At 71.3% G+C, this 56540-nt stretch carries 52 protein-coding genes and 1 pseudogene (2 of these 53 cut by a window edge); 23 read left to right on the top strand and 30 right to left on the bottom strand.

What is annotated here, in order from left to right:
• The 3 genes in view from E4F25_RS09525 to E4F25_RS09515 are tightly spaced (at most 23 nt apart) and all read right to left on the bottom strand, a layout consistent with a single transcriptional unit that may run on beyond the window.
• Window positions 1-164 carry the 5' end (the start) of an ABC transporter permease gene (locus E4F25_RS09525; RefSeq protein WP_140909904.1) on the bottom strand. 1153 nt of this gene lie to the left of the window's left edge, so the window shows 164 of its 1317 coding nt (coding positions 1-164); the start codon lies at window positions 162-164; its stop codon lies off the left edge, out of view.
• A 13-nt stretch (window positions 165-177) separates the two neighbouring features.
• The gene (locus tag E4F25_RS09520; protein WP_140909903.1) at window positions 178-900 is read right to left on the bottom strand and encodes an ABC transporter ATP-binding protein; all 723 of its coding nucleotides are present in this window, start codon (window positions 898-900) and stop codon (window positions 178-180) included.
• 23 nt (window positions 901-923) lie between these two features.
• Window positions 924-2201 carry an efflux RND transporter periplasmic adaptor subunit gene (locus tag E4F25_RS09515; protein WP_140909902.1) on the bottom strand — a complete coding sequence of 426 codons (1278 nt, stop codon included), beginning with the start codon at window positions 2199-2201 and terminating at the stop codon, window positions 924-926.
• A 192-nt stretch (window positions 2202-2393) separates the two neighbouring features.
• On the opposite strand from E4F25_RS09515, the gene glmS reads away from it, so the two are divergent.
• Window positions 2394-4226, top strand: a complete 1833-nt coding sequence (glmS, locus tag E4F25_RS09510; RefSeq protein WP_140909901.1) for a glutamine--fructose-6-phosphate transaminase (isomerizing) — start codon at window positions 2394-2396, stop codon at window positions 4224-4226.
• Between the two features lie 57 nt (window positions 4227-4283).
• Here glmS and E4F25_RS09505 read toward each other — a convergent pair whose 3' ends face one another.
• Entirely contained in the window at window positions 4284-4817 is a 534-nt protein-coding gene (locus E4F25_RS09505; protein ID WP_181168258.1) for an outer membrane beta-barrel protein, read from the bottom strand.
• Between the two features lie 156 nt (window positions 4818-4973).
• On the opposite strand from E4F25_RS09505, the gene E4F25_RS09500 reads away from it, so the two are divergent.
• From E4F25_RS09500 to E4F25_RS09485, 4 genes are all read left to right on the top strand, one after another.
• A complete protein-coding gene (locus tag E4F25_RS09500) occupies window positions 4974-5342 on the top strand; it encodes a CopL family metal-binding regulatory protein (protein WP_140909899.1) in 369 nt (122 codons plus the stop codon).
• Window positions 5343-5438: 96 nt separating this feature from the next.
• Window positions 5439-7184 carry a copper resistance system multicopper oxidase gene (locus E4F25_RS09495; RefSeq protein WP_140909898.1) on the top strand — a complete coding sequence of 582 codons (1746 nt, stop codon included), beginning with the start codon at window positions 5439-5441 and terminating at the stop codon, window positions 7182-7184.
• Between the two features lie 5 nt (window positions 7185-7189).
• Window positions 7190-8044 (top strand): copper resistance protein B, encoded by an 855-nt coding sequence (locus tag E4F25_RS09490; protein WP_140909897.1) that lies wholly within the window; start codon window positions 7190-7192, stop codon window positions 8042-8044.
• Window positions 8045-8058: 14 nt separating this feature from the next.
• On the top strand, window positions 8059-8586 hold the full coding sequence (locus tag E4F25_RS09485; protein WP_407062812.1) for a DUF411 domain-containing protein: 528 nt from the start codon (window positions 8059-8061) through the stop codon (window positions 8584-8586).
• Between the two features lie 21 nt (window positions 8587-8607).
• Here E4F25_RS09485 and E4F25_RS09480 read toward each other — a convergent pair whose 3' ends face one another.
• Window positions 8608-9231, bottom strand: a complete 624-nt coding sequence (locus E4F25_RS09480) for a DUF305 domain-containing protein (protein ID WP_246069843.1) — start codon at window positions 9229-9231, stop codon at window positions 8608-8610.
• Window positions 9232-9307: 76 nt separating this feature from the next.
• On the opposite strand from E4F25_RS09480, the gene E4F25_RS09475 reads away from it, so the two are divergent.
• Together E4F25_RS09475 and E4F25_RS09470 are read left to right on the top strand one after the other, a co-directional pair.
• Window positions 9308-9706 (top strand): heavy metal-responsive transcriptional regulator, encoded by a 399-nt coding sequence (locus tag E4F25_RS09475; protein WP_140909896.1) that lies wholly within the window; start codon window positions 9308-9310, stop codon window positions 9704-9706.
• Complete coding sequence (locus tag E4F25_RS09470) at window positions 9703-12018, top strand: heavy metal translocating P-type ATPase (protein WP_140909895.1); 2316 nt, start codon at window positions 9703-9705, stop codon at window positions 12016-12018. The genes E4F25_RS09475 and E4F25_RS09470 overlap by 4 nt, the downstream gene beginning before the upstream one ends.
• Here E4F25_RS09470 and glmU read toward each other — a convergent pair.
• Window positions 12015-13379 (bottom strand): bifunctional UDP-N-acetylglucosamine diphosphorylase/glucosamine-1-phosphate N-acetyltransferase GlmU, encoded by a 1365-nt coding sequence (gene glmU, locus E4F25_RS09465; protein WP_140909894.1) that lies wholly within the window; start codon window positions 13377-13379, stop codon window positions 12015-12017. The two genes, E4F25_RS09470 and glmU, sit on opposite strands and share 4 nt — an antisense overlap.
• Before the next feature lie 76 nt (window positions 13380-13455).
• Here glmU and E4F25_RS09460 point away from each other — a divergent pair, with 76 nt between their 5' ends.
• Both E4F25_RS09460 and E4F25_RS09455 read left to right on the top strand, forming a co-directional pair.
• A complete protein-coding gene (locus E4F25_RS09460) occupies window positions 13456-15468 on the top strand; it encodes a hypothetical protein (protein WP_140909893.1) in 2013 nt (670 codons plus the stop codon).
• A complete protein-coding gene (locus tag E4F25_RS09455; protein WP_246069842.1) occupies window positions 15465-15848 on the top strand; it encodes a GtrA family protein in 384 nt (127 codons plus the stop codon). Before E4F25_RS09460 ends, E4F25_RS09455 begins: the two co-directional genes overlap by 4 nt.
• 31 nt (window positions 15849-15879) lie before the next feature.
• On the opposite strand, the gene E4F25_RS09450 is transcribed toward E4F25_RS09455, so the two are convergent.
• The 4 genes from E4F25_RS09450 to E4F25_RS09435 form a co-directional block, all read right to left on the bottom strand.
• Window positions 15880-16086: a dodecin gene (locus E4F25_RS09450; RefSeq protein ID WP_140909892.1), complete on the bottom strand. Its 207-nt coding sequence runs from the start codon at window positions 16084-16086 to the stop codon at window positions 15880-15882.
• A 65-nt stretch (window positions 16087-16151) separates the two neighbouring features.
• Entirely contained in the window at window positions 16152-16928 is a 777-nt protein-coding gene (locus E4F25_RS09445) for a TSCPD domain-containing protein (protein WP_140909891.1), read from the bottom strand.
• 93 nt (window positions 16929-17021) lie between these two features.
• Window positions 17022-17522 carry a hypothetical protein gene (locus E4F25_RS09440; protein WP_140909890.1) on the bottom strand — a complete coding sequence of 167 codons (501 nt, stop codon included), beginning with the start codon at window positions 17520-17522 and terminating at the stop codon, window positions 17022-17024.
• Between the two features lie 91 nt (window positions 17523-17613).
• Entirely contained in the window at window positions 17614-19791 is a 2178-nt protein-coding gene (locus E4F25_RS09435) for an adenosylcobalamin-dependent ribonucleoside-diphosphate reductase (RefSeq protein ID WP_140909889.1), read from the bottom strand.
• Between the two features lie 260 nt (window positions 19792-20051).
• Here E4F25_RS09435 and E4F25_RS09430 point away from each other — a divergent pair, with 260 nt between their 5' ends.
• The 7 genes from E4F25_RS09430 to E4F25_RS09400 all read left to right on the top strand — a co-directional run bounded on the left by E4F25_RS09430 (window position 20052) and on the right by E4F25_RS09400 (window position 26139).
• Window positions 20052-21521, top strand: a complete 1470-nt coding sequence (locus E4F25_RS09430; RefSeq protein ID WP_140909888.1) for a trypsin-like peptidase domain-containing protein — start codon at window positions 20052-20054, stop codon at window positions 21519-21521.
• Window positions 21522-21593: 72 nt separating this feature from the next.
• Entirely contained in the window at window positions 21594-21956 is a 363-nt protein-coding gene (locus E4F25_RS09425; protein ID WP_140909887.1) for a hypothetical protein, read from the top strand.
• A 5-nt stretch (window positions 21957-21961) separates the two neighbouring features.
• On the top strand, window positions 21962-22489 hold the full coding sequence (locus tag E4F25_RS09420; protein ID WP_181168256.1) for a phage holin family protein: 528 nt from the start codon (window positions 21962-21964) through the stop codon (window positions 22487-22489).
• Window positions 22490-22520: 31 nt separating this feature from the next.
• Window positions 22521-22913 carry a hypothetical protein gene (locus tag E4F25_RS09415; protein WP_140909886.1) on the top strand — a complete coding sequence of 131 codons (393 nt, stop codon included), beginning with the start codon at window positions 22521-22523 and terminating at the stop codon, window positions 22911-22913.
• 9 nt (window positions 22914-22922) lie between these two features.
• Window positions 22923-24002 (top strand): AI-2E family transporter, encoded by a 1080-nt coding sequence (locus E4F25_RS09410; protein WP_140909885.1) that lies wholly within the window; start codon window positions 22923-22925, stop codon window positions 24000-24002.
• A 38-nt stretch (window positions 24003-24040) separates the two neighbouring features.
• Window positions 24041-24772, top strand: coding sequence for an HAD family hydrolase (locus E4F25_RS09405; RefSeq protein ID WP_140909884.1), 732 nt, complete (start codon window positions 24041-24043; stop codon window positions 24770-24772).
• The gene (locus E4F25_RS09400) at window positions 24769-26139 is read left to right on the top strand and encodes a leucyl aminopeptidase family protein (protein ID WP_140909883.1); all 1371 of its coding nucleotides are present in this window, start codon (window positions 24769-24771) and stop codon (window positions 26137-26139) included. The genes E4F25_RS09405 and E4F25_RS09400 overlap by 4 nt, the downstream gene beginning before the upstream one ends.
• Before the next feature lie 81 nt (window positions 26140-26220).
• On the opposite strand, the gene E4F25_RS09395 is transcribed toward E4F25_RS09400, so the two are convergent.
• Genes E4F25_RS09395 through E4F25_RS09380 form a run of 4 tightly spaced genes read right to left on the bottom strand, consistent with a single transcriptional unit; the run spans window position 26221 to window position 29730 of the window.
• Window positions 26221-26823 carry a response regulator transcription factor gene (locus E4F25_RS09395; RefSeq protein ID WP_140909882.1) on the bottom strand — a complete coding sequence of 201 codons (603 nt, stop codon included), beginning with the start codon at window positions 26821-26823 and terminating at the stop codon, window positions 26221-26223.
• Window positions 26820-27965, bottom strand: a complete 1146-nt coding sequence (locus tag E4F25_RS09390; RefSeq protein WP_140910405.1) for a sensor histidine kinase — start codon at window positions 27963-27965, stop codon at window positions 26820-26822. Before E4F25_RS09390 ends, E4F25_RS09395 begins: the two co-directional genes overlap by 4 nt.
• 23 nt (window positions 27966-27988) lie before the next feature.
• Entirely contained in the window at window positions 27989-28771 is a 783-nt protein-coding gene (locus E4F25_RS09385; RefSeq protein WP_140909881.1) for an ABC transporter permease, read from the bottom strand.
• A complete protein-coding gene (locus E4F25_RS09380) occupies window positions 28771-29730 on the bottom strand; it encodes an ABC transporter ATP-binding protein (RefSeq protein WP_140909880.1) in 960 nt (319 codons plus the stop codon). Before E4F25_RS09380 ends, E4F25_RS09385 begins: the two co-directional genes overlap by 1 nt.
• Before the next feature lie 179 nt (window positions 29731-29909).
• Between E4F25_RS09380 and E4F25_RS09375 the strand changes: the two genes are divergently transcribed.
• Genes E4F25_RS09375 through E4F25_RS09360 form a run of 4 tightly spaced genes read left to right on the top strand, consistent with a single transcriptional unit; the run spans window position 29910 to window position 34428 of the window.
• Window positions 29910-31157, top strand: coding sequence for an efflux RND transporter periplasmic adaptor subunit (locus tag E4F25_RS09375; protein WP_140909879.1), 1248 nt, complete (start codon window positions 29910-29912; stop codon window positions 31155-31157).
• Between the two features lie 48 nt (window positions 31158-31205).
• On the top strand, window positions 31206-31895 hold the full coding sequence (locus E4F25_RS09370; protein ID WP_140909878.1) for an ABC transporter ATP-binding protein: 690 nt from the start codon (window positions 31206-31208) through the stop codon (window positions 31893-31895).
• A gap of 28 nt (window positions 31896-31923) precedes the next feature.
• Window positions 31924-33090, top strand: a complete 1167-nt coding sequence (locus E4F25_RS09365) for an ABC transporter permease (RefSeq protein WP_140909877.1) — start codon at window positions 31924-31926, stop codon at window positions 33088-33090.
• Between the two features lie 12 nt (window positions 33091-33102).
• Window positions 33103-34428, top strand: coding sequence for an ABC transporter permease (locus E4F25_RS09360; RefSeq protein ID WP_140909876.1), 1326 nt, complete (start codon window positions 33103-33105; stop codon window positions 34426-34428).
• Window positions 34429-34458: 30 nt separating this feature from the next.
• On the opposite strand, the gene rarD is transcribed toward E4F25_RS09360, so the two are convergent.
• The 14 genes and pseudogenes from rarD to E4F25_RS09290 form a co-directional block, all read right to left on the bottom strand.
• Entirely contained in the window at window positions 34459-35382 is a 924-nt protein-coding gene (gene rarD / locus E4F25_RS09355) for an EamA family transporter RarD (protein ID WP_140909875.1), read from the bottom strand.
• Window positions 35379-36305 (bottom strand): drug/metabolite exporter YedA, encoded by a 927-nt coding sequence (yedA, locus tag E4F25_RS09350; protein ID WP_140909874.1) that lies wholly within the window; start codon window positions 36303-36305, stop codon window positions 35379-35381. Before yedA ends, rarD begins: the two co-directional genes overlap by 4 nt.
• A gap of 12 nt (window positions 36306-36317) precedes the next feature.
• Window positions 36318-38510: a carboxy terminal-processing peptidase gene (locus E4F25_RS09345; protein ID WP_140909873.1), complete on the bottom strand. Its 2193-nt coding sequence runs from the start codon at window positions 38508-38510 to the stop codon at window positions 36318-36320.
• Window positions 38511-38590: 80 nt separating this feature from the next.
• Entirely contained in the window at window positions 38591-39574 is a 984-nt protein-coding gene (gene lipA, locus E4F25_RS09340; protein WP_140909872.1) for a lipoyl synthase, read from the bottom strand.
• Window positions 39571-40233, bottom strand: coding sequence for a lipoyl(octanoyl) transferase LipB (lipB, locus tag E4F25_RS09335; protein WP_140909871.1), 663 nt, complete (start codon window positions 40231-40233; stop codon window positions 39571-39573). Before lipB ends, lipA begins: the two co-directional genes overlap by 4 nt.
• On the bottom strand, window positions 40221-40499 hold the full coding sequence (locus E4F25_RS09330; protein WP_140909870.1) for a DUF493 family protein: 279 nt from the start codon (window positions 40497-40499) through the stop codon (window positions 40221-40223). Before E4F25_RS09330 ends, lipB begins: the two co-directional genes overlap by 13 nt.
• Before the next feature lie 29 nt (window positions 40500-40528).
• Window positions 40529-41752, bottom strand: a complete 1224-nt coding sequence (locus E4F25_RS09325) for a D-alanyl-D-alanine carboxypeptidase family protein (RefSeq protein ID WP_140909869.1) — start codon at window positions 41750-41752, stop codon at window positions 40529-40531.
• Between the two features lie 48 nt (window positions 41753-41800).
• Window positions 41801-42931, bottom strand: coding sequence for a septal ring lytic transglycosylase RlpA family protein (locus E4F25_RS11665; RefSeq protein ID WP_140909868.1), 1131 nt, complete (start codon window positions 42929-42931; stop codon window positions 41801-41803).
• Window positions 42928-44076 (bottom strand): lytic murein transglycosylase B, encoded by a 1149-nt coding sequence (gene mltB, locus E4F25_RS09315; RefSeq protein ID WP_140909867.1) that lies wholly within the window; start codon window positions 44074-44076, stop codon window positions 42928-42930. Before mltB ends, E4F25_RS11665 begins: the two co-directional genes overlap by 4 nt.
• A gap of 25 nt (window positions 44077-44101) precedes the next feature.
• Complete coding sequence (gene rodA / locus E4F25_RS09310; RefSeq protein ID WP_140909866.1) at window positions 44102-45214, bottom strand: rod shape-determining protein RodA; 1113 nt, start codon at window positions 45212-45214, stop codon at window positions 44102-44104.
• 50 nt (window positions 45215-45264) lie between these two features.
• A pseudogene (gene mrdA, locus E4F25_RS09305) lies at window positions 45265-47124 on the bottom strand (penicillin-binding protein 2); the annotation flags it as partial.
• A 4-nt stretch (window positions 47125-47128) separates the two neighbouring features.
• The gene (gene mreD / locus E4F25_RS09300) at window positions 47129-47608 is read right to left on the bottom strand and encodes a rod shape-determining protein MreD (RefSeq protein ID WP_140909864.1); all 480 of its coding nucleotides are present in this window, start codon (window positions 47606-47608) and stop codon (window positions 47129-47131) included.
• Complete coding sequence (mreC, locus tag E4F25_RS09295) at window positions 47605-48450, bottom strand: rod shape-determining protein MreC (RefSeq protein ID WP_140909863.1); 846 nt, start codon at window positions 48448-48450, stop codon at window positions 47605-47607. The genes mreD and mreC overlap by 4 nt, the downstream gene beginning before the upstream one ends.
• A gap of 9 nt (window positions 48451-48459) precedes the next feature.
• On the bottom strand, window positions 48460-49506 hold the full coding sequence (locus E4F25_RS09290) for a rod shape-determining protein (RefSeq protein ID WP_140909862.1): 1047 nt from the start codon (window positions 49504-49506) through the stop codon (window positions 48460-48462).
• A 158-nt stretch (window positions 49507-49664) separates the two neighbouring features.
• On the opposite strand from E4F25_RS09290, the gene E4F25_RS09285 reads away from it, so the two are divergent.
• A complete protein-coding gene (locus E4F25_RS09285) occupies window positions 49665-50597 on the top strand; it encodes a carbohydrate kinase family protein (RefSeq protein ID WP_140909861.1) in 933 nt (310 codons plus the stop codon).
• Here the strand turns inward: E4F25_RS09285 and E4F25_RS09280 are convergent, their stop codons facing one another.
• Both E4F25_RS09280 and E4F25_RS09275 read right to left on the bottom strand, forming a co-directional pair.
• The gene (locus E4F25_RS09280) at window positions 50598-51323 is read right to left on the bottom strand and encodes a hypothetical protein (protein ID WP_246069841.1); all 726 of its coding nucleotides are present in this window, start codon (window positions 51321-51323) and stop codon (window positions 50598-50600) included.
• The gene (locus E4F25_RS09275; RefSeq protein ID WP_140909860.1) at window positions 51320-53257 is read right to left on the bottom strand and encodes a M1 family metallopeptidase; all 1938 of its coding nucleotides are present in this window, start codon (window positions 53255-53257) and stop codon (window positions 51320-51322) included. Before E4F25_RS09275 ends, E4F25_RS09280 begins: the two co-directional genes overlap by 4 nt.
• 144 nt (window positions 53258-53401) lie before the next feature.
• On the opposite strand from E4F25_RS09275, the gene E4F25_RS09270 reads away from it, so the two are divergent.
• Window positions 53402-55630 carry a carbohydrate binding family 9 domain-containing protein gene (locus tag E4F25_RS09270; RefSeq protein ID WP_181168255.1) on the top strand — a complete coding sequence of 743 codons (2229 nt, stop codon included), beginning with the start codon at window positions 53402-53404 and terminating at the stop codon, window positions 55628-55630.
• A gap of 38 nt (window positions 55631-55668) precedes the next feature.
• Window positions 55669-56540, top strand: partial view of a DUF5694 domain-containing protein gene (locus tag E4F25_RS09265; protein ID WP_407062831.1) — the 5' portion only. 193 nt of this gene lie beyond the right edge of the window; only the first 872 of its 1065 coding nucleotides appear in the window; its start codon is at window positions 55669-55671; the stop codon falls past the right edge of the window.

The raw sequence follows: 56540 nt of genomic DNA, 5'->3' as shown, positions 1-56540 counted from the left end.
TGGTCGCTCTTCTGCGGGATCGGGTCGCCGGAGAGCACGTGGAAGATGGTCAGCGTGGTCATGCTGGCGCCGATGCCCAGGGCGATGGCGAGCACCATCAGCGCGGTCAGTGCCTTGTTGCGGCGGAAGCTGCGCAACGCCAGATCGAAGTAGTAGGCGAACATGCGGGCGGCCTCCTCAGCCGTTGGACTCGGCCAGCGAGGCCGAGGCGACGCGCAGCAGGGTCGGCTCCACGCTCAGGTCGGTGGCCATGCCGTCGACGATGTGCACGTTGCGCTGCGCACGCGCGGCCAGCTCCGGATCGTGGGTGACCATGACGATGGTGGTGCCCTGCTCGTTGATCTCCTCCAGCAGCTCCATCACCCCGCGCGCCATCTGCGAGTCGAGGTTGCCGGTCGGCTCGTCTGCCAGCAGCAGGCGCGGGCTGCCCGCGAGCGCACGCGCGATCGCGGCGCGCTGCTGCTGGCCGCCGGACAGCTCGGACGGATAGTGCTTCATGCGCGAGCCGAGGCCGACCTGCGACAACGCCTGCTCGATCCGCTGCCGACGCTCGGCCGCGTTCATGCCCCGGTAGCGCAGCGGCACGTCGCAGTTGTCGAACAGGTTGAGGTCCGGGATCAGGTTGAAGCTCTGGAAGATGAAGCCGATCTTGCGGTTGCGCAGCCTCGAGCGCGCGTCGTCGGAGAGGCCGCGCACGTCCTCGCCGTCGAGCAGGTACTCGCCGCCGGTGAAGGTCTCCAGCAGGCCGGCGATGTTGAGGAAGGTGGTCTTGCCCGAGCCCGAGGGGCCGGTGACCGCGACGAACTCGCCGTCGCGCACGTGCAGGTCCAGCGCCCGGAGCGCGTGGGTTTCGACGAGTTCGGTACGGTAGACCTTGCTGACCTGGCGCATCTCGAGCATGGGGGTGTCCTCTTCTCTGGTTTTCAGTTGACGACCACGCGCTCGGCATCGCCGAACAGGTCGCTGCCGGAGACCACGACGCGGTCCCCTTCCTGCAGTCCTTCCACGATCTCCACCGCGCCCAGGCTGCTGGCGCCGGTGCGGATCGGACGCTTGACGGCGACGTCGCCGTCCATCACCCAGGCGCTGGCGCCGCCGCCCTGTTCCAGGAACGGGCCGCGGTCCACCATCAGCACGTCGCGGCGGGTGTCGAGCAGGATCCGCGCGGACATGCGCTGGTTCTGGCGCAGGCCGGGCGGCTGCCCGTCCTTGAAGCGCAGGCGCGCGGTGACTTCGCCGTTCACGACCTCCGGCGACACCGCCGAGACCTCGGCGGCGAAGGGTTCGCCGCGGCCGCTGGCGAGCTGCGCCGGCATGCCGATGGCGAGGTCGCGGGCGAAGCTCTCCGGCACCCGGATCTCGACCTCGAAGCGGGTCAGGTCGACCACCCCGAGCACCGGCGCGTTCTGGGCGACGTTGGCGCGCTGCTGCACCTGCACCTGGCCGACCTGGCCGTCGAACGGCGCGCGCAGGGTCAGCGCGTCCACCTGGCGCTGCAGCTCGGCGACCACCGCGCGCTGGCGGTCCGCCAGCAGTTTCTTGTTGCGCACGTCGAGGCCGGCGCCGCGATCCTGCAGGGCGCTGTCCTGGCGCGCGTGCTGGAGCCCGATCTCGGCGCTCTTGAGCGCGTCCTCGGCGCGCGCCACGTCCACCTGGGCGACGGCGCCGCCCTCGTAGGCGCGGGTGTTGCGCTCGAGGTCGCGCGCGGCGGCCTGGCGCTGGATCAGGGCCTGGTCGAGCGTGCGCCGCGCGGCCGAACGCGCCAGCTGCGCGTCGAGCGCGGCGCGGCTGGCTTCGGCCTCGAGGCTGGCAAGCGTCGCCTCTTCCTGCGCCAGGCGGCTGCGCAGTTCCGGGCTGTCGATCTCGGCCAGCGCGTCGCCCTTCTCCACGACGTCGCCCGCGACCACGTGCAGGGTCACGGTGCCGCCGGCGACCGCGTACAGGGTCGGGCTGTTGGCCGCGATCACGCGGCCCTCGGCGGAAATGTCGCGCACCAGGTCGCCGCGCCTGACTTCGGCGATGCGCAGCCGCGAGGCGTCCACCGAGCGGCTGCCGGCGGCCCAGCCGGACAGCAGCCAGCCGGCCAGCAGCAGCACCAGCGCGCCGCCGCCGGCGTAGGCCAGCCATTGCCGGCGCTGGCGCCCGGCGGCCGAGGAAGCGGCGACGGGCCGGTCCTGGCCCGAGGTGTCGCGGATGCCCATCGTTGGTGTGTCCCCTTGCTGTCGCGTCCTGCCGTTCCAGGAAGCAGGATGCGTGCCAAGCCGGAAACGTTGCACTGGCGCGGCGAACACGACTTGGCCGGGTGTCCGCGGACACCGTCCGGACACCGGCGCGGACAGTCCGGCGCTGCCTGACCCGCTACACTTCCAGTCCGCGAAGAAAGGTGGCTTGCCATGTGTGGAATCGTCGGCGCGATCGCTGGCCGTGACGTGGTCCCGGTGCTCATCGAGGGCCTCAAACGGCTCGAGTACCGCGGCTACGACTCCGCCGGCATCGCCGTGGTCGCGGACACGGGCGTACGCCGCGTGCGCCGCACCGGGCGCGTCTCCGAGATGGAGTCCGCGGCGGCCGCCGAAGGCTTCAGCGCCACGCTCGGGATCGGCCACACCCGCTGGGCGACCCACGGCGGCGTGACCGAGGACAACGCGCACCCGCACATCAGCCACGGCGAACTCGCGCTCGTCCACAACGGCATCATCGAGAACCACGAGGCCCAGCGCGAGCGCCTGCGCGGGCTCGGCTACGCCTTCGAGTCGCAGACCGACACCGAGGTCATCGCCCACCTGATCCACCATTACCGCGCGCAGGGCGCGGACCTGGTCGGCGCGCTGCAGCAGGCGGTGCGCGAGCTGCACGGCGCCTACGCCATCGCCGTGATCGACAAGCGCGACCCCGGCACCATGGTCGCCGCGCGCATGGGCTGCCCGCTGCTGGTCGGGCTCGGCGACGGCGAGAACTTCGTCGCCTCCGACGTCTCGGCGATCGTGTCGTCCACCCGCCGCGTGATCTTCCTGGAGGAAGGCGACACCGCCGAACTGACCCGCGACGCGGTGCGCATCTTCGACGCCGACGGCGCCCCGGTCGAGCGCGAGGTGCACGTGTCCGACGTGTCGCTGGCCTCGCTCGAGCTCGGCCCGTACCGCCACTTCATGCAGAAGGAGATCCACGAGCAGCCGCGCGCGGTCGCCGACACCATCGAGGCGCTGATGGACGACAATGCGTTCTCCGCCGAGCTGTTCGGCAAGGACGCGGCCGGCGTGCTCGAGGGCATCGAGGCGGTGCAGATCCTCGCCTGCGGCACCAGCTACTACGCCGGCCTCACCGCGCGCTACTGGATCGAGGCGCTGGCCGGCCTGCCCTGCGCCGTGGACATCGCCAGCGAGTACCGCTACCGCCAGGTGGTCGCCAACCCGAAGCAGCTGGTGGTGACGATCTCGCAGTCGGGCGAGACCCTCGACACCATGGAGGCGCTCAAGTACGCGAAGTCACTCGGGCAGTCGCGCACGCTGTCCATCTGCAACGTGCCCGAGAGCGCGATCCCGCGCGCCAGCCGGCTGGTGCACTACACCCGCGCCGGCGCCGAGATCGGTGTCGCCTCGACCAAGGCCTTCACCACCCAGCTGGTGGCGCTGTTCACCCTGGCCGCGACCCTCGCCAAGCTGCGCGGCCGCCTCGACGCACGGCAGGAAGACGAGCTGCTGGAGTGCCTGCGCCACCTGCCCGGCAGCATCCAGCACGCGCTCAACCTGGAACCGCAGATCGTGGCCTGGGCGGAACTGTTCGCACCCAAGGACCACGCGCTGTTCCTCGGGCGCGGCATGCACTACCCGATCGCGCTCGAGGGCGCGCTCAAGCTCAAGGAAATCTCGTACATCCACGCCGAGGCCTACCCCGCGGGCGAGCTCAAGCACGGGCCGCTGGCGCTGGTGGACGACGCGATGCCGGTGGTGGTGATCGCGCCCAACGACAGCCTGCTGGAGAAGGTGAAGTCGAACATCCAGGAAGTCCGCGCGCGCGGCGGCCAGATGTTCGTGTTCGCCGACGCCGACAGCCAGTTCGGCGAGTCGGAGCAGGTCAACGTCATCCGCACGCCGCGCCACGCCGGCATCCTGTCGCCGATCGTGCACGCGATCCCGGTGCAGCTGCTGGCCTACCACGCCGCGCTGGCGCGCGGCACCGACGTGGACAAGCCGCGCAACCTGGCGAAATCGGTCACCGTGGAATAGAAGAGGCCGGCCCAAAACCGGACCGGCCTCCGCGGATCGCCGCGTCGGGGACGCGACTCAGAAGTCGAATCGCACCTGCAGCTGCGCCAGGTCGACGTCGACGTCGTCCATCTCGAAGCGGCTGTACTCGCCGCGCAGGGAGACGTTGTCCGTGAAGCGGTACTGCAGCCCCAGCCCGTAGGTCGGGTCGGTGCCGCTGTCGTCGGCGAAGCCGATGTCCGGAACACCCAGCTCGGCGTCCCAGTCGTGGAAGCCCGCCTTCACGTAGCCGGAGAACTTCTCGGTGAAGGGCACGGTGCCCACCAGCACCAGCGACCAGGTGTCGGCCTCGAGCTCGCCGACGTTGTCGGCCAGGTCGACCTTGCCGAAGTCGGTATAGGCCGCCTCGGCACCGAGGTAGCGGTTGAACTGGTAGCCGCCGAACACCTGGTAGGCAAAGTCCTCGTCATCGGCGAAGTCCTCGTCGATCATGGACTGGCCCGCGCCGGCACCGACGTAGAAGCCGTCGGGATTGCCGGCGTTGGCGCCGAAGGACGCCGCGCCCAGGGCGATGGCGAGGACCGAGGCGGCGAGGATGGGGGAGTTGCGCATTGTTGGAGCTCCTTCTGTGACTGTTGCGATGGATGTCGCCCGAAGGAGATTGGGAGCGCAGCCGGCGGTACAAAGGCCGATTCCTGGCATTCACTGTTTCAGTCCCGATGACAATCGGGTCATCCACCGCACCCCGTTGTGCGGTAGATTCCACGCATGCTCCCGCGGCACGCCCTGTTCCGGATCCTGCTGGCTACGCTGTTCCTGTTGAACGTGGCGGGCGCGGCCGTGGCGGGCACGCTGCATACGGCCGGGATGCACGGCGCGATGGCGCAGCAATCCTCCCACGCCACCGACTGCCACGAACCCGGGGCCGGCGGCATGGACCACGACGGACAGCCCTCCGCGCCGGCGCCCGACTGCTGCGGCGACGACTGCAGCACCTGCACCGGCTTCGCGCATGCGCTGCAGCCGCCGGCCCTGCCCGCGGCCGGCGCGTGGGCACCGGCGGATTTGCGGACAGCGCCCGACCGCGGCCACGCCAGCACCGCGCTGGCGCAACCGGTCCGACCTCCCATCGGCTAAGCGTTCCCCAGGCGCCCACGGCGCCCTCCGGCGTGCCCGTCCCGCGGCGCGCCCGTGCCCGGCCCAGGCCGGCAAATGACGCTTCCGGAGCTTCCGATGTCCAACGTACCCTGGCAGCGCGCCGACGCGCTGCCGCACATGTCCCGACGCCGCTTCGTCCAGGGCCTCGCCGCTGGCGGCGCCGTCGCCGCGCTCGGCCTGTGGCCGAAGCCGGGCTGGGCGCTCAAGTCCCCCGGCCAGCCGCAGGTGCTCGCCGGCACCGAGTTCGACCTGTCCATCGGCGAGGTCGCCGCCAACTTCACTGGGCGCGTGCGAACCGGCATCGCCGTCAACGGCTCGATCCCGGCGCCGCTGCTGCGCTGGCGCGAAGGCACGACGGTCAATCTGCGCGTGCGCAACGCGCTGCCGCCCGGCTCCATCCACGGCCGCCAGGCCTCGATCCACTGGCACGGCATCCTGCTGCCGGCCAACATGGACGGGGTGCCCGGGCTGAGCTTCGACGGCATCCAGCCCGGCGAGGCCTACCACTACCGCTTCGACGTGCGCCAGGCCGGCACCTACTGGTACCACGGCCACTCCGGCTTCCAGGAACAGGCCGGGCTGTACGGGCCGCTGGTCATCGACCCGCTGGAGCCCGAGCCGTTCGCCTGCGACCGCGACTACGTGGTGCTGCTCAGCGACTGGACCGACCTCGATCCCGCCGACCTGTTCGACCGGCTCAAGAAGCGCTCCGACTACGACAACCTGTCCAAGCGCACGGTCGGCGACTTCCTGCGCGACGTCCGCGAGGACGGCCTGGCCGCCACCCTGCGCGACCGCAAGGCCTGGGGCGCGATGCGGATGACCCCGACCGACCTCTCGGACGTCAACGGCAACACCTACACCTACCTGATGAACGGCACCACCTCGCTCGGCAACTGGACCGGGCTGTTCCGCTCCGGCGAGAAGGTGCGGCTGCGCTTCATCAACGGCTCGGCGATGACCCATTTCGACGTGCGCATCCCCGGGCTGAAGATGACCGTGGTCGCCGCCGACGGCCAGTACGTCCACCCGGTGACCGTGGACGAGTTCCGCATCGCCACCGCCGAGACCTTCGACGTGATCGTCGAACCGACGGGGCAGGACGCGTTCACCATCTTCGCGCAGGACCTGGGTCGCACCGGGCATGTCAGCGGCACGCTCGCCGTGCGCGAAGGCCTGCGCGCGCCGGTGCCGGCGCCGGACCCGCGCCCGATCCTGACCATGGCGGACATGGGCCACGGCGGCATGGAGCATTCGATGCACGGCATGGCCGGCATGGACCATGGCGCAGCCGGCATGCAGCAGCATCCGGCCAGCGAAACCGGGAATCCGCTGGTGGACATGCAGACCATGACCCCCGAACCGAAGCTCGACGACCCCGGGATCGGCCTGCGCGACAACGGCCGTCGCGTGCTCCGCTACGCCGACCTGAAGAGCACGTTCGCCGATCCCGACGGCCGCGAACCCGGGCGCACCGTCGAGCTGCACCTCACCGGCCACATGGAGCGCTTCGCCTGGTCGTTCGACGGGCTCAGGTTCGCCGATGCCGCACCGCTGCGGCTCAATTACGGCGAGCGCCTGCGCATCGTGCTGGTCAACGACACCATGATGTCGCACCCGATCCACCTGCACGGCATGTGGAGCGACCTGGAGGACGAAGCCGGCCGGTTCATGGTGCGCAAGCACACCGTGGACATGCCGCCGGGCAGCAAGCGCAGCTACCGCGTGCGCGCCGATGCACTCGGCCGCTGGGCCTACCATTGCCACCTGCTGTACCACATGGAAGCAGGCATGTTCCGCGAAGTGCAGGTGGTGGAATGAACGCCATGCGCCAGACCCTGCTGGTGGCCGCGCTGGCGGCCCTGTCGACGCCGGCGTTCGCTCAGCACGCCGGCCATGCGCAGCACGCACAACAGACGGAGCACGCGGAGCATACGCAGCACGACGCGCATGCACCGCCGTCGGAACAGCTCCCGCGCGAGCCGATCCCGCCGCTCACTGACGCCGACCGCGCGGCCGCGTTCCCGGCCGGGCTGTCGGGCCACGCGGTGCACGACGACATCCACTCCTTCGTGCTGGTGGACCGGCTCGAGACTTCCGACGCCGGCGACGACCCGCTGGCCTGGGAGGCTTCGGCGTGGATCGGCACCGACCTCGACCGCGCCTGGCTGCGCAGCGAGGGCGAGGCCGCGGACGGCCGCGTCGAAGCGGCCAACCTCGAGCTGTTCTACGGCCGCGCCGTCTCGCGCTGGTGGGACGGCGTGGTCGGCGTGCGCCACGACGTCGGGGACGGCCCCTCGCGCACCTATGCCGCGATCGGCGTGATCGGCCTGGCGCCGCAGAAGTTCGAGGTCGAGGCCACTGCCTACCTCGGCGACCACGGCCAGGCCGGCCTCGCCGTCGAGGCCGAGTACGACACCCTGCTGACCAACCGCCTGGTCCTGCAGTGGCAGGCCGGGGCCGAAGCCTGGGGCCGGAGCGATCCGCAGCGCGGCCTTGGCGCCGGCCTGGCCACCGTCGAGGCGGGCCTGCGGCTACGCTACGAGGTGACGCGCCGGTTCGCGCCCTATGTCGGCATCGCGCACGAACGCGCCTTCGGCAACACCGCCGACCTGCGGCGGGCCGGGGGCCATCCCACCGATGACACCCGCGTGGTCGCGGGCGTCCGCTTCTGGTTCTGAACAGGATGAACACGATGACTTCGACCCTCGCCGTCCTGCTCGCCGTCGCCCTGCTCGGCTGCTCGCAGCCTCCCGCTCCGGAGGCCGTCGCACCGGAGGCCTCCGCAGCGGCTGCCCCCGCTCCCGCCGCGGCTGGCGCCGACGCATCCGCCTCCGCGGAGGCCGCGCTGCCGCTGGTGGTCGTGCACAAGGATCCGTACTGCGGCTGCTGCAACGCCTGGATCGAGCACATGCGCCACGCCGGCTTCCCGGTGGAGGCGCGCAACGAGGCCGACATGGGCCCGGTCAAGGCCAGCGCCGGCGTGCCGCCCGGCAAGGGCTCCTGCCACACCGCGATCGTGGACGGCTACCTCATCGAAGGGCACGTGCCGGCCGCGGACGTGAAGCGGCTGCTCGCCGAACGCCCGGATGCCAGGGGCCTGGTGCTCCCGGGCATGCCGATGGGCTCGCCGGGGATGGAGACGCCGGACGGCCGCACCCAGCCCTACACGGTCGAACTGGTGGCCAACGACGGCAGCACCACGCCGTACGCCCGGCACTGAACGCAGCCGGGCGCGATCCACCTATCGCACCGCCTGCTCCGCTTCGCGCTGCATCCGCGCGGTGGGTTCGGCGGAAACCGGGGGGAGCGCGGTCCGACCGCGCTCCCCGTTGCGGCGGATATCCTCGATCAGCAGTTCCATCTCGGCGATCTCGCGGACCTGGGACGTGATGATCCCGTCGGCCAGCTCGCGCACCCGCGGATCGCTGATGCCGGCCTTGCGGGCGTTGTTGATGGCGATGGAGTGGTGCGGAATCATGGCGCTCATGAAGGCGACGTCGCCCACCAGCGCCTGGCTCCTGTTGACCAGCAGCAAGGCGATCCCGAGCAGCGAGGCAACGGCGACCACCGCGATTTTCTTCGCGCGGCCCTCGTACATCGACCACATGAAGCCGAGCATGACCACGGCCATGACGCAGCCCATCACCAGCGAGGCGACCAGGCGGTTGATGCTGAACAGGGCGTGGTCGACGCTGTAGACCAGCTGGTACATCAGGAAGAACATGACGACGGTGGACGTCGCGATCATCGCGGCGAACTTGCGCCACATCGTCGTCGCCTGCTTCTGCTTGCCAGTCTCCATCCCGCGCTCTCCCTCGGGCAGTTGCCGGAACAGTAGGACCACGAAGGTGGAAGCCACATTCACGGCTTGACTCTGGACCATGGTCCAAGGTGCAGAATGGCTCCATTGCCCCGCTGCGGGCGGTCCGGAGCCGGACGCCATGAAGATCGGAGAGCTTGCGCGAGAGGCCGGCGTGGCCATCGACACCGTGCGCTACTACGAGCGGCAGGGCCTGCTGCCCGAGGCGGAGCGCACCCTTTCCGGCTATCGCCGGTACGCCGCGCCCGACGTGGAGCGCGTGCGCTTCATCCGCCGCGCCAAGGCATTGGGCTTCACCTTGTCCGAGATCGGGGAGCTGCTCGCCCTGTCCGAGCGGCGCGGGGCCGACATGGCCGGGATGAAGCGCGCAGCGGAGGCCAAGCTGCACGACGTGGACGCGAGGATCGCGGAACTGCAGCGCATCCGCGGTGGACTGGAGGTGCTGGTCGCATCGTGCCCCGGCCGCGGCGAACTCGAGCACTGCCCGATCCTCGGGACCCTTTCCGGAGACGACCAATGACCGACCCCCACGCCCACCGCGACCACGGCAGCGGCGCGGCCGTCACCGCCACCGATCCGGTCTGCGGCATGACCGTGGACCCGGCGAAGACACCGCACCACCACGTGCACGACGGCGTCGAGTACCACTTCTGCAACCCGCGCTGCCGCGAGAAGTTCATCGCCGATCCCGGCAGGTACCTGTCGCCGCGCGCCGGGGAGCCCGAGGCGGCGGTCCCCGGCGCCATCTACACCTGCCCCATGCACCCCGAGGTCCGCCAGGAAGGTCCGGGCACGTGTCCGAAGTGCGGCATGGCGCTGGAACCTGAGATGCCCTCCCTGGACGAAGGCGAGAATCCGGAGCTGGTCGACTTCCGCCGCCGCTTCTGGTGGACGCTGCCGCTGACCGCGGCGGTGTTCGTGCTGGCGATGTTCGGCGACGCGCTCGGCATCGGCGACGCCACCACCCGCACCTGGCTCGAGCTGGTGCTGGCCACGCCGGTGGTGCTGTGGGCCGGCTGGCCGTTCTTCGAGCGCTGGCTGCAGTCCATCCGCAACCGCAGCCCGAACATGTGGACGCTGATCGGGACCGGCGTCGGCGCCGCCTACCTGTACAGCGTGGTCGCGACGCTCGCGCCCGGGCTGTTCCCGCCCTCCTTCCACGAGCACGGGCGGGTCGGCGTCTACTTCGAGGCGGCCGCGGTGATCGTGTCGCTGACCCTGCTCGGGCAGCTGCTCGAGCTGCGCGCGCGCTCGAAGACCTCGGCCGCGATCAAGGCACTGCTCGGGCTGGCGCCGAAGACCGCGCGCCGCATCCGCGAGGACGGCAGCGAGGAGGACATCCCGCTGGAGCACGTGCACGTCGGCGACCGCCTGCGCGTGCGCCCGGGCGAGAAGGTGCCGGTGGACGGCACCGTGCTCGAGGGCCGCTCCAGCGTCGATGAATCCATGCTCACCGGCGAACCGATCCCGGTGGCGCGGGGCGAGGGCGACCGCCTGATCGGCGCGACCCTCAACGGCACCGGCGCGCTGGTGATGCGCGCCGACCAGGTCGGCTCCGCCACGGTGCTGGCGCAGATCGTGCAGCTGGTGGCGCAGGCGCAGCGCTCGCGCGCGCCGATGCAACGCCTGGCCGACAAGGTGTCGTTCTGGTTCGTGCTCGCGGTGCTGGCGGTGGCGCTGCTGACCCTGCTCGGCTGGGGCCTGTTCGGGCCGGAGCCGTCGTGGACCTGGGCGGTGCTCAACGCGGTGTCGGTGCTGATCATCGCCTGTCCCTGTGCGCTGGGCCTGGCTACGCCGATGTCGATCATGGTCGCCAGCGGCCGCGCCGCCGGCGCCGGCGTGCTGTTCCGCGACGCCGAGGCGATCGAGCGCCTGCGCACGGTGGACACGCTGGTGGTGGACAAGACCGGCACCCTCACCGAGGGCCGCCCCGCGTTCCGCGAGGTGCTTCCAGCCGCCGGCCAGGACGCCACCACCGTGCTGCGCCTGGCCGCCAGCCTCGACCAGGGCAGCGAACACCCGCTCGCCGACGCCATCGTCGCCGAGGCGCGCCGGCTCGAGCTGGGATTGTCCGCCGTGCACGACTTCGAGTCGGTCACCGGCCAAGGCGTGCGCGGCCGCGTCGAGGGCCGGGAGTTGCTGCTGGGCAACCGCACGTTGATGCGGGATGCGGGCATCGAGGTCGGCGCGCTCAACGAGCAGGCCGAATCCCTGCGCGGCGAGGGCGCCAGCGTGATGTTCCTCGCCGCCGACGGTGCGCTGCTCGGCGCCATCGCGGTCGCGGACCCGGTCAAGGACAGCACGCCCGCGGCGCTCGACGCGCTGCGCGGGGAAGGCATGCGCATCGTCATGGCCACCGGCGACTCCGAAGGCACCGCGAACGCGGTCGCGCGCGCGCTGCGCATCGACGAGGCCCACGGCGAGGTGACGCCGGCCGACAAGGTCGCGCTGGTGCGCAGGCTGCAGGCCGAGGGCCACGTGGTGGCGATGGCCGGCGACGGCATCAACGACGCCCCGGCGCTGGCCGCCGCGGACGTCGGCATCGCCATGGGCACCGGCACCGACGTGGCGATGTCGAGCGCGCAGGTGACGCTGGTGAAGGGCGACCTGCGCCGGATCGCGGAGGCGCGGCGGATCTCGGCCGAGACCGTGGCCAACATGAAGCAGAACCTGGGCTTCGCCTTCCTCTACAATGCGATCGGCGTGCCGGTCGCCGCCGGCGTGCTCTACCCCGCGTTCGGCATCCTGCTGAGCCCGATGCTGGCGGCGCTGGCGATGAGCCTCAGCTCGGTGTCCGTCGTCGCCAACGCCCTGCGCCTGGGCCGGCGCTAGCGCTTCTTCGGCCGCTGCCAGCCTTCGATGGTGGACTGGCGGCCGCGGGCGACGGTGAGCTTGCCGGCCGGCGCGTCGTGGGTGACCACCGAGCCGGCGCCGATGGTGGCGTCCTCGCCGATCTCGACCGGCGCCACCAGCGCGCTGTTGGAGCCGATGAAGGCGCCGTCGCCGATGCTGGTGCGCGACTTGTTCACGCCGTCGTAGTTGCAGGTGATGGTGCCGGCGCCGATGTTGGCCTTGCGCCCGACGCTGGCGTCGCCGAGGTAGCTGAGGTGGTTGGCCTTGCTGCCCTCGGCCATGACCGTGTTCTTGGTCTCGACGAAGTTGCCGACGCGCACGCCCTCCGCGAGCACGGTGCCGGGCCGCAGGCGCGCGTACGGGCCGATCGCCGCGGCGCCTTCGCTGCGCGCGCCCTCCAGGTCGCAGTGCGCGGCCACCACCGTGCCGGCGGCCAGGCGCACGTCCTTCAGGCGGCAGAACGGGCCGATGCTGACGTTGTCGCCGAGCTCGACCTCGCCCTCGAGCACGACGTCCACGTCCAGCGACACGTCGCGCCCGACGCTGACGCGCCCGCGGATGTCCACGCGCGCCGGGTCCGCCACCCGCGCGCCCTGCAGGCAGAGCTCGCGCACCGCGCGGCGCTGGAACGCGCGCTCGAGCTGCGCCAGCTGCCAGGGATCGTTGGCGCCCTCGGTCTCCATCGGATCGCCGACCACCACGATCTCCGCGGCGCAGTACTCCGCGGCCGCCTGCGCGAACACGTCGGTGAGGTAGTACTCGCCCTGCGCGTTGTCGTTGCGCAGCGCCGAGAGCCAGCGTCCGAGCGCGTTGCCGTCGGCGACGATCACGCCGGTGTTGACCAGCCCGATGCGGCGCTGGGCGTCGTCGGCGTCCTTCTGCTCGACGATGCGCTCGACGTTGCCCTGCGGGTCGCGGACGATGCGCCCGTAGCCGGTGGGATCGTCGAGCTCGGCCGCGAGCACCGCGAGCGCGCCCGGGCTGGCCAGCAGCTTGCGCAGCGTGTCGGCGGTGATCAGGGGCACGTCGCCATACAGCACCAGCACGCGCGAGCCCGCGGGGATCGCCGGCAACGCCTGCTGCACCGCGTGCCCGGTGCCGAGCTGTTGCGCCTGTTCGACCCACGACAGGTCGGCGTCGCCGGCGAAGGCCGCGCGCACCTGGGCGCCGCCATGGCCGTGCACGACGTGGATCGCGGACGGCGACAGCGCGCGCGCGGTGTCGATGACGTGCGCCAGCATCGGGCGCCCCGCCACCGGCTGCAGCACCTTGGGCAGCGCCGACTTCATCCGCTTGCCCTCGCCGGCGACGAGGATCACGACGTGCAGCGGTGGTGTCATGCGGGCTCCCATGCGGCGGCGCGGCGATGCGATGTGACCGCGATTCTATCCGGGTGGCGCCTGCTAGGATGCGCCGGTGCCGCAGACCGCCGTCGTCCGCTTCCACCGACCCCGCCTTGCCGAGGCCACGATCTGGGCCGGCGTGCTGCTGTGCGTCGCCGGCTTCGTGCTCACGCGGATGTGGGAACACCTGCCGGCCGGACGCGCGGCCGAGAGCCTGCTGCTCGCGGGCCTGGCGGTGCTGCCGGCGTGGGGGCTGCGCAGGTTCGCCGGCTGGTCGTGGGCGAGCGGGTTGCTGCTGGTGTTCGCGCTGGTCGCGGTGGCGATGGCGGGCATCCTGCCAACGCTGGCGGTGGTGCTGCTGGCCGCGCCAGCGCTCGCCGCCGGGAGCGCGGTCGCCGGCACGGTTGCGCATCCGGCCATGGCCTGGCTCGCGGGAATGGCGCTGCTCGCGACCGTGGTCGGGTGGACGCTGCCGCTGCCGATGCACGGGCGCTGGACCTACCTAGCGGCACTGCTGCTGCTGGTGGCGCTGCGCTGGCGTGCGTTGGCTGCGTCGCTGTCGGTTGCCCGCGACGGCTGGCGGACCGCGGTGTCGGCGTCGCCGCGCGCGGCCGCCTGGACCGTGCTGGCCCTCGGCCTCGCCTCGGCCGGGAGCTGGCCGCCGACGATGCAGTACGACGACCTCGCCTACCACCTCGGCCTGCCTTGGCAGTTGATGCTGCACGGCCGTTACGCGCTCGACGTCTCGCAGCAGGTGTGGTCGCTGGCGCCGTGGGCCGGCGACGTGTTGCAGGCGATCCCGCAGGTCGTCGCGCACGCCGAGTCGCGCGGGCCGCTCAACCTGGCCTGGTTGGCGGCCGCCGCGGGTGCGCTGTGGCGGCTGGGCGCGTTGCTGGGCCTGGTGCCCGCACTGCGCTGGGCCGTGGTCGCGTTGTACGCGTCGCTGCCGCTGACGGCGGGGCTGCTCGGCAGCATGCAGACCGAGACCCCGGCGGTGGCGGTCACGCTGGCGCTTGCCGTGGTGGTGCTCGACGACCGCCTGCCGCGCCGGCTGCTGCTCGGTGCGCTGCTGTACGGCCTGCTGTTCGCGCTCAAGCCGATGCACGGCATCGCGGCCACGCCGTTGGTCCTGTGGGCCCTCTGGCGGCAACGCGGCGTCCTGCCCGGCGTCGGCGCGTTCGCGCTCGCAGTCGCCGCATTCGTCGCCGTCGGCGGCTCGAGCTACGCCTACGCCTGGGCGAGCACCGGCAACCCGGTGCTGCCGCTGCTCAACGACGTGTTCCGCTCGCCGCTGTTCCCGGACACGGGCTTCAACGACGCGCGCTGGCAGCAGGGCCTGGACCCGGCGCTGCCGTGGTCGCTGACCTTCCGGACCTCGGACTACCTCGAGGGCTGGAACGGCGCGCTCGGCTTCGCGCTGGTGGCGCTCGCCGGCGCGTGGCTGCTGGCGTTCGCCGACCGCCGCGCACGCGGACTCGCCGTCTGCGCGACGCTGGCGATCGCGCTGCCGCTGCTGCCGCTGCAGTACGCGCGCTACCTGCACCCGGGCATCGCCCTGCTGCTGCCGGCGCTGGTGCTGGCGCTGCAACGCGCGCTGCCGCGCATCCGCGCCGGCTGGCTGGTCGCCGGCCTGTGCGCATTGAACCTGCTGTTCCAGGCCAACGCCTACTGGTTGCTGCACCTGGGCATCCACAAGCGCGCGTTCAAGGCGGCCGGCGCCGACGCGCCGCTGCTCGAGCGCTACGCCCCCGAGCGGCTGCTGGTCGCGGCGATCCGCGAACGCGCGCCCGACAGCGGCGCGGTGCTACTGCTGACGCACCCGTTCCACGCCGAGCTCGCCGGCCGCGGGCGCACGGTCGAGTGGTATGCGCCGCGCCTGCACGCCGCGGCGGCGCAGGCCGACGCGGACCCGAGCGGCGACGCCTGGGCGCGGCTGTTGCGCGACGAACACATCGCCGAGGTCATCCTTGCGCCGGAGGCGCTGCCGCCCGCGCGGCGCAAGGGGCTGGAACGGATGGGCGCGACGCGCGAGATGACGGTCGGCAACACGGAGTGGTGGCGGATTCCGCCGGGGGGCGCGCCTTGAGCCTCGGCCGCCACGCCCGCCACTACCTGCTCATCGGCGGCATCCAGTGGCTGGTGGACTGGGGCGTGATGGTGCTGCTCAGCCACTACGGCATGCGCGTGGAGCCGGCCAACATCTGCGGCCGCGTCGCCGGCGCCCTGCTCGGCTACTGGCTCAACGGCAAGCTGACCTTCGCCGGCGACGACACCGCGATCGGCCGCACCCAGCTAGCACGCTTCGTCGCCATGTGGATCGGCACCACCATCGTCAGCACCTGGTCGGTCGGCGTCATCGACGACTACCTGGGCCTGAAGTGGGCGTGGCTGGCCAAACCGGGCGTCGAGCTGTGCCTCGGCGTCGTCGGCTTCCTGCTCTCCCGCCACTGGGTCTACCGCAAGTGACTGTAGGAGCGGCGCTAGCGCCGCGACCCGGTCAGTCGACCGCGAACCCGACCTTGATGGTCACCTGCCAGTGCGCGATCTTCCCGCCCTCGACGTGCCCGCGGGTCTCCAGCACCTGGAACCAGCGGATGTCGCGCACGCTCTCCGAGGCCTTCTCGATCGCGACCCGGATGGCGTCGTCACTGCCCGTCTTCGACGAGCCGGTCAGTTCCAGGGACTTGTAGACGTGGTTGCTCATGGTGCGCCTCCTTCGTCGTGTGACAGCGGACGGGTCGCGGCGCTAGCGCCGCTCCTACAGGCATCCTACCCGCACTTGGAATAGCCGCAATTCAGGCAGGTCGCGCAGCCGTCCATGATCACCACGGCCTTGGTGCTGCATTTGTGGCACATGGTGGCGGAGGGCGGGAAGCTGGCGCCGTCGCCGGTGACCGAGACACTCTCGCTGTCGCGTTCGTCGTCGCCCGCGGCGGGCGCGGGGCTCACTTCAGCGTTTTTTTTTGAGCGGGCCTCGAAGGCGGCGCGCTTCTCGGCGATCAGCGCGCGGCGCTCCTCGCTCATCTCGGGGTCGTGGATCATGCCGATGGACTTGAGGTGCTCCTCGACGATGCTGCCGAGCTCGGCCACCAGCGAGGGCATGTACACGCCGCCCGCCTTGAAGTAGCCGCCCTTGGGGTCGAACACCGCCTTCATCTCCTCCACCAGGAAGGTGACGTCGCCGCCCTTGCGGAACACCGCGGACATGATCCGGGTGAGCGCGACGATCCACTGGAAGTGCTCCATGGACTTGGAGTTGATGAAGATCTCGAACGGGCGGCGCTGCTCGTGCTCGCTGCCGGCGTTGAGCACGATGTCGTTGATGGTCACGTACATGGCGTGCTCCACCAGCGGCGACTTGATCTTGTAGGTGCTGCCGACCAGGACCTCCGGGCGCTCGATGCGCTCGTGCATCTGGATCACGTTGTCGGCGGGCAGTTCCGACTCGGCCTCGGCGCGGGACACGGCGTCGGCCTTGGCCTTGCCCTTCTCCTCCGGCTTCACGACGGCGTAACCCTTGATTTTCTTGTCGATCCTGACGGCCATGGTGCTGGTCCTGTGTTCCGTTTGGATGCCCCTCCCGGGTTTTGTCCGGGAGGGGCGGTGGTGCCGGTCGCGGCGCTAGCGCCGCTCCTACAGCTATTTCCTGCGGGCCGCCTTCTTCGGCGCGGCCTTCTTCGTGGCCTTGCGCGCCGGCGCCTTGCGGGCCGCCGACTTCTTCGCCGCCGACTTGCGGGCGGTCGACTTCTTGGCTGCCGACTTCCTGGCCGTCGCCTTGCGGGCGGTCGACTTCTTCGCGGCCGACTTGCGGGCGGTGGACTTCTTCGCCGCCTTCTTCGCGCCGGCCTTCTTGGCGCCGGCCTTCTTCGCGGTCGACTTCTTCGCCGCCTTCTTGCCGGTCTTCTTCGCCTTCAGCGCGCTGGCTTCCTTCTTGGCGTTGGCGCTCGCGGTGGCCAGCTTCTTCTTGACCGAACCGACCGCCTTCTTCGCCTTGGTGGTGGCCTTCTTCGCCGTCTTGCTCGCCGACTTCACCGCACTGCCGGCCGTCTTGGAGACCTTGGCGCCGATCGCCTTCACCGCATCCGCGGCGTTGTCGGCGGCGCTGGTCAGGGTCGTCGCGACCCCGTTGCCGTTGCTCATGGTGCTTCCTCGTCAGGTCTGTTGCGGGCGGGGCGCCCGCATCGCGGAATGTAGCGCGATCCGGGCCCCCTGCAAGCATTTTTTTGACGGCTCAGAACTTCCCGTAATAGCCCTCTTTGAGGGCGTCGAACAGGTTGGCGGCGGTGTGCAGCTCGCCGTCGTACTCGATCTGCTCGTTGCCCTTGACCTCGACCACGCTGCCGTCCTCCAGCTCGAACCGGTACAGGGTGTTCGCCAGGTCCTGCTCCTTGACCAGCACGCCCTGGAAGGCGGCCGGGTTGAAGCGGAACGTGGTGCAGCCCTTCAGGCCCTGCTGGTGGGCGTAGCGGTAGATGTCCTTGAAGTCCTCGTAGGGGTAGTCGGTCGGGACGTTGGCGGTCTTCGAGATCGAGGAGTCCACCCACTTCTGGGCGGCGGCCTGGACGTCCACGTGCTCCTTCGGGGTGATGTCGTCGGCGGCGATGAAGTAGTCCGGCAGGCGCGCGCCGGGGTCCTCGGCGAAGGGCATCGCCTTCGGGTTGACCAGCTCGCGGTAGGCCAGCAGCTCGTACGACCAGACGTCCACCTTCTCCTTGGACTTCTTGCCCTCGCGGATCACGTTGCGGCTGTAGTGGTGGGCGAAGCTCGGCTCGATGCCGTTGGAGGCGTTGTTGGCCAGGCTCAGCGAGATCGTGCCGGTGGGCGCGATCGAGCTGTGGTGGGTGAAGCGGGCGCCGGTCTCGGCCAGCTCCGCCACCAGCTCCGGGGCGACCGTGGCCACCTGCTGCATGTAGCGGCTGTAGCGCGCGTGCAGGACCTTGCCGGCGATCTGCTGGCCGACCTTCCAGCCGTCCTTCTTCATCTCCGGGCGCTTGCGCAGCATCTCGGCGGTGACCTCGAAGGTCTCGTCCATGATCGGCGCCGGGCCCTTCTCCCGGGCCAGCTCCAGGCCCATCTCCCAGCCGGCCACGGCCATCTCGCGGGCGATGCGCTCGGTGAACTCGCAGGAGGCCTTCGAGCCGTACTTCATGCGCAGCATGGTCACGGTCGAGCCGAGGCCGAGGAAGCCCATGCCGTGGCGGCGCTTGCGCATGATCTCGGCGCGCTGCTGCTCCAGCGGCAGGCCGTTGACCTCGACCACGTTGTCGAGCATGCGCGTGAACACGCGCACCACTTCCTTGTACTCCTCCCAGTCGAACTCGGCCTGGGCGGTGAACGGGTGGCGCACGAACTTGGTCAGGTTGACCGAGCCCAGCAGGCAGGCGCCGTAGGGCGGCAGCGGCTGCTCGCCGCAGGGGTTGGTGGCGCGGATGGTCTCGCACCACCAGTTGTTGTTCATCTCGTTGACGCGGTCGATCAGGATGAAGCCCGGCTCGGCGTAGTCGTACGTCGAGACCATGATCATGTCCCACAGGTGCCGGGCGCGGACCTTGCCGTAGACCTTGCAGGCGACCATGCCGTCGTCGCGGGTGATGTAGTTGCGGTGGGTCGGCCAGTCGCGCCAGACCACCTGGTCGGCGTTGTCGAGGTCGATGTCGCCGGCTTCCTTGCTGTTGATCGGGAACACCAGCGGCCAGTCGGCGTCGTCCTCGACCGCCTGCATGAAGCCGTCGGTGATCAGCAGCGACAGGTTGAACTGGCGCAGGCGCCCGTCCTCGCGCTTGGCGCGGATGAAGTCGCGCACGTCCGGGTGCGACACGTCGAAGGTGCCCATCTGCGCGCCGCGTCGGCCGCCGGCCGAGGACACCGTGAAGCACATCTTGTCGTAGATATCCATGAAGGACATCGGGCCGGAGGTGTAGGCGCCGGCACCGGCGACGAACGCGCCGCGCGGGCGCAGGGTCGAGAACTCGTAGCCGATGCCGCAGCCGGCCTTCAGGGTCAGGCCGGCCTCGTGGACCTTGTCCAGGATGCCGTCCATCGAGTCCTCGATGGTGCCGGACACGGTGCAGTTGATCGTGCTGGTGGCGGGCTTGTGCTCGAGCGCGCCGGCGTTGGAGGTGATGCGGCCGGCGGGGATCGCGCCGCGGCGCAGCGCCCACACGAAGCGCTCGTTCCAGTACCGGCGCTTCTCCGGGGTCGGCTCGGCCTCGGCCAGGGCGCGGGCGACGCGCTGGTAGGTGCCGTCGATGTCGGCGTCCACGGGCTCGCCGGCCTTGGTCTTGAGGCGGTACTTCTTGTCCCAGATGTCGACCGAGGCGGGCTGCATCGGAATCTCGCGATCCCGGGCAGTTGCCGTGTCGATGCCGTCGTCCATGCCCGATACCGCCTCGAGTCGCACCGTGCTCATCCGTACCCGCTCCCTGTATAACGCGTGCGCGGCTGGCGCCGCGTCATTGTTGTGTTCTGTGCCACCACCCCTAAGGCTTGGGCCTGCCCTGCGTCACCAACCCCAAGATGTAGTGGCGACACAGGCTTCCAAGCTAGCCGCGGTCCGGCAGGGTGTCAACCGGCCGGAAGCGTTTTCCGCACTTCAGCGACGATTGCGTGGGCCGGCGCGAAACTGAACACTGACAGTGCCGCCATTCATCGTTGCCTACCATGCAGAAGATGTCCCCTCGCCCGTCCGCTTCACGTTCCGCCCGTGCCCGCGCGACCCGCATCGGGTTCGTGCTCGCGCTGGCCGCCGCCGCGGCCTTCGGCGGCTTTGCCGCGACCGCGCTGCAGGAATCCCTGCGCCCCGCCCAGGCGAAGACGCCGGAGGCGGCGCAGGTGGAGGCGTTGCCGGCCACCGTGGCCGGCACGCCGGTGCCCTCGCTGGCGCCGATGCTGGAGCGGGTGATGCCGGCGGTGGTCAGCGTGCACAGCCAGCAGCGCGTGCGCGTCAGTCCGTTCGGCAACGATCCGTTCTTCCGGCGCATGTTCCCGGAGCTCACCCAGGAGCGCATCAACCGTTCGCTCGGCTCGGGCGTGATCGTGGATGCGCGGCGCGGCCTGGTGCTGACCAACCACCACGTGATCGAGGGCGCCGACGAAGTGTCGGTCTCGCTCAGCGACGGGCGCACGCTCACCGCGGAGTTCATCGGCTCGGATCCGGACACCGACATCGCGCTGATGCGCATCCCGGTACCCGAGGATGGCGCGCCGCTGACCGCGATCCCGATGGCCGACAGCGCGCAGCTGCGGGTCGGCGATTTCGTGGTCGCGGTCGGCAACCCGTTCGGCATCGGCCAGACGGTGACCTCGGGCATCGTCTCGGCGGTGGGGCGCACGGGCCTGGCCGGGCTCGGCTACCAGAACTTCATCCAGACCGACGCCTCCATCAACCCGGGCAACTCCGGCGGCGCGCTGGTGGACCTGCACGGCCGGCTCGTCGGCATCAACACCGCCAGCTTCAACCCGCGCGGTTCGATGGCGGGCAACATCGGCCTCGGCTTCGCGATCCCGTCCAACCTGGCCGGCGACATCATGCGCCAGCTGCTGGCCACCGGCGAGGTCCACCGCGGCGCGCTCGGCGTGGACACCCAGGACGTGGACGCGCGCCTGGCCGAGGGACTCGGCCTCGACGCCGCGCGCGGCGCGCTGGTGACCCGCGTCTATCCCGACTCCGCCGCGGCCGCGGCCGGTGTCGAGGCCGGCGACGTGATCCTCGCCGCCAACGGCCAGCGCATCGACGACGGCGCCGCGCTGCGCAACTTCGAGGGCCTGCAGGCGGTCGGCGCGCGGGTCACGCTGGACCTGCGCCGCGACGGCGAGCCCTTGCAGCTCACCGCGACCCTGCGCGAGCAGCCGCGCTCGCTGCCGGGCGCCAGCCTGGACCCGCGCCTGGCCGGCGCCACCTTCTCCGAGCTGCCGGCCGGCGCGCGCCAGTCGGGCCTGTCCGGGGTGGTGGTCGAGGAGGTCGCCGCCGGCAGCCGCGCCGCCGGCAACGGCCTGCGTCCCGGCGACCGCATCGTCGCCGCCAACAGCGGCCGCTTCGACGACCTCGCCGGTTTCCGCCTCGGCTTCTCGACGCCGCCGAGCCAGCTCGTGCTGCGCGTGGTGCGGGGCAACACGAGCGGTAACCTGATCATGCGTTGACATGGCCGTGCAGCGGCCCCATGCACGATGGGCGGACACCACCACCCAGGCTTCACCACCAGGAGAACACGCATGAGCCCGACCGCGACCGACAGCATCAAGACCAACCTTGGCGAGGCCGGCAGCCACGTCAAGCAGGCCGCCAGCCAGGCAGGGCAGGCAGCCAAGGGCGCCGCCAGCGCCGCCGGCGAGGAGCTGCGCCTGGGCAAGGCGCAGGTGAAGTCCGAGCTCGCCGACGGCGCGCTCGCCGGCATCGCCGCGCTGGAACAGGCAGGCGCCGCCAGCCGCGAGCAGGTGGACGCACTGATGGACAAGGGCCGCGACCTGGTCGACAGCGCCGCCGACCTGATCCGCGAGCGCCCGCTGGCCTCGTTCGGCATGGCCTTCGCCGCCGGCTGGATCATCGCCAAGCTGGCCCGCGGCAACAGCAAGTAAGCGGCATGAGCGAGCCGCGGGACGAGAACCCGCCCGGCATCGAGGAGGCGCTGCGCGAACTGCGCGATACCGGACGGGCGACGCTGTCGGCCGGCCGCGATGCCGGCAAGGCACTGCGCATCCTGCTCGCCGCCGATGTCTCGCTGGCGCGCAGCGCGTTCGGGCGCACGCTGGCCTTCTCCGGGGTCGCGATCGCATTCGGCGCCTCGGCCTGGTTGCTGCTGATGGCGGCGCTCGTCACCTGGCTCGCCGCCGGGCTCGGCCTGCCCTGGTCGCTGGCGCTGCTGCTGGCGGGGGCGCTCAGCGCGGCGGTGGCGTTCTGGGGCATGCGCACGGCGATGGGCTACTTCGAGCACACCCGGCTCAAGGCGAGCCGGCGGCAGCTCGCGCGCCTGGGCGTCGGCGAGCTGGCCGGGCTGATGCCGGACGCCGGTTCGGGCGTGTCGGCCGAGGACGCCGCCGAGGCGGTCCGCGATGCCACCGAAGAGCAGCCGGTCAAGAAGGGACTGGGTGTCGATGTCACGCCACCCTGACCCAAGCGAACACACGGCAAAGGATCCGGACATGGGCTTCGAAGCCTTGATCGAGAAGGTGCACCAGGCCGAGGCCGCGCTCGAGGCGCAGGAACGGCGCACGGTCGCGGACTGGCGCCAGTTCTCCGACTCCTGGCGCGCGCTGTGGACGCCCGGCCGGATCGTGCTCGCGGGCCTGGCGTCCGGGCTTGCGGTCGGCAGCGCCGAGCCGTTGCGCAAGGTCGGCGGCGGCGGCGCGCTGCAACTGGCCAGTGCGCTGGCCGGGTTGTTCGCCGGCGGCAGCGCGCAGGCCGCGGCGGGCGAAGCGGAGGCTGCGGCGGAAGCCGCGGCCGGCGAGCCCGGCGAGGTGGCCGCGCCCGCGCAGGCGCCGATGACGACGCCCGAGGACACCCAGCGCCGCTACCGCGAAGCCGGCCTGCCCTGAGCCGCCACCATGGCCACCCCGCCCATCGAACCCGCCGTCGCCTCGCGCCCGCGACCGCGGGCCTCCACCGCGCTGGTGATCCTGGCCACGCTGGCGGTCGGGTTCACCCTGTGGGCGGCCCAGGGGCTGGTGCTGCCGGTGCTGCTGGCGATGTTCTTCGCACTGATCGGCAACCCGATCATCCGCGTGCTGCAGCGGCTGTACGTGCCGCGCTTCGTCAGCGCGCTGCTCGTGCTGGTGCTCGGCCTGGTCGGCACCGGCCTGCTCGCGCAGCAGCTGATCGCGCCGGCGAGCGAATGGATCCAGCAGGTGCCGCGCGAGATGCGCCAGCTCGCACCCAAGCTGCGCGACCTCGCCAAGCCCGTGCGCGAGGCCAACGAGGCGGCGGAGAACATCGCGCGCGCGGCCGGCGGCGACGACGGCGAGGCCAAGCCGCAGGTGGTCGCGACCCGCCCCGGCACCTACGAGACCCTGACGGCGACCCCGCGCATGATCGCCGCGGTGCTGGCGGTGGTGCTGCTCACGTTCTTCTTCATGGTCTACGGGCAGAGCCTGCAGCGGAACGCGATCGCGCTGCTGCCGGGGCGCCAGCAGAAGAAGCTGACGGTCGAGATCCTGCAGTCGATCGAATACGAGATCTCGCGCTACGTCCTCACCATCAGCCTGATCAACGGCCTGGTCGGGCTGGCGCTGGCGGCCGCGCTGTACTGGATCGGCGTGCCCGGCGACGAGGCGCTGCTGTGGGGCACGATGGCGGCGCTGCTCAACTTCGCGCCCTACGTCGGCCCGCTGATCGGCATCCTGATGATGCTGCTGATGGGCTTCGTCGCCTTCGACGACACCTGGCACTCGCTGCTGCCCGCCATCGTCTACCTGGTCCTGCACACCCTCGAGGGCCAGATCATCACCCCGATCGTGCTCGGCGCGCGCATGGCGCTGTCGCCGCTGGTGCTGATCCTGGCGCTGATGGTGTTCGGCTGGGCGTGGGGGATCATCGGCCTGCTGCTGGCGGTGCCGCTGCTGGTGTGCTGCAAGATCGTGCTGTCGCGGATCGAGGGCCTGGAAGGCTGGGCGAAGCTGCTGGAATAGCCGCGGGAGCGCGCCTCGCGCACGATACAATCGAACCCGTGAGCTTCCCCGTCCGCGCCATCACCCTCGACCTCGACGACACCGTCTGGCCGATCGCGCCGGTCATGGTGCGCGCCGAAAGGGTCCTGGCCGACTGGCTGCGCGAGCACGCGCCGCGGACCGCCGAACGCTGGCCGCTGCCGAAGATGCGCGAACTGCGCGACGCGGTCGCCGCCGAGCACCCGCACCTGGCGCACGACTTCACCCGACAGCGGCTGATCGCGCTGGAGCGGATGTTCGAGGAAGCCGGCGACGACGTCGCCCTGGCCGAACCCGCATTCGATGCGTTCTTCGCCGCGCGTTGCGAGGTCGAGCACTACGCCGACAGCCTCGAGGCGCTCGACCGCATGGCGGCGAAGCTGCCGCTGGCCGCGCTCAGCAACGGCAACGCGGACCTCTCGCGCATCGGGCTGATGCACGTGTTCCGCTTCCAGCTCGGCGCGCGCGAGCACGGCCGCGCCAAGCCCGACGCCAGCATCTTCCACGCCGCGTGCGAGCGCCTGGGCGTCGCGCCCGGCAAGGTGCTGCACGTCGGCGACGACATCGAGATGGACGTGCTCGGCGCCCACCGCGCCGGCTTGCGCGCGTGCTGGATCAACCGCGCCGGCGACGACGGCGTCAGCCGTTCCTGGCCGCGCGACGACCTGCGCCCCGACCTCGAAGTCCCCTCCCTCGCCGCGCTGGCCGACTGGCTGGACGCGCACCCCGACCAACGACAGGGCGTCGCATGAACGCAACGCAAGGATCCACCCGCTCCCCGGCCGCGGCGCGGTCGCTGCACATCGTGGACCGCGAGCGGGTCGCGGCCTGGCGCGACCGCCAGCCGGCTTCGCTCGGCCAGTGGATGGAAGCCAACCGCTTCGAGGCGGCCGCGGGCAGCGTGCTGCTGCTCCCCGGCGACGACGGCATCGCCGGCGCGGTGCTCGGCGTCGGCGACGCGCGCGATCCGTACAGCTACGCCCACGCCCCGTTCGCACTGCCCGAGGGCGACTGGCGCGTCGAGGATGGCCTGGACCAGGAAGCACTGCGCGCGCTGCAGCTCGGCTGGGGCCTGGGCAGCTACCGGTTCACCCGCTACCGCAAGCCGTTGCGCCCGCCCGCACGCCTGGTGCTGGGCGCGCCGGATGCGGAAACCGACGACGTGCTCGCGGCCTGCCTGCGCGTGCGCGACCTGGTCAACACGCCGACCGAGCACATGGGGCCGGAGCAGCTCCACGGCGAGATGGAAGCACTGGCCGGGATCCACGGGGCGCGCTTCACCGCCGTGGTCGGCGACGCACTGCTGGAGCAGGGTTTTCCCGCGATCCATGCGGTCGGGCGCGCCTCGCACCGTGCGCCGCGGCTGCTGCAGCTCGAATGGGGCGACCCGGCGCACCCCGGGCTCGCGCTGGTCGGCAAGGGCGTGTGCTTCGACACCGGCGGGCTCAACGTCAAGGCCGGCGACGGCATGCGCAACATGAAGAAGGACATGGGCGGAAGCGCGCACGCGATCGCGCTCGCCGGCCTGGTGATGGCGCGCCGCCTGCCGGTGCACCTGACCCTGCTGGTGCCCGCGGTCGAGAACGTGATCGGCCCGCTGGCCTACCGCCCCGGCGAGGTCGTCGCCACGCGCAAGGGCGTCTCGGTCGAGATCGACAACACCGACGCCGAGGGCCGCGTGGTGCTGTGCGACGCGCTCGCCTTCGCCTGCGAGCAGCCGCGCGCGCTGCTGCTCGACTTCGCCACCCTGACCGGCGCCGCGCGCATCGCGCTCGGCCCGGACCTGCCGGCGCTGTACGCCAACGACGATGCGGTCGCCACGCAGTGGCTCGAGGCCGGCATGGCGCAGCGCGACCCGGTGTGGCGCATGCCGCTGTGGCGCCCGTACCTGCGCTACCTGACCAGCCACGTCGCCGACATCGCCAACTCCGGCAGCTCGCGCATGGGCGGCAGCATCACCGCCGCGCTGTACCTCGAGCGTTTCGTGCCCGAGGCGCAGCCGTGGGCGCACCTGGACGTCTACGCCTGGAACGACAACGATCGCCCCGGCCGCCCCTGCGGCGGCGAGGCCCAGGGCCTGCGCTCGGCCTGGGCGATGCTGAAAAAGCGGTTCCTGTAGGAGGCGCTGGCGCCGCGACCCCTGCAACCTTGTGGGAGCGCGCCTTGCGCGCGATCGCGGCCAAGGGCCGCTCCCGCAGAGTCAGAGCCAGCCCTTCTGCCGCGCGGTGCGGAACGCCTCGATCCGGTTGCCGGCGCCGAGCTTGCCGATCGCCTCGCTGAGGTAGTTGCGCACGGTGCCCGCGGACAGGTTCAGGAGCGTCGCGATGTCGCCGGCGGACAGGCCGTCGCCGGCCAGGCGCAGGACCTGGCGCTCGCGGTCGTTGAGCGGATCGCTCTCGCCCCAGGCATCGACCGCCAGCTCCGCGTCGATCGCGCGGCCGCCGCGGTGCACGTTGCGGATGGCGTCGGCGAGCTGTTCCGCCGGCGCGTCCTTGAGCAGGTAGCCGCGCACGCCGGCGTCCAGCGCGCGCCGCAGGAAGCCCGGCCGCGCGAACGTGGTCAGGATCACCACCCGCACCGGCAGCTCGTGGCGCTGCACGCGCTGCGCCAGGTCCAGCCCGGTGAGGCCCGGCATCTCGATGTCGGTGACCAGCACGTCCGGGCGCAGGCGCTGCAGCTCGCGCCACGCGGCCTCGCCGTCGGCCGCGGAGCCCAGCACCTCGATGTCTTCCTCCAGCGACAGCAGTGCCGACAGCGCGCCGCGCACCATCGCCTGGTCCTCGGCCAGCAGCACGCGGATCATGCGTGCTCCACGGCGGGCGCGACGCCGGCCGCCAGCGGTACCTCGATCTCGAGCGAGGTGCCGCTGCGCGTGGACGCCAGCACCAGGCGGCCACCGAGCTGGCGCACGCGCTCGCGCATGCCGGCCAGGCCGTTGCCCTCGCCGCGGCTGCAGCCACGGCCGTCGTCGGACACGCGCATCCGCAACCGCCCGCCGCCGGCATCGAAGGCGACACGCGCGATGCTGGCCTGCGAGTGGCGCGCGATGTTGGTCGCGGCTTCGCGCAGCACCAGCGCCAGGGTGCGCTCGGTCTCGGCCGGAAGCGACGGCGTCGGCTCGTAGTCCAGGGCGATGCCGGAGGATTCGAGCAGCAGCCGCGCCGAGGCGAGTTCGGCGGCCAGGTCGGCCGAGCGGATCCCGGTGACCGCGCTGCGCACCTCCGCCAGCGCGTGGCGCGCGACCTTCTCCGCTTCGACGATCTCTTGGCGCGCGGCGCCCGGGTCGCGGTCGAGCAGCTTGCGCGAGAGTTCCAGCTTGAGGGTGATCAGCGACAGGGTATGCCCGAGCAGGTCGTGCAGGTCGCGGCCGATGCGCTCGCGCTCGGCCGTGGCCGCCAGCCGCCGCACCTCGTCCTGCGACAGCCGCAGCGCCGCCTCCCGATGGTGGTTGGCGACGTCGACGCTGACGATGGTGCCGATCACCAGCGTCATCGGCAGCATCCAGGCCAGCAGTTGCCACGGGAATCCGAGCAGCACGATGACCGCGGCGAGCGCGGCGTTGAGCGCGACGACTTCCAGCAGGTAGCGCCACAGCGGCACCCGGGTGGTGATCCGAAGCATCACGCAGCCGAACACGAAGTAGCTCAGGCCGGAGGGGTACCAGCGCAGGAGCACCAGCGACAGCGCGACCATGCCCAGCGCGTAGAAGATGCTGCGCCGTCGCGGCGCCAGCAGCACGCGCGCATACAGCAGCAGGAACAGCGGATAGGAGACGAGCGTCAGCACGAGCCACTGCGCGGTGTAGCCGTCGCCGCCGAACAGCGGGGTGATGAACAGCCACGCCGACCACAGCAGGTGGACCGCGTCCTGCCACGGCGACCTGCCGCAACGCATCGTGTCCGCGACCGCGGAATCGGGCGCGGGGGTGAACCAGCGGCGGAGCATCGGGGCCACGGCGCGATCCTACTTCAACCGTGCCGCCGCAGCCGCCGCGCGGCAAGCAGCAGGCAGGCGAGCGCGAACAGCGCCAGCACCAGCACGCGCCACGGCGACGCCGGACGCCCCATCCCCACCGCCGCCAGCGACAGTTCGTTGAGATGGTAGCTGGGCCACAGCGGCGCGATCCGCTGCAGCACCTCCGGCATCATGTGCAGCGGGAACCAGAGCCCGGACAGGAAGGCGAGCGGCAGGTACACCAGGTTGAGCAGCGCCGGCGCGCCCTGCCCCTTGACCCAGGTGCCGACCAGCAGGCCGAGGGCGCAGAACGGCACCACGCCGAACGCGTCCACCAGCAGCAGGCGCGCGGCCTGCGCCGGCGTCAGCTCCAGCCCCGCCAGCGCGACCGCCAGGCCAATCAGCAGCGTCCCCACCGCCAGCGCCACCAGCACCGCCATCAGCAGCTTTCCCAGCAGGTAGGCGCCCGGGGGCATAGGCAAGGCCCGCTTGAGTTCGAGCAGTCCTTCGCCGCGCTCCAGCGCCAGCGAGACGCCGAACCCGAACAGGCCCGGCGCCATCACCGCGAACGTGCTGTAGCTGGCCAGCAGGTAGCGCGCGACGTCCGCGTTGCCCCGATTCAGCACCACGCCGAACATCAGGTAGAACACGGCCGGGAACAGCATGATCGGCAGCAGGAAGGCCGGCTCGCGCAGGTAGCGCAGGACTTCCGAGCGGGCTTCCTGCGCGTAGGCGCGCAGCACGCGGGCGCGCGGCATCGGTGCGTCCGGGGACAGGGTGTGGGATGCGACATCCATCAGGCGGCCTCCTCCAGGTGCGCGCCATCGCCGGCGGCGGCTTCGGCAGCGCCGGACCGGGTGATCTCGGTGAATGCCTCGGCGAGGCCGGCACCGCGCAACTCCAGGCCCTCGACGCCGGCGTCGGCCGCGAGCAGCCGCCGCAGCAGGTCCTCGGCGCGGGTGGTGGTGATCCACAGGTGCCCGCCGTCCAGGCCGGCGTCCACGGTCTCCGGCCAGGCCAGCACCTCGGCCGGCGCCAGCCGCGAGCGGCAGCGCACGCGCTTGGCCGCGACGCGCTCGCGCAGCGCATCCACGCTGCCCTCGGTGACGATGCGCCCGGCGGCCATGACGCAGACGCGATCGGCCAGCGCTTCCGCCTCCTCCAGGTAGTGCGTGGTCAAGACCACGCCGCAGCCATCGGCGACGAGTTGCCGGATGGCGGCCCAGAGCGCCACGCGCGACTGCTGGTCCATGCCCACGGTGGGCTCGTCCAGGAACAGCAGGCGCGGATTGCCGACCATCGCCAGCGCGAACTGCACCCGGCGCTGCTGGCCGCCGGACAGCTTGCCGTAGGGCCGGCGCACGAGGTCGTCCACGCCGGCGAGCGCGGCCGCGTCGCCGGCGTCGCGCGGGTCGGGGTAGTAGCTGGCCACCAGCCGCAGCAGCTCGCCCACCCGCAGCGTGCCGGGCAGCTGCGCATGCTGCAGCATGACGCCGATGTTGCGGCGCGCAACGATGTCCTGCGGATCGCGACCGAACAGCTCGGCGCGTCCCGCGTCCGGCCGCTGCAGGCCCAGCAGCAGGGAGATCGCGGTGGTCTTGCCGGCGCCGTTGGGGCCGAGCAGGGCCAGCAGTTCGCCGCTGCGCAGCTCCAGGTCCACCCCCTGCAACGCCGCGACCTTGCCGTAGCGCCGGCATGCGCCGGCGAGGCGTGCGATCGGCCGGTGGCGCGCTTGCCCGTGCGTGTTCTCGTCCATGGAGCCACGATGCCGGCCGCGGCCGCCGGCCGGCAGTCGGTACCATCAGGCGAATCGCATGACAGGCGTCACGTGACCCGCCGCGCGTCCGTCCCTAGTCTGGCGCCATCGGGTCGCGGCACGGGCGTCGCTCGTGCATGGGGCAAACTAGCGACCTTTTCCGCCATTCACTGGACCGCATGAACGCTTCCTCCGAACTGCTGAAGGAACTCCGCATCGACCGCAAGGCACCGCCTCCGCCGCCGCGCCCGGGGCTGTGGATCGGCGTCGGCGTCGCCGCGCTGGCGGTGCTGCTGCTGGCGCTGGCCGGCTGGTGGCTGTTCGGGCGGCCCGACCCGGTCGAGGTGCGCACCGAAACCGTGGTCGCGATCGGCAGCACCACCGGCACCAGCGCCGCGTCCGTGCTCGACGCCACCGGCTACGTGGTCGCCCGGCGCATGGCGACGGTCTCGGCCAAGGTCACCGGCAAGGTGCGCGAGGTGCTGATCGAGGAAGGCCAGCAGGTCGAGGCCGGCGAGGTGCTGGCCACGCTCGACCCGGTGGACGCCGCCGCCCAGCGCGAGCTGGCCGAGGCGCAGCTCGCGGCCGCGCGCAGCGCGGTCGCCGGCGTCGAGGCGCAGTTGCGGGAGGCCGAGTCGCAGGCACGGCGGCTGGGCGCGCTGGTCGAGCAGCAGCTGGTATCGAAGGCCCAATACGAACAGGCGGTCGCCGCGCGCGACGCGCTGCGTGCGCAACTCGCCACCACCCGCCGCAACGCCGGGGTCGCCGCCGACCAGCTCGAGATCGCGCGCCTGGGCGTGGACCACACCATCGTGCGCGCGCCGTTCGCCGGCGTGGTCATCGCCAAGGCCGCGCAGCCGGGCGAGATCGTGTCGCCGCTGTCGGCCGGCGGCGGCTTCACCCGCACCGGCATCGGCACGATCGTGGACATGGATTCGCTCGAGGTCGAGGTGGACGTCGGCGAGCAGTACATCGGCCGGGTCAAGCCGGGGATGCCGGTGCAGGCCACGCTCAACGCCTATCCGGACTGGAAGATCCCGGCGCACGTGATCGCGATCGTCCCCGCCGCCGACCGCGGCAAGGCCACGGTCAAGGTGCGCATCGCGCTTGACGAGCGCGACGAGCGCATCGTTCCCGAGATGGGCGTCGCGGTCAGCTTCCTCGAGAAGCCACCGGAGCAGGAGCAGGCCGCGGCACCGCGCGGCGTGCGCGCACCGGCCCGCGCGATCGCCGAACGCGACGGCCGCGACGTCGCCTTCGTGCTCGCCGGCGACGGCGAGGAAGTGGAACTGCGCGAGGTCGAGGTCGGCCGCGCGCTCGGCGGCAACGGGCAGCAGGTGCTGTCCGGGCTCTCCGCGGGCGAAGAGGTGGTCCTGGATCCGCCGGCCTCGCTGGCCGACGGGAGCCGGGTGGTGGTTTCGCAGTAACCGATTCTCGAATCGCGGCGCTAGCGCCGCTCCTACAGGACAAGGCATATGGCACTGGTCAGCATCCGCAACCTCACCAAGACCTACCAGCGCGGCCCGGAGCGGGTCGACGTGCTGCACGGCCTGGACCTGGACATCGCCGCCGGCGACTTCGTCGCCCTCATGGGGCCGTCCGGCTCGGGCAAGACCACGCTGCTCAACCTGATCGGCGGGCTCGACACCCCGACCGGCGGCGAGATTTCCGTGGACGGCCAGCGCATCGACGCCATGAAGGCCGGGCAGCTCGCGCACTGGCGCAGCCAGAACGTCGGCTACGTGTTCCAGTTCTACAACCTGATGCCGATGCTGAGCGCGCAGCGCAACGTCGAGCTGCCGCTGCTGCTGACCAACCTGTCCGGCGCCCAGCGCAAGCGCAACGCGGAGATCGCGCTGACCCTGGTCGGGCTGGCCGACCGCAGGTCGCACAAGCCGAACGAACTGTCCGGCGGCCAGCAGCAGCGCGTCGCGATCGCGCGCGCGATCGTCTCCGACCCGACCCTGCTGATCTGCGACGAGCCCACCGGCGACCTCGACCGCCAGTCGGCCGAGGAGATCCTGGGCCTGCTGCAGACGCTCAACCGCGAGCACGGCAAGACCATCGTGATGGTCACCCACGACCCGAAGGCCGCCGAGTACGCCAGCCACACCCTGCACCTCGACAAGGGCACCCTGGTCGAACAGGTCGTCCACGCGGCCTGAGCCGCCCACTGACACGGGGGCAAGACACATGAAGTACATGCACCTGATCTGGGCGGCGCTGTTCCGGCGCAAGACCCGCACCTTCCTGACCCTGGTCTCGATCCTGGCCGCGTTCCTGCTGTTCGGCCTGCTCGACGGCGTGCGCAGCAGCTTCGCGCAGGCGGGGCAGACCGCCAACGGCGCGCAACGGCTGCAGACGCAGTCGCGGCTGTCGTTCATCCAGACGCTGCCGATCTCGCTGCTGCCGCGGATCGAACGGGTGGACGGCGTCAGTGCCGTCTCGTACGCCAACTGGTTCGGCGGGGCCTACCAGGACCCGCGCAACCAGATCTTCAGCTTCGCGGTCGCGCCGAACTACCTCGACCTGTTCCCGGAGATGCAGGTGGATCCGGCGGAGCGCGCCCGGTTCGACGCCACCCGCACCGGCGTCCTGGTCGGCGAGAAGCTGATGCAGCGCTTCGGCTGGGAGGTCGGGCAGAAGATCCCGCTGCAGTCCACGATCTTCCCGAACGCGGACGGCAGCAAGAACTGGGCCTTCGACATCGTCGGCACCGTCCGCGTGGCCGACGAGGACTCGCAGGCCTGGTTCGACCAGATGCTGTTGCTGCACTACAAGTACTTCGAGGAGTCGACCCCGTACGTGGACGGCGACGTCGGCTGGTACGTGGTGCGCGTGGCCGACGTCGACCAGGCCGACCGCGTCGCCAAGGCGATCGATGCGCTGTCGGTGAACTCCGACCACGAGACCAAGACCATGACCGAGCAGGCGGCGGCGCAGTCCTGGGTGAAGCAGATGGCCGACATCGGCCTGATCGTCGGCTCGATCATGGGTGCGGTGTTCTTCACCCTGGTGCTGCTGACCGGCAACACCATGGCCCAGGCGGTGCGCGAGCGCATCCCGGAGCTGGCGGTGTTCAAGACCATCGGCTTCTCCGACCGCAGCGTGCTGGCGATGGTGCTGGCCGAGTCGGTGCTGCTGGTGCTGATCGGCGGCGTCATCGGGGTGGCCCTGTCCACCCTGTTCGGGCCGGGCGTCACCCAGGCCACGCAGGGCGCGGTGACCGTGCCGCCGCTGGGGCCGCAGGGCTGGCTGACCGCACTCGGGCTGATGGTGGCGATCGGGTTGCTGGTGGGCGCATTGCCGGCGCTGCGCGCCATGCGCCTGAACATCGTCGATGCACTGGCCGGACGCTAGGGAGCCACGCGCATGAACAAGATCAAGGGAATCCTCCGCGGCCTGTTGCTGGCCCTGGTCGTGGTGGCCGGCATCTACGCCTGGCTGGCGCTGCCGTGGTACGTGCTGCTGGCGATCGCGGTGCTGTTCGGCGCCTGGATGGCGTTGACCCGCCGCGGCCGCCAGGCAAGTTCCGTCACCCAGGTTGGCCTGAGCACGCTGCGCCAGCGCATCGGCGCCTCCTCCGTGGTGGTGGTCGGCATCGCCGGCGTGGTCGCGGTGCTGGTCGCGCTGCTGGCGATGGCCGAGGGCTACCGGGAGACGCTGCAGAAGTCCGGCAGCGAGGACACCGCGCTGGTCATGCGCGGCGCCTCCGCCGCCGAGGTGATGTCCACGCTGGACAACGCCAGCATCAACGTCATCACCCAGGCGCCGGGAATCGCCCGCGACGACGAGGGCCGGCCGCTGGCGTCGGCCGAGCTGCTGGTGGCGGCCAACCTGCCGTTGCGCGACGGCGCGCCCGACGAGGAAGGCAGCGTGCAGCTGCGCGGCGTCGACGAGCGCGCCTGGGCGGTGCGGCCGAACATCGAGCTGGTCGCCGGCCGCAAGTTCGAGAGCGGCCGCCGGGAACTGGTCGCAGGCGTCGGCGCGCAACGCCAGTTCGCGGGGCTGGAGCCGGGCAACACGCTGCACATCGGCAGCCAGGACTGGACCGTCGTCGGCGTGTTCCGTTCCGGCGACGCGCTGGACTCGGAGATCTGGGCCGACGCCGGCGTGGTCGCCTCCACCTACGAGCGTGGCAGCACCCGCAGTTCGGTCACCGCCAGGCTCGAGCGCGCCTCCGGGTTCAAGGCGTTCAAGGCGGCGCTGGCCGGCGATCCGCGCCTGGACGTGGATACCCAGACCACGCTCGACTACTTCACCGAACAATCGAAGGTCATGACCATGATCATCCGCGTGGTCGGCATGGTCGTCGGCGCGATCATGGGCATCGGCGCGGTGTTCGGCGCGCTCAACACGATGTTCGCCACCGTGGCCTCGCGGATGCGCGAGATCGCGACCCTGCGCGCGATCGGCTTCCGCAGCGTGCCGGTGGTGGTGGCGGTGATGCTTGAGACGATGCTGCTCGCGCTGCTCGGCGGATTGCTCGGCGGACTGCTGGCCTGGATCGTGTTCAACGGCTACACCGCCTCCACCATCGCCGGCGGCGTCGGCCAGCTCAACTTCGAGTTCGACGTCTCGCTGCCGGTGCTGTGGACCGGGCTCAAGTGGGCGCTGGCGATCGGCTTCGTCGGCGGCCTGTTCCCCGCCCTGCGCGCCGCGCGCCTGCCGGTGACCGACGCGCTGCGCGCGGCCTGAGGCTTCCTGTGGGAGCCGCCATGGCGGCTCCTACAGGGGCGGCGGGTTGACCGGCTTGCGGGCCCGCCACAGGCCGTCGCCCGCGTACACCGCGAGCGCCAGCCAGATGAAGCCGAAGCCGATCGCGCGGTCGCTGCCGAATGGCTCGCCGAGCAGCAGCACGCCGCACAGCAGCTGCAGGGTCGGCGCGATGTACTGCAGCACGCCGACCAGCGAATAGGGAATGCGCTGCACCGCGTCGGCGAAGCCGATCAGCGGCAGCGCGGTCAGCAGGCCGCCGACGACCAGCAGCGCGGCGACGCCCCAGCCCCAGCCGGGGATGTCGCCGTGCGGCACGAACCCGCCGAGGCCGTGGAACTCACCCCACAGCAGCAACCCGAGTGCCGGCAGGAACAGGTACAGGCTCTCGATGCCGAGGCCGCGCACCGGCGGCACGTTCACCAGCTTGCGCACCAGCCCGTAGGCGGCGAAGGTGCAGGCCAGGGTGATGGCGATCCACGGGAAGCTGCCGTAGTTGAAGGTCAGCCACAGCACGCCGCAGGTGGCGATGCCGACCGCGACCCATTGCATGCGGGTGAGCCGCTCGCGCAGCAGCGCCACGCCCAGCACCACGTTGATCAGCGGATTGATGAAGTAGCCCAGGCTGGTCTCGACCACGTGGCCGGCGTTGACCGCCCAGATGTACAGGCCCCAGTTGAACGCGATGAGCATGCCGCTGATCGCCAGCATCCAGGCCGCGCGCGGGAGCGCCAGCGTCTGGCGGATCCAGCCGCGGCCGTAGCGCCAGCCGAGCCAGCCCGCGACCAGCACCGTGCTCCAGACGATGCGGTGCATGATGATCTGCAGCGACGGCACCGCCTTGAGCAGGTGCCAGTACAGCGGCATCACGCCCCAGATGACGTAGGCGGCGACGGCGACCCAGACCCCGCGGCGGTCGATCCGCGCCGCGCTCACGCACCCGCCTTCGCGGGCACCGGCGGCCGTGGCCTGCGCGCCTTGGCCAGGTTGATCGCGACCACGCCGAGCAGGATCACGCCCATCGCCGCCAGTTCGCCGGTGCTGAAGCGCTCGCGCGCCAGCCAGGCGCCGAGCAGCACCGCGATCGCGGGATTGACGTAGGCGTAGCTGCCGGCCAGCGCCGGGCGCACGTTGTGCAGCAACCAGATGTAGGCGCTGAAGGCGACGATCGAGCCGAAGCTGGCCAGGTAGGCGACCGAGAGCGTGCCCTTGAGCGTGGGCATGCCGTCGAAGCGTTCGCCCAGGACCCAGCCCGCGGCGGTGATGAGCATGCCGCCGGCGAGCATCTGCGCGGCCGCGGACATGAACGGCGACGGCAGGTCGCGGCCGCGGCTCCAGATCGAGCCGAAGGCCCACGCGACGGTCGCCACCATCAGCGCCACCAGCCCGGTCTTCGACGCGGCCAGGGCGGCGCTGCCGGCGTTGAGCCACACGACGCCGACGAAACCGATCGCCAGGCCCACCCATTCGACGCGCGTCGGGCGGTCGCCGCGCAGCGCCGCGAACAGCGCCATCCACAACGGCGCGGAGGCGACCGCCACCGCCGCGAGCCCGGAGTCCACGGTCTGCTCGGCGACGCAGACCAGGGCGTTGCCCAGGCCCAGCAGCATGACCGCCATGGCCACCAGCGTCGGCCATTGCGCGCGGGTCGGCGCGGGCACGCCGCGCCAGCGCAGGAACGCGTAGAACGCGCCGCCGGCGACGATGAAGCGGATGCCGGCCATCAGCAGCGGCGGCCAGCCGCCTTCCAGCGCGAAACGGATGCCGAGGTAGGTGGACCCCCAGATGAGGTAGACGGCGACGAGCGCCATCGCGACGGCGATGCCGCCCGTGCGGGCAGTCGAGGCGGGGGAGTCCATGGTGGGCGGATTCTACTCCGCCCAGTGCGTCGCGCGGCCGGTCTCGGTCAGAACTTGCGCGGCCAGTTTCTGGTCCTCGACCAGCAGCGCGGTGGCGTCGGCCAGGATCGCCGCGGCCTCGCGCAGCAGCGGGTCCGGGCGGTCCTCGGCGGCCTTCTCGCGCGCCGCGTCCTCGACCACGTTGCGCTCGTTGGCCTGGAGGCCGTCGTCGAGCACGGTGGTCGCCAGCGGGTCCAGCTTCAGACCGAGCTCCTTGCGCAGCTCCTGGCGCTGCTTGCGGCGCGCGGCCTCGGCGTCGCGCTCGGCGCGGCGCTCGGCCTCGTTGAGCGAGACGAAGCCCTTGGCGCGCTCGCTGCGGAAGCGGGCCACGTCCTCGGCCCACCACTGGAACTCCTTGTTCTCGCGCACGCGCGCATCGTGCAGGGCGTCGAGCTGCGCCAGCATCGGGGTGAAGTTGCCGTAGCGCTTGTGCGGCACCGGCGCGATCCGGGTCCACGGCAGCGCGTTGTCGTAGGTGCTCTCGCCGAACTCGCTGGCGTCCACGCTCACCGGGAAGGTGATGTCGGGGATGACGCCCTTGTTCTGGGTGCTGCTGCCGCCGGGCAGGAAGAACTGCGCGATGGTCAGCTTGACCTGACCGAAGCGGGTTTCCTCGTTGCCGGGCCAGCGGTCCAGGTCCACCAGGTTCTGCACCGTGCCCTTGCCGAAGGTCGGCTCACCGACCACCAGGCCGCGGCCGTAGTCCTGGATGGCGCCGGCGAAGATCTCCGAGGCCGAGGCCGAGCCGCGGTTGACCAGCACCGCCAGCGGGCCGTCCCAGGCCACGCCCGGGTCGCGGTCGGACTCGACGCTGACGCGGCCGCCGGACTCGCGCACCTGCACCACCGGGCCCTGGTCGATGAACAGGCCGGTGAGTTCCACCGCCTCTGCCAGCGAGCCGCCGCCGTTGTTGCGCAGGTCCATGACCACCCCGTCCACCTTGCGCTCGCGGAACTGCGCCAGCAGGCGGGCGACGTCACGGGTGGCGGACACGTAGTCGGCCTTGTTGCTGCGGCGGCCGGCGAAGTCCTGGTAGAAGCCGGGCAGCTCGATCACGCCGATGCGCCGCGCCGGCAGGTCGCCGCGCGCCGGCACCTCGAGGATCTTCGACTTGGCGGCCTGCTCGGTCAGGCGGATCCTGTCGCGCACCAGCACCACGCGCCGGGGCTTGCTGTCCATGCCGGCCTCGGGCGGGATGATGTCCAGGCGCACCTTGGTGCCCTTTGGTCCCTTGATCTTGGCGACCACGTCGTCGATGCGCCAGCCGACCACGTCCTCCATCGGCCCGCTGTCGCCCTGGCCGACGCCGACGATGCGGTCGCCGGCCTCGAGCTGGCCGCTCTTGATCGCCGGGCCGCCCGGCAGCACCTCGCGGATCACCACCACGTCGTCCTGCTTCTGCAGCTGCGCGCCGATGCCCTCGAGCGACAGCGACATGGACTGGTTGAAGCGCTCCGCGCTGCGCGGATCGAAGTAATCGGTGTGCGGATCGATCGAGCCGGTGTAGGCGTTGATGAAGCTGGTGAACGCGTCGGTGGCGTCGAGCTCGTTCGCATTCTCGGCCATGTTGGCGTAGCGCTTGTCCAGCGTCTTGCGGATCTCGGCCGGCTCCTTGCCGGCGAGCTTCAGGCGCAGCCAGTCGTTGCGCACCGACTGCCGCCACGCCTTGTCGAGCTCCGCCGCCGACTTGGCCCACGGCACGTCCTCGCGGTCGTAGTGCCAGCGGTCGTCGCCGGTGAAGTCGAAGATGTCCTGCCCGAGCAGCTTTCGCGCGTAGGCGGAACGCTCGTTCATGCGTTGCTGGTACAGCGCGAACATCGCGTACGCGGGCTCGAGCTTGCCGGACTTGATGGCGTCGTCCAGCGCCGTGCGGTAGCGCGCGAAGCGCTCCACGTCCGCGGCCGTGAACAGCATGCGGCCGGGGTCGAGCGCCTCGAGGTAGCGGTCGAAGATGTCGGCCGAGAGCGCGTCGTCGAGCGGCTGCGGCCGGTAGGCGTAGCGGCTGTCCGAGAGCAGTCCGTAGACCAGCTTGGCGGTGGTGACCTGGTCGGCGGTGGGGCCCTGCCCAAGCGACTCGCCGGCCTGCGAGGTCGCCGCCTGTGGGCGTGCGAGCAAGGCCAGCGGGGCCACCAGGGCGAGGACCAGCAGGGTGCGGGGGGTCTTCATGGCTCGACTCTACCTGCCCGGCAAAGGCGTGAGGTGAACAGTGGCTGCCCGATCGCGGCTTCCGCCGCTCCCACAGCTTGCTACGCGGCGCCGGCCTCTGCCGCCTGCCGATCGGCATGGTATGACGAACGGACCATGGGCCCGGAGGCCACGTGGCTGAAGCCCAGGCCCATGCCGAACGCCTCCAGCGCCTTGTACTCGTCCGGGGTCCAGTAGCGCAGGACCGGATGGTGGTGGGGGCTGGGCTGCAGGTACTGGCCGATGGTGACCATGTCCACGTCGTGGGCGCGCAGGTCGCGCAGGGTCTGGTGGACCTGCTCCAGGGTCTCGCCGAGGCCGAGCATGATCCCGGACTTGGTCGGGATCCCGGGGTGCTGCTGCTTGAACTTCCGGAGCAGGGTCAGCGACCACTGGTAGTCCGCGCCCGGGCGCACGTTCCGGTACAGGTCGGGCACGGTCTCGATGTTGTGGTTGAACACGTCCGGCGGGTTCGCGGCCAGGATCTCCAGCGCGCGCTCCATGCGGCCCTTGCCGCGGAAGTCCGGGGTCAGGATCTCGATCTTCGTGCCCGGGCTCATCTCGCGGATGGCGGTGATGCAGTCCACGAAGTGGCCGGCGCCACCGTCGCGCAGGTCGTCGCGGTCCACGCTGGTGACCACCACGTACTTCAGGCCCATGTCCTTGACCGTCTGCGCCAGGTGCAGCGGCTCGGCCGGGTCCGGCGGCTTCGGGCGGCCGTGGGCGACGTCGCAGAACGAGCAGCGGCGGGTGCAGACCTCGCCGAGGATCATGAAGGTGGCGGTGCCGTGGCCGAAGCACTCGTGGATGTTCGGGCAGCTCGCCTCCTCGCACACCGTCACCAGGCGGTTCGCGCGCAGCTTCTCCTTGAGCTTCTGCACGGCGTTGCCGGACGGTATCCGGACCCGGATCCAGGACGGCTTGCGCAGCACCGGCGCGTCGGCGAACTGCACCGGCGAACGCGCGATCTTGTCGGCCGCGACCTGGCGCGCGCCGGGCTCGAGGCTGGCCGGCTCCAGGGTGGTGATCGGGATGGCCTTGCTCATGCCGCCATTGTCGCATCGGCGGGCACCGGGCGCAGGCCCAGGGCCTCGCCCATCGCCGCCAGCAGCACCGGCTTCACCGCCTCGACGCTGCCGGGACCGCCCAGGTCCGCCATCGCCACCACCTCCAGCCCGGCGTAGCCGCAGGGATTGATGCGGTGGAAGGGCTCCAGGTCCATGGCGATGTTGAAGGCCAGGCCGTGGAAGCAGCAGCCGCGGCGCACGCGGATGCCGAGCGCGGCGACCTTGGCGCCGTTGACGTAGACGCCGGGCGCGCCGTCGCGGCGCCGGCCCTCGATGTTCCACTCGGCCAGGGTATCGATCACCGCCTGCTCGATGCGGCAGACGTAGTCGCGCACGCCGAGTTTCAGCCGGCGCAGGTCCAGCAGCGGGTAGGCCACGATCTGGCCGGGCCCGTGGTAGGTGACCTGGCCGCCGCGGTCAACGCGGACCACCGGGATGTCGCCGGCGGCCAGCACGTGCTCGGGACGGCCGGCCTGGCCGAGGGTGAACACGGGATCGTGCTCGACCAGCCACAGCTCGTCGGGGGTGGCCTCGGTGCGCGCGTCGGTGAAGCGCTGCATCGCCCGCCACACCGGCTCGTACGGCTGCCTGCCGAGGTCGCGGACCAGGCAGTCGCGGCGGCCCGCTACAGCGTCCACTTCACTTCGGGGTGTTCGCGCAGCACCGCGTGCGCCACTTCGTACTGCTCGCGCGACTCGGCGCGGAAGCTCACCCGCACGGAGACGAACTTGCCGCCGCTGGACTCGCGCGTGCTCACGGTCTCGCGCAGCACCGCCAGGTCCGCGGCCTCGAGCAGCGACGGGATGATCTCCTCCAGGCCGGTGCCGGCCGGGCCCATCGCGGTGATCTCGAACTCGCCGGGGAACTGGAAGCCGTGTTCCGGATTGTCGGATTTGATTTCCATATGGATTGGTCGCGGCGCGAGCGCCGCTCCTACAGGGAGTTCCACCACATCAGGAACTCGTGCCACAGGCGCTTGAAGAAACCCGCTTCCTCGACCGCCTCCAGCGCCACCAGCGGCCGTTCGGCGACCACCTTGCCGTCCAGCGACACCTTCACCGTGCCGATCCGCTGGCCCTTGGCGATCGGCGCGACCAGGGTCTGCGGCACGTCCATGGTCGGCTTGAGCTGTTCGTACTTGCCGCGCGGCGTGCTGACCAGGAGCGGCTCGGCCACGCCCAGCCTGACTTCGTTGGCCTGGCCCTTCCACAGCTTCTGCGTGGCCACCGCCTGCCCGGCGTCGTACAGCTTGTGGGTCTCGTAGAAGCGGAAGCCCCAGTTGAGCAGCGCCTGCGAATGCACCGCGCGCTGGTTCTCGCTGGTGTCGCCGAGCACCACCGAGATCAGGCGCTGGTCGCCGCGCTTGGCCGACGCCATCAGGCAGTAGCCGGCGGCGTTGGTGTGGCCGGTCTTGATCCCGTCCACCGACTTGTCGCGCCACAGCAGCACGTTGCGGTTGGGCTGGGTGATCGGGCCGACGGTGAATTCCTTGATGCTGTTGTACGAGTACGCCTTCGGGTAGTCGCGGATCAGCGCGCGGCCGAGCAGCGCCAGGTCGTAGGCGGTGGAGTAGTGGTCCTCGTGCGGCAGGCCGTGCGGATTGACGAAGTGGGTGTTCTCCATGCCGATGCGCTTCGCGTAGGCGTTCATCAGCGCGGCGAAGGCCTCCTCGCTGCCGGCGACGTGCTCGGCGAGCGCGATCGCGGCGTCGTTGCCGGACTGCACCACCATGCCCTTCTCCATCTGCACCAGCGGCGCGGTCTTGTTGACCGGGAAGCCGCTGTAGCTGCCGTCGGTGCCGGCGCCGCCGGTCCGCCAGGCGTGCTCGCTCATCATCACCTCGTCGTCCTCGCTGATCTTGCCGGCGGCCATTTCCGCGGCGATCACGTACGAGGTCATGACCTTGGTGATGCTGGCCGGCTCGCGGCGCGCATGGATGTTCTCGCCGGCGAGTACCTGGCCGGTGGCGTAATCCATCAGCACCCAGGCCGCGGCCTTGCCCGGCACCGGCGCCGGCGGGATCGGCAGCGTCTCGCTCAGCGCGGCCGGCTGCGGCTTCGACGGCTGGGGCGGCTGGTCCTGGGCAACGGCGATCCCGGTGGCCGCGGTGAATGTCGCAGCAAGGGCGAGGACGAGGGTGGCGGCAGTTTTCTTCAAGACAACGGCTCTTCTTCTGGACGGAATGCGTGGAGCGAAAGGGAAAGTCTACTCGCGCACGGGCTGGGGCTGGCCGAAGCCGAGCCCGCTGATGCGCGCGGCGAGGGCGTCGGCCGCGGATTCGGCGACCGGGCCCACGCGCAGGCGCCAGACGCGGCGGCCGCCGGCATCGGCGTCGAGCAGGCGGGCGCCGTCGATGCCGGCCCCCGCGAGCACGGCCAGCGCGCGCTCCGCGTTCTCGCGGCTGCCGAAGCTGGCGACCTGGAATTCGACGCCCGGCGCGACCGGCGGCTGCGCGGGCGCGGGCGCGGGGGTGGGCGCGGGGGTGGGCGGGGCCGCGCTCGGGCCGCCGGCGACCGGGGTGGCGCTGGCGACCAGTTGCGCCGGCAGCTCGCCGACCAGCGCGTCCATCGGCGACTCCGGCAGCGGCTCGACCGCGGCGGGCCGTGGCGCCTCCTGCACGGCGGCGGCCACCGCGTCGTGCTCGACGCGCGCGTTCTCGCCCGGGCTCAGGCCGACCACGCGCACGCGCGCGGTGCCGGCGCGGTCCACGCCCAGCTTCACCGCCGCGGCGTAGCTGAGATCGATGATGCGGCCGTCGTGGAACGGTCCGCGGTCGTTGACGCGCACCACCACCGACTGCCCGTTGCCAAGGTTGGTCACGCGCGCGTAGCTGGGCAGCGGCAGCGTCTTGTGCGCGGCCGTGAACGCGTACATGTCGTACACCTCCAGGCTCGAGGTGCGGCGGCCATGGAACTTGCTGCCGTAATAGGAGGCGATGCCGACCTCGTCGTAGCCCTCGGCGCTGTCGCGCACGTAGTAGCTCTTGCCGAGCACCTTGTAGGGCGAGCGGTTGCCGTACTTCGAGCGCGGCTCGGCGCGCACTTCCGGCTCCGGGATCAGGTGCACGTCGGGGATGCCGCCTTCCGGCGCGCTGTCCTTCACGCCCGGCGCGTACAGGCCGCCGGCGACGTAGTTGCCGCGCTTGGACAGGTCTTCCTGCGCCGGCGGATACGGCGAGCGGCGCGGCGGGTTGCTGCGCTTGCCGGCGGTGCCGTGGTTCTCGACCACCACCTTGGTCCCGGGCGGCGGCGGCTTCGGTGGCGTGCTGCCGCAGGCCGCGATGCCTGCGGCCGCGCAGGCCGCCACCAGCAGTCGCGCGCAGCGCGCGGCGCTCATGCGCCGGCGGCTCCCGGCGGCGCGCCGACGCCGTCGCGGATCGCCTGCGCCAGCTGGTGCACGGCCATCGCGTACATCGGCGAGTGGTTGTAGCGGGTGATCACGTAGAAGTTGCGGTAGCCGATCCAGTACTCGCGGCCGTCGGCGCCGTCGAAGGCCACCAGGGTCGCGCGCGGCCCGGCATCGCCCGGGACCGGCTCGCCCGGGCGCACCGAGTAGCCCATCGCCGCGAGCTCGGACAGCGTCCACTGCGGCTTCGGCGAATCCGGCGCCAGGTCGCGCGCGCCCGGGTCGCGGTCGGCGCGCGCCGCCACCGGTTGCCCGCGCTGCCAGCCGTGGTCGGCGAAGTAGTTGGCGATGGAGGCGAAGATGTCGTTGGTGTCGCCGAGCAGGTCGCGGCGGCCGTCGCCGTCGCCGTCCTTGCCCCAGATGCGGTAGCTCGACGGCATGAACTGGCCCCAGCCCATGGCGCCGGCGTAGCTGCCCTTGATGGTCGCGATGTCCAGCCCCTCTTCCCGCGACAGCGCGAACAGGTGCGCGAGCTCGGCGGCGAAGAACGGCGCCCGCTTCGGATAGTGGAAGGCCAACGTGGTCAGCGCGTCGAGCACGCGGTAGTTGCCGGTGATGCGCCCGTAGCTGGTTTCCACCCCGATGATCGCGACGATGTACTCGGCCGGCACGCCGCTGTCCGCGGCGACCCGCTCCAGCGCCTCGCGGTGCTCGCGGTAGAAGGCCTGGCCGCCGGAGATGCGCGCATCGGTCATGAAGATCGGGCGGTAGTCGGCCCAGGAGCGGACCTTCTCCGCCGGACGGCTGATCGCGTCGATGATCGACTGCTTGTACTCGGCCTGGGCCAGCGCCGCGCGCACGGTGTCGGCGTCGGCGCCGTAATGCTCGACCGCGTAGGCCACGAAGTTCGCCTGGCGCTGCTCCAGCGGCAACGACGGGTCGGTCACCGCGGCCGGGGCCGGTGGGCGGTCGCGCGGCTCGGGCAGCGGATCCACGTCGGGCGTCGCGACCGGTCCGGGCCCGGCTGCGGGCGGCGGTTCCGGTGCCACCACGGCGGTGTCGGCGGGCGGCGGCGGGGCGGGCGTGGCACACGCGGCCAAGGCCATCGCGAGCGCTGGAATCAGGGCGATCTTCATGCTCACGAGGTTATCACGCAGCCGCTTAATGCCCGTGCATCGGCTTGTGCGCGCGCACCGCCATCACCACGCCCATTCCGGCCAGCAGCGACACCGCAGAAGTGCCGCCGTAGCTGAGCAGCGGCATCGGCACGCCCACCACCGGCAACAGCCCGGAGATCATGCCCCCATTCACGATCACGTACACGAACAGCGCCAAACCGAGGCTGCCCGCGAGCAGGCGCGAATAGCCGTCGCGCGCCTCGGCCGCGATCCACAGGCAACGGCCGATGATGAACAGGTACAGCGCCAGCACCGTGGCCACCCCGGCCCAGCCGAACTCCTCGCTGAGCACCGCGAAGATGAAGTCGGTGGTGTGCTCGGGCAGGTAGTCCAGGTGCGACTGCGAGCCCTGCAGCCAGCCCTTCCCGGTCAGCCCGCCGGCGCCGATCGCGATCTTCGACTGGATGATGTTCCAGCCGGCACCGAGCGGATCCGACTCCGGGTCCAGGAAGGTGAGGATGCGATCCTTCTGGTACGGCTTGAGCACCCAGAACCACGCCGCCGGCGCGGCCGCCGCGAGGCCCGCGAACGCGGCGCCGAACCACCACCACGACAGCCCCGCCAGGAACAGCACGAACGCGCCGCTCGCGGCGACCAGCATCGCGGTGCCGAAGTCGGGCTGCAGCAGGATCAGCGCGGTCGGCACGAAGATGATGCCCAGCGCCACCAGCACCACCCGGAAGCGCGGCGGCAGCGGCTCGCCGTTGAGGTACCACGCCACCATCATCGGCAGGCTCAGCTTGAGCAGTTCGGCTGGCTGGAAGAAGAACACGCCCAGGTCGATCCAGTGGCGGCCATGGCGGCCGGTGCCGATCGCCAGCACCAGCAGCAGCGGCACGATGGTCAGCACGTAGGCCGCGGGGGTGGCGTTGCGCAGGCGGTGCGGCGGGATCCGCGACAACGCCCACAGCGCGCCGAAGCCGACCGCGTAGCGCGCGGCCTGCGCGACCACCAGCGACTTCGATCCGCCGCCGGCGCTGTACAGCACCGCCAGGCCGATGCCCATCAACGCGAACAGCGCGGCGCACAGCTGCCAGTCCAGCGTGCGCAGCAGGCGCGCGGCGAGGTCGAACAGCCAGCGCAGGATGGCGCTCATCGCACGCGCCCCTCGACGTTGCCGAACGACACCACCTGCTGGCCCGCGGCCGGCGCCACCGGTTGCGGCGAGCGTCCCAGGATCCAGGCGTCCATCACCGCGCGCGCGATCGGCGCCGCGGTGCTCGAGCCGAAGCCACCGTGCTCGACCGCGACCGCGACCGCGATGGTCGGCTTGTCCGCCGGTGCGTAGCCGATGAACCAGGCCTGGTGGCGCAGCGCCAGCGGCAACTGGTGCGGATCCACGCTGACCGAGCCGGTGCGGCTGACGCGCTGCGCGGTGCCGGTCTTGCCGGCGATGGTGTACGGCGCGCCGCGCCCGGCCGAGTAGTAGCCGGTGCCGCCGGGCTGCATGGTCATCTCCATGCCCTCGCGCACCGCCTGCATGTGCTGCGGGTCGTCGCTGATGGACACCGGCGCGGGCTGGGCCATCGGTCGCCACGGCGCCTCGTAGCCGTCGCGCCGTTCGCTCGCCAAGTGCAGCCGGCGCAGGTGGCCGTCGTCGGCGAGCGCCGCGGTCGCACGCGCGAGCTGCAGCGTGGTCGCCTTCCAGAAGCCCTGGCCGATGCCCGCGATCACGGTCTCGCCGGTGTACCAGGGCTCGCGGCTGTTCTGCCGCTTCCACTCCGGCGACGGCACGATGCCCTCGCTCTCGCCGACCAGGTCGATGCCGGTGCGCTGGCCGAAGCCGTAGCGCCGCATCCACTGCGCGAGCCGCTCGATGCCCATGTCCAGCGCCAGCTGGTAATAGTAGGTATTGACCGAGGCGGCGATGGACTTGCGCAGGTCGGTCCAGCCGTGGCCGCCGGCGTGCGAGTCGCGGTAGCCGCGGCGCTGGCCCGGGATGTGGAATTCGCCGGTGGACATGACGCGGTCCTCCGGCGTGCGCAGCCCGCTGTCGAGCCCGGCCAGCGCCATGAACGGCTTCACCGTCGAGCCCGGCGGTCCCCCGCCGAGCACGTTGCGGTTGAACAGCGGCCGCGACGGGTTGTCCATCAGCGCGCGGTAGGCCGCGTGCGAGATGCCGTTGACGAACAGGTTGGGGTCGTAGGACGGCAGGCTGACCATCGCCAGGATCTCGCCGGTGCGCGGGTCCACCGCCACCGCCGAGCCGTCGTGGTCGCCGAACGCGGTGACCATGGCCCGTTGCAGGTCGAGGTCGATGGACAGCCGCAGGTCGGTGCCCGGCACCGCCGGCACGCGTCCGACGGTGGCCAGCGCGCGGCCCTCGACGTTGGTCTCGACCTGCTCGTATCCGATGCGCCCGCGCAGGATCTCGTCGTAGTAGCGCTCGATGCCGGTCTTGCCGACGTGGGTGAAGGCGCGTTCGCCCTCGCCCAGCTGCGCGAGGTCGTCCTCGTCGACGCGGCCGACGTAGCCGATCACGTGCGCCAGCAACTGCCCGTGCGGATAGCGCCGGTTGAGGTAGGGCACGAGCTCGACGCCGGGGAAGCGCCAGCGGTCCACCGCGAAGCGCGCGACTTCCTCCGGCCCCACCCGCGGCTTCAGCGTGATCGGGCGGAAGCGCTTGCCGGTGCGCCGCGCCTCCTCGAACCGGGCGACGGCCTCGTCGTCCAGGGCCACGATCCGGCGCAGCTGCGGCAGCCAGTCCCCGGGCGGCCCGGCCTCCAGCGGGGTGACGTCGAGCCGGTACGCGGGCACGTTGTCGGCCAGTACTCGGCCCTTGCGATCGAGGATCAGTCCGCGCCCCGGCAGCACCGGGCGCAGCTTCAGCCGGTTGGCCTCGGACTGCAGCGCGTAGCGGGTGTGCTCGAGCACCTGCAGCCGGTAGTACCACCCGGCCAGGCCCAGCAGCGACACCACCACCACCACGAAGCCGAGCAGCGCGCGGCGGCGGAACTGCGCGGCCTCCGCGGCGGGCGACTTGAGCTGTCGGCGGCGCGGGCGCATGCGCTCAGCCCCGGCCGCCGAGCCGGAACCGGTCGAGCAGCACGAACACCGGCGGCCACAGCAGCATGCCGGTCAACGGCGACCACCAGAAGCTCGCGGGCAGTTGCGGCTCGTCGAGCATCAGGTGAAGCACCGCGGCGACCACGCGGTCGTTGAGCAGCAGGCCGCCGATCGCCAGCGCCTGCTGCGACAACGGGAAGAAGCGGAGCTGGGCGCGGAAGCGGCCGACGATGAAGGCCATGATCACCAGCCGCAGCGCCTGCTCGCCGAGGATGCTGCCGAAGGCCAGGTCCGCGCACAGCCCGGTCAGGAAGGCGAGCCCGAGGCCGGCGCGCTCGGGCGCCTCGATCAGCCAGTAGACCAGCACCAGCGCCAGCCAGTACGGACGCAGCGCCTGCAGCATTTCCGGCAGCGGCAGCAGGCCGAGCAGCAGCGCGGCGAGGATGCTCACCGGCAGCAGCCAGGGATTGCGCTGGCGGCTCACGGGCCCACCCCCTGCTCGCGCAGCAGCAGCACGTCGCGGCCGCGGTCCAGCTGTGCCGCCGGTGTCAGGTCGCCGACAAGGAAGGCGTGGCTGTCGTCGGGGTGCAGCGCGGTGACGGTGCCTACCGGGAACCCGGCCGGGAAGCGCCCGCCGATGCCCGAGGTGATCACCGCATCGCCGACCCGCACGTCCGCCGACAGCGGGATGTTGGCCAGCTCGAGCGTGCCGCTGCGGCCCTTGCCGTAGGCGACCAGGCGCACGCCGGTGCGCGCGACCATCACCGGCACGGCGTGGTCGGGATCGGTGAGCAGCAGCACGGTGGCGTTGTCCGGGCGCACCGCGATCACCTGCCCCACCAGCCCGCCGGCGTCGATCACGCTCTGCCCGGCGCGCACGCCGTCGTTGCTGCCGGCGTCGAGCACCAGCCGCTGGCGGGTGGGGTCGAGGTCGATGTCGAGGATCGGCGCAAGCTGCACGTCGAGGCCGCCGCGGCGCGCGGCGCCGAGCAGCCCGCGCAGGCGCTCGTTCTCGGCGGCCGCGGTCTGCAGCCGCGAGACCCGCGCGCCGCTGAGCAGCAGCGCGTTGCGCAGCGTGCGGTTCTCTTCCGCCAGGCGGGCGCGGGTGGTGGCGTTGTCGCCGAGCGCATCGCCGATGCGCGAGGGCAGCCCCGCCAGCCACCACAGCGGCTGCGCCAGCACCGTGGCCTGCTGCCGTGCCTGCGACAGCCAGCCGCCGCGGTGGTCGAGCACGATCAGCGCCACCGCCAGCGCCAGGTAGGCGAGCAGGCGCAGGGTTCCGGCGACATCGCTGGGGCGGGGCGAGGCGGAACCGTAGGAAGGCACGGCGTCCGCTTACTCGGGTGCGAAGAACTCGTTCCCGTGCATGTCCACCAGCTCCAGCGCGCGGCCGCCGCCGCGGGCGACGCAGGTCAGCGGGTCGTCCGCGACCTGCACGTGCAGGCCGGTCTCCTCGCTGATCAGGCGGTCGAGGCCGCGCAGCTGCGCGCCGCCGCCGGTGAGCACGATGCCGCGCTCGGCGACGTCCGCGGACAGCTCCGGCGGGGTCTGCTCGAGCGCCTGGCGGATCGCCGCGACGATCCCGGCCAGCGGCTCGTGCAGCGCCTCCAGCACTTCGTTCGAGTTGATGGTGATCATCTTCGGCACGCCCTCGGCGAGGTGGCGGCCAAAGACCTCGATCTCGCGCACTTCCTCGGGCTTGTAGGCGCAGCCGATGTCGAGCTTGGTCTTCTCGGCGGTGGCGTCGCCGATCAGCATGCCGTGCATGCGCCGCACGTAGGCGATGATCGCCTCGTCGAAGCGGTCGCCGCCGATGCGCACGGACTGCGAGTAGACGATGCCGTTGAGCGCGATCACCGCGACCTCGGTGGTGCCGCCGCCGACGTCCACGACCATCGAGCCGCGCGCCTCGGTCACCGGCATGCCGGCGCCGATCGCGGCCGCCATCGGCTCCTCGATCAGGAACACCTCGCGGGCGCCGGCCTCCTCGGCCGACTCCTTGATCGCGCGGCGCTCGACCTGGGTGCTGCCGGCCGGCACGCACACCAGCACCCGCGGGCTCGGCCGCAGCAGCCGCGACTTGTGCACCTTGCGGATGAAATGCTTGAGCATTTCCTCGGTGTAGGTGAAGTCGGCGATGACGCCGTCCTTCATCGGCCGGATGGTGGTGATGTGGCCCGGGGTGCGCCCCAGCATCTGCTTGGCCTCGGTGCCCACCGCCGCCACCGTGCGGGTGTTGCCGGCAAGGCGGTCCTGGCGGATCGCCACCACCGAAGGCTCGTTCAGGACGATTCCCTGGCCGCGGACGTAAATGAGGGTGTTGGCCGTGCCGAGGTCGATCGACAGGTCGTTGGAGAACATGCCGCGGAACTTCTTGAACATCGAGCGGGGAATCCCAGTAAAAGGTGGCAAACGGGCGCGCGCGGGGGATGGGCTAGCCTAGCAAACTCTGGCCCCGGCGGGCGCCAGCCGTTACCCTAGCGCGCGCCGCCGGTCGCACTCCGGCCGCGACCTCCGTCCCAGCCCTCCGAGACCTGCCCATGGCTGCGCTGATCTGCGGCTCCCTCGCCTACGACACCATCATGGTCTTCCCCGACCAGTTCAAGAACCACATCCTCCCGGACAAGGTGCACATCCTCAACGTGTCCTTCCTGGTGCCGAGGATGCGGCGGGAATTCGGGGGCTGCGCCGGCAACATTGCCTACAACCTCAAGCTGCTGGGCGGGGACCCCATCCCGATGGCCACCGTGGGCCAGGATTTCGGCCCCTACCGGGAGTACTTCGCCGGGCTGGGCATCGACCTGTCGCGGGTCAAGGAGATCCCGGAGCTGTTCACCCCGCAGGCCTTCATCACCACCGACCACGACAACAACCAGATCACCGCCTTCCACCCGGGGGCGATGATGCGCTCGCACGAGAACCACGTCCGCGACGTGCCCGGGGTCACCATCGGCATCGTCAGCCCCGACGGCCGCGACGGCATGATCCAGAACGCGCGCGAGTTCCGCGAGGCCGGGATCCCGTTCGTGTTCGACCCGGGCCAGGCCATGCCGCTGTTCAACGGCGCCGAGCTGCGCGAGTTCATCGAGCAGGCCGACTACGTCACCGTCAACGACTACGAGTCCAACCTACTGCAGGAGCGCACCGGCTGGGACGAGGCCACCATCGCCGGCAAGGTGAAGGCCTACATCGCCACCCGCGGCCCCAAGGGCGCGGTGATCTACGCCGATGGCGAGGTGATCGAGGCGCCGCCGGCCAAGGAGCGCTGCATCGCCGACCCCACCGGCTGCGGCGACGCCTTCCGCGCCGGGCTGATCTTCGGCATCGAGCGCGGCTACGACTGGAAGACCATCGGCCGCATCGGCAACCTGATGGGCTCGCTCAAGGTCGAGCACCACGGCACCCAGAACCAGCGCTTCAGCTACGACGAGTTCGCCGAAGAGTTCCGCCGCCAGTTCGGCTACGCGCTGTAGCTACCAGGGCATGCGGCCGGGGTCGAGGCCGCCGGTCTCGAAGGTGGCGGTGCGGGTGCCGCCGGCCTCGACCGGGAACTCGATCGCCAGCGTCCCGGCCTCCCGTGCCATGCGCCAGAGCGCGGCGTCGTCCTCGATGAACATGGCGATGGCTTCGTCGGTATCCGGGCGGTAGGCCGACATGCGCGAGGCCGCGCCGTCGTCCACGGTCACCGGCACCCGGCACTTGCGATAACAGTCGAAGTCGCCGGACTGCAGCACCAGGTAACTGCTGCGGCCCCACTCCGGGTGGTCGCGGAACACCAGCTGCACGCGCGACGGCGCGCCGTCGCCGAGGTCCACCTCCTCCTTCGACCAGATCACCGCCGAGCGCTGCTCGCCGGCGCCGGCCGCCTGGCGCGGATAGCTCCAGAGGCCGGCAAGCCGCGCCTCCTCGCGCTGCGCCTCGGCTTTCGCGGTGACCTCGGGCATGCGTTCGCCCACGCGGGCGGCGGCTGCGCTGGTCGGGTACTTGGCCAGCAGCACGTCGCCCTGGGCCTTGGCCAGCTGCCAGTTCTTGTCGGCCACGGCGGCGTCGAACGCCGCCGCGCCCTCCTCCGCCGCGCGTTCCGCCGCGGCCGCCTGGGCCGCGGCCTGCTCGGCCAGGCGCTCCTCGCGGTTGCAGCCGGCGCCGGCCGCGATGGCCAGCCCCAGCACGACGGCCGCCGGGAGGCGCGCCCGGCTCACTGCGCGACCTGCGGGATCTCGACGCCCTCGGCGGCGGCGATCGCGGCCTCCACCGAGCCGGTTGTGATCGGGTGGTAACCGGGGCGCGCCTTCGCGAACACGTCCTTGGCGAACGCGAGGCCTTCCGGCGCCTGCACCAGCGCGTGGTAGATCGGCATGATCAGCTTGCGGCGACCGACGCGCTGCATGAACGCGGCCATGTCGTCGTTGACGACGTCGTAGCCGCTGCGCACCGCCAGCGGGTACCAACGCATCGCGACCTCGCCGTTGCGCGTGCCGGTGAACTCGTAGGCCGCGTCGAGCGCCGCCATCTGCTCCTGCGTGAGCGTCTGCGGCATGCCGTCCAGGAAGTGCAGCCACTCCTGGGTGCTCCAGGCATCGGTGGCGCTACGCGGCGGCAGTGTGCCGTCGGCCAGCCAGGCCGCGCGCGCATCGTCCACTGCCTGCAGCGGCGCCGACACGATCTCCGGCGCCGAGTCCGGAATCGTGGTGCCGTAGATCCACTCCTCCAGCTCCTCGCGGGTGACCTTGCCGGGATGCTTGTCGAGCAGGTGCTCCTGCGCGTACGCGATGAAGGTGGTGGTCGGGATCGACTGGAACGCGAAGTGGTCGAAGTAGCCACGCAGGAACGGATCGAAGGCCTCGCGCCCGAAGCGCTCCTCGAGGAACTCCAGGAACCACGCGCCCTTGTCGTAGGCGACCTCGGTCAGCGGATCGCCGGCGGCGACGCGCACGTCGGGGCGGATCGCCAGCGCGCGCGCCTGTTCCGGCATGTCCTCCAGCCCGGCGCTCAGTGCGTTGCGCGCGATCACGAACTCCATGTCGGCCAGCTCCTTGCCGTAGAGCTCCTCGATGATGCGGTTCTCGACGTAGCTGGTCACGCCCTCGTTGAGCCAGGCGTCCTTGGGCGTCGAGAAGGTGACCAGGTTGCCGGACCAGCTGTGCGCCAGCTCGTGCGCGATCAGCGACACCAGCGACTTGTCGCCGACGATCACGGTCGGGGTGATGAAGCTGATGCGCGGGTTCTCCATGCCGCCGTAGGGGAACGAGGGCGGCAGCACCAGCATGTCGTAGCGCTCCCAGCGGTAGGGGCCGTAGAGCTGTTCGGTGACCTCGATCATCTTCTCGGTGTCGGCGAACTCGGCGGCGGCGCGGGACACCATCGCCGGCTCGGCCCAGACGCCGCTGCGGGCGCTGATCGGCTCGAACACCAGGTCGCCGGCGGCGATCGCGAGCAGGTAGGACGGGATCGGCTGCGGCATCTCGAAGCTGTAGTCGCCGTCGCGCTCGGCCTGCGGGTCGTTGTCGGCGCTCATCAGCACCATGGCGTCGGCCGGGGCGGTGACGTGCGCGGTGTAGGTGAAGCGGACGCTCGGCGTGTCCTGCAGCGGCACCCACGAACGCGCGTGGATCTGCTGCGACTGGCTGAACATGAAGGGCTGCTTGCCGCCCTCCGTCATCGCCGGGGTCAGCCACTGCAGGCCGGAGGCCTCGGGCGAGGTGCGGTAGGCGACGCGGATGCTGGCGTTGCGCTCCGGCGCCTCGATGGTCAGCTTGCTGCCGAGCAGCGAGTCGGCGTCGGCCAGGGTGTACTGCAACGGCTGCCAGCTGCCGTCGGCGCCCTCGCCCTCGACGCTCTCGATGGTGAGGTCGCGGGTGTCGAGCACCAGTTCGGTGGCCGCGTCGTCCAGCCAGTCGAGGGTGTAGGTGGCGGTACCGGCGATGGTGCGCTGGTCGAAATCGAGCGCCAGGTCGAGGGCCAGCGCCGTGGTCGTGACCTTGCCGGGCTCGGCGTACGAGAGTGCGTCCTCGGCCGGGTCCGCGGCGGCCGTGGCGCCCGGCTGCGCTGTGGCGTCGGCGGGTGCGGGATCGCGCGCGCAGGCGGAGGCGGCGAGCAGCGCGGCGGCGGACAACAGCAGCAGGGTCTTGCGCATGGAGGGGGGCTCCGGAACGGCGGGGAACAGACCTTCGAGTGTACTGCGAACGCCGCGGTGCCGATGGTTGGCCAACTTCCGTCATGGCAACCATGGCGGCGTCCCGGGCATCTCCACCCTCGACACCATCGCGAAGGAACCCGCGTGCACGCCCCCACCCTGCGCCTCCTCCAGGCCCTGTCCTGCTGCCTGCTGCTCGCACTGCCCGCCGCCGCCCTGGCTCGCGACGGGGCCGCGCAAGCCACGCCCACGACGATCCCGCAACTGACCGGCGACATCGCCATCGACGGCGTCATCGATGAAGGCGCCTGGCAACAGGCGGCGACCATCGACCTGGCGTACGAGATCAACCCCGGCGACAACGTCCCGGCCCCGGTTGCCACCGTCCTGCGCATCGGCCATACCCGCGACGCGCTGTACATGGCGTTCGACGCCCGCGACCCGGACCCCTCGAGGATCCGCGCGCACCTCGCCGACCGCGACTCTTCCTTCAGCGACGACTTCGTCGGCGTCATGCTGGACACCTTCGACGACCAGCGCCGCGCCTACGAAATCTTCGTCAACCCGCTGGGCGTGCAGATGGACCTGGTCCGCGAGGACGCGACCAACAACGAGGATCCGTCCTGGGACGGCCTGTGGACCAGCGCCGGCCGGATCACGCCCGGCGGCTACCAGGTCGAGATCCGGATTCCGTTCTCGACCCTGCGCTTCCGCGACACCGACGGTGCCCGCCGCTGGGGCGTGATCGCCTTCCGGAACTATCCGCGCAACATCCGCCACCAGATTGCCAGCGTCGTGGTACCGCGCGACGGCAACTGCCTGATGTGCCATGCCGGCAAGGTGGAGGGCATGGCCGGCGTCGAACAGGGACGCAACCTGGAGGTGGTACCGACGCTGACCGTCACCGACGTGCAGGTGCGCGACGCCCGCGACGGGGAGTGGCATGGCGACGGCCTGCAGGTGGAACCCGGCGTGGACGTGTCCTGGGCGCCGAGTCCCGACCTCACTCTCAACGCCACCCTCAATCCCGACTTCTCCCAGGTCGAGTCAGACCAGGCGCAGCTCGACCTGTCCAGCAACTTCGCGTTGTACTTTCCCGAGAAGCGTCCGTTCTTCATGGAGGGCGCGGACTACTTCAACACCCAGTTCGACGTGCTCTACACCCGCCAGGTCGCCGATCCCGACTACGGGCTGCGCGCCACCGGCCGCACCGGGGACGGTGCATACGGCGCATTCGTGGCGCGCGACGCGGTCACGCAGCTGCTGCTGCCCGGCTCGCTGGGCTCCAGCTTCACCGTCCTGCGGCAGCCGGCCAACGTCGGCGCGGTGCGCTACCGCCACGACCTCAACACAGAGACCAGCATCGGCATGATCGCCACCTCGCGCCGCGGCGACGACTACGCCAACGACGTCGCCGGCGTGGACGCGCGCTGGCAGTCGGGAAAGCACAAGCTCGGCGGCCAGTTCCTGCGCAGCGAGTCGCGCTACCCGGACGCGCTCGAGGTGGACGACCACGCCCCGGGCGGCAACGCCTGGCGCGCCGCCTACGAGTACGACGGCCGGGCCTGGTCGTTCGACGCCCTGCACGAGGCGGTGGACCCCGGCTTCCGCGCCGACCTGGGCTTCATGGGCAAGGTCGGCTACGACACCTCGCTGGTGGGCCTGGGGCACACCTGGTTCGGCGACGACGGGGCCAGGCTGACGCGCATCGGCCTCAACGGCGACTACGACGTCACCCACCGCGCCGACGGACAACTGCTCGAACGCGAGTGGGAGGCGGAGCTCTGGTTCAACGGTCCGCTGCAGAGCTCCTTCGGCATCCACGGCCTCACCCGCAAACGCTTCTGGGAAGACCGGCTGTTCGACGAGTCCTACCTCAACGCCTACGGCAACTTCACTCCGCGTTCGGGCGTCAAGCTCGGCGCAAACCTGCGCGTCGGCCCGCAGATCGACCTGCAGGCGGCACGCCGTGGCCATGGCCGCTACTTCGACGTTTGGGGCGAATTCTCGCTCGGCCTCGGCTACAGCATCGAGTTCGACCTGTTCCGCCAGGACCTGCTGCGCGACGGCGGCACGGCGTTCGCGGCGACGGTGTTCGACACCCGCTTCGGGTGGCAGATCGATCCACGCCAGCGCCTGCGCGTCGCCATCCAGGGCAGCCGGGTGGACAAGGATCCGGCGCTGTACGAGGATCCGGTCAACCGCCACGCGCGCGACGTCGCCGCCCAGGTCATCTATTCGTACAAGGTGAATCCGCGCACCGCGCTGTATGCCGGCGCGACCCTCGGCGGCTTCCTCGACGACGACAACCCGACCTTCTTCAACAGCAGCCGCGGCGTGTTCCTCAAGCTCAGCTACGGCTGGCAACCATGAAGACAAGGGAGGCCTCGATGGGCAGTATCCTGAAGAACTTGGCCGCAGCGGTGGCGATGGCGCTGGCCGCTCCGGCCGCCGCGCTTGCGCAGGATGCGATCGACCTGACGACGCTCGACCGGGACATGGTCGGCGAGCCGGCGAAGGTGCTCGTGCTGGGATCGGTGCACCTGCGCGAAGCGCCCGACGACTTCGACCCGGCGGTGCTCGACGGCCTGCTCGACCGGCTGGCCGCGTTCGACCCGCAGATCATCACGATCGAGGCGCTGTCCGGCGAGGAGTGCGATTTCGTCTCGCGCTACCCGGAGATCTACGGCGACGACTACTGCGCATCCACCGAAGTCGCGCGCGCGGCCACGGGGCTCGACATCCCGGCTGCGATCGCCAGGGTGGACGACGTGCTCGCCGACTGGCCCGAGCGTCCGACGCCTGCGCAACGCCGGGAGCTCGCGTCGCTGTTCCTGGCGGCCGGCGACCGGGCCTCGGCCTATGTGCAGTGGCTGCGGCTCCCGGAGGCGGAACGCCATGCCGGCGACGGCCTCGACGACAGCCTGGTCGCGCTGCTGCGGGACATCTCCACGCGCCGGAACGAGAGCTACCTGATCGGCGCGCGCCTGGCCGCGCGGCTCGGCCTGGAACGCGTGCATCCGGTGGACAACCACACTGGCGACAACCTCGACATCGCCGAGGATGACGTCCCCGCCTTCGCCAGGGCGCTGCGCGAGGCCTGGGACGCCGGCCGCGCCCGGTTCGACATGCGCGAGGAAGAGGAGCACGCGCTCTTGCGGGCCGGTGACCTGTTGCCGCTTTACCGCTTCGTCAACGATCCGGGGCACCTGCGGAAGCTGGCCGAGATCAACGTCCACGCCACCATGGGCGCGGACTCGCCCGGTGATTACCCGCGCATCTG

The sequence above is a fragment of the Cognatiluteimonas lumbrici genome (assembly GCF_006476065.1).
GTDB classification, from domain to species: Bacteria; Pseudomonadota; Gammaproteobacteria; order Xanthomonadales; family Xanthomonadaceae; genus Cognatiluteimonas; species Cognatiluteimonas lumbrici.
This window is presented reverse-complemented; position numbering and strand designations above follow the sequence as displayed.

Excerpts from the sequence above, each read along its gene's own strand:
- E4F25_RS09520 (WP_140909903.1), bottom strand. The coding sequence starts at position 900 with ATGCTCGAGATGCGCCAGGTCAGCAAGGTCTACCGTACCGAACTCGTC.
- E4F25_RS09275 (WP_140909860.1), bottom strand. The coding sequence starts at position 53,257 with ATGCGCAAGACCCTGCTGCTGTTGTCCGCCGCCGCGCTGCTCGCCGCC.
- glmU (WP_140909894.1), bottom strand. The coding sequence starts at position 13,379 with ATGACACCACCGCTGCACGTCGTGATCCTCGTCGCCGGCGAGGGCAAG.
- E4F25_RS11665 (WP_140909868.1), bottom strand. The coding sequence starts at position 42,931 with ATGAGCGCCGCGCGCTGCGCGCGACTGCTGGTGGCGGCCTGCGCGGCC.
- E4F25_RS09435 (WP_140909889.1), bottom strand. The coding sequence starts at position 19,791 with ATGAGCACGGTGCGACTCGAGGCGGTATCGGGCATGGACGACGGCATC.
- E4F25_RS09375 (WP_140909879.1), top strand. The coding sequence starts at position 29,910 with ATGAACGCTTCCTCCGAACTGCTGAAGGAACTCCGCATCGACCGCAAG.
- E4F25_RS09395 (WP_140909882.1), bottom strand. The coding sequence starts at position 26,823 with ATGATCCGCGTGCTGCTGGCCGAGGACCAGGCGATGGTGCGCGGCGCG.
- E4F25_RS09365 (WP_140909877.1), top strand. The coding sequence starts at position 31,924 with ATGAAGTACATGCACCTGATCTGGGCGGCGCTGTTCCGGCGCAAGACC.
- E4F25_RS09440 (WP_140909890.1), bottom strand. The coding sequence starts at position 17,522 with ATGAGCAACGGCAACGGGGTCGCGACGACCCTGACCAGCGCCGCCGAC.
- lipA (WP_140909872.1), bottom strand. The coding sequence starts at position 39,574 with ATGAGCAAGGCCATCCCGATCACCACCCTGGAGCCGGCCAGCCTCGAG.
- mltB (WP_140909867.1), bottom strand. The coding sequence starts at position 44,076 with ATGAAGATCGCCCTGATTCCAGCGCTCGCGATGGCCTTGGCCGCGTGT.
- E4F25_RS09495 (WP_140909898.1), top strand. The coding sequence starts at position 5,439 with ATGTCCAACGTACCCTGGCAGCGCGCCGACGCGCTGCCGCACATGTCC.
- E4F25_RS09500 (WP_140909899.1), top strand. The coding sequence starts at position 4,974 with ATGCTCCCGCGGCACGCCCTGTTCCGGATCCTGCTGGCTACGCTGTTC.
- E4F25_RS09445 (WP_140909891.1), bottom strand. The coding sequence starts at position 16,928 with ATGGCCGTCAGGATCGACAAGAAAATCAAGGGTTACGCCGTCGTGAAG.
- E4F25_RS09360 (WP_140909876.1), top strand. The coding sequence starts at position 33,103 with ATGAACAAGATCAAGGGAATCCTCCGCGGCCTGTTGCTGGCCCTGGTC.
- E4F25_RS09505 (WP_181168258.1), bottom strand. The coding sequence starts at position 4,817 with ATGCGCAACTCCCCCATCCTCGCCGCCTCGGTCCTCGCCATCGCCCTG.
- E4F25_RS09345 (WP_140909873.1), bottom strand. The coding sequence starts at position 38,510 with ATGAAGACCCCCCGCACCCTGCTGGTCCTCGCCCTGGTGGCCCCGCTG.
- E4F25_RS09290 (WP_140909862.1), bottom strand. The coding sequence starts at position 49,506 with ATGTTCAAGAAGTTCCGCGGCATGTTCTCCAACGACCTGTCGATCGAC.
- E4F25_RS09515 (WP_140909902.1), bottom strand. The coding sequence starts at position 2,201 with ATGGGCATCCGCGACACCTCGGGCCAGGACCGGCCCGTCGCCGCTTCC.
- E4F25_RS09415 (WP_140909886.1), top strand. The coding sequence starts at position 22,521 with ATGGGCTTCGAAGCCTTGATCGAGAAGGTGCACCAGGCCGAGGCCGCG.
- E4F25_RS09410 (WP_140909885.1), top strand. The coding sequence starts at position 22,923 with ATGGCCACCCCGCCCATCGAACCCGCCGTCGCCTCGCGCCCGCGACCG.
- E4F25_RS09425 (WP_140909887.1), top strand. The coding sequence starts at position 21,594 with ATGAGCCCGACCGCGACCGACAGCATCAAGACCAACCTTGGCGAGGCC.
- E4F25_RS09485 (WP_407062812.1), top strand. The coding sequence starts at position 8,059 with ATGACTTCGACCCTCGCCGTCCTGCTCGCCGTCGCCCTGCTCGGCTGC.
- E4F25_RS09470 (WP_140909895.1), top strand. The coding sequence starts at position 9,703 with ATGACCGACCCCCACGCCCACCGCGACCACGGCAGCGGCGCGGCCGTC.
- E4F25_RS09370 (WP_140909878.1), top strand. The coding sequence starts at position 31,206 with ATGGCACTGGTCAGCATCCGCAACCTCACCAAGACCTACCAGCGCGGC.
- E4F25_RS09390 (WP_140910405.1), bottom strand. The coding sequence starts at position 27,965 with ATGCTCCGCCGCTGGTTCACCCCCGCGCCCGATTCCGCGGTCGCGGAC.
- E4F25_RS09380 (WP_140909880.1), bottom strand. The coding sequence starts at position 29,730 with ATGGACGAGAACACGCACGGGCAAGCGCGCCACCGGCCGATCGCACGC.
- E4F25_RS09420 (WP_181168256.1), top strand. The coding sequence starts at position 21,962 with ATGAGCGAGCCGCGGGACGAGAACCCGCCCGGCATCGAGGAGGCGCTG.
- E4F25_RS09475 (WP_140909896.1), top strand. The coding sequence starts at position 9,308 with ATGAAGATCGGAGAGCTTGCGCGAGAGGCCGGCGTGGCCATCGACACC.
- yedA (WP_140909874.1), bottom strand. The coding sequence starts at position 36,305 with ATGGACTCCCCCGCCTCGACTGCCCGCACGGGCGGCATCGCCGTCGCG.
- rodA (WP_140909866.1), bottom strand. The coding sequence starts at position 45,214 with ATGAGCGCCATCCTGCGCTGGCTGTTCGACCTCGCCGCGCGCCTGCTG.
- E4F25_RS09450 (WP_140909892.1), bottom strand. The coding sequence starts at position 16,086 with ATGAGCAACCACGTCTACAAGTCCCTGGAACTGACCGGCTCGTCGAAG.
- E4F25_RS09400 (WP_140909883.1), top strand. The coding sequence starts at position 24,769 with ATGAACGCAACGCAAGGATCCACCCGCTCCCCGGCCGCGGCGCGGTCG.
- E4F25_RS09385 (WP_140909881.1), bottom strand. The coding sequence starts at position 28,771 with ATGGATGTCGCATCCCACACCCTGTCCCCGGACGCACCGATGCCGCGC.
- glmS (WP_140909901.1), top strand. The coding sequence starts at position 2,394 with ATGTGTGGAATCGTCGGCGCGATCGCTGGCCGTGACGTGGTCCCGGTG.
- E4F25_RS09430 (WP_140909888.1), top strand. The coding sequence starts at position 20,052 with ATGTCCCCTCGCCCGTCCGCTTCACGTTCCGCCCGTGCCCGCGCGACC.
- E4F25_RS09285 (WP_140909861.1), top strand. The coding sequence starts at position 49,665 with ATGGCTGCGCTGATCTGCGGCTCCCTCGCCTACGACACCATCATGGTC.
- E4F25_RS09490 (WP_140909897.1), top strand. The coding sequence starts at position 7,190 with ATGCGCCAGACCCTGCTGGTGGCCGCGCTGGCGGCCCTGTCGACGCCG.
- E4F25_RS09330 (WP_140909870.1), bottom strand. The coding sequence starts at position 40,499 with ATGGAAATCAAATCCGACAATCCGGAACACGGCTTCCAGTTCCCCGGC.